The sequence below is a fragment of the Williamsia sp. SKLECPSW1 genome (assembly GCF_054332755.1).
The window spans coordinates 3109550-3165382 of record NZ_JBTGLI010000001.1 but is presented as its reverse complement, the minus strand read 5'-3'; the positions used below and the strand labels follow the sequence as shown (position 1 = coordinate 3165382).

The 55833-nt window shown below is 70.5% G+C and carries 56 protein-coding genes and 1 tRNA gene (2 of these 57 only partly in view); 20 read left to right on the top strand and 37 right to left on the bottom strand.

Translation table 11 applies throughout. From position 1 onward, the window contains the following. The 6 genes from tsaB to glmS all read right to left on the bottom strand — a co-directional run. Positions 1–374: the 5' portion of a tRNA (adenosine(37)-N6)-threonylcarbamoyltransferase complex dimerization subunit type 1 TsaB gene (gene tsaB, locus ACXVUM_RS14905; protein ID WP_458522553.1), read on the bottom strand. It extends 286 nt beyond the left edge of the window; the window shows 374 of its 660 coding nt (coding positions 1–374); the start codon lies at positions 372–374; the stop codon falls past the left edge of the window. 194 nt (positions 375–568) lie between these two features. After that, on the bottom strand, positions 569–1045 hold the full coding sequence (gene tsaE, locus ACXVUM_RS14900; RefSeq protein ID WP_458522552.1) for a tRNA (adenosine(37)-N6)-threonylcarbamoyltransferase complex ATPase subunit type 1 TsaE: 477 nt from the start codon (positions 1043–1045) through the stop codon (positions 569–571). Next, entirely contained in the window at positions 1042–2091 is a 1050-nt protein-coding gene (locus tag ACXVUM_RS14895) for an alpha/beta fold hydrolase (protein ID WP_458522551.1), read from the bottom strand. The genes tsaE and ACXVUM_RS14895 overlap by 4 nt, the downstream gene beginning before the upstream one ends. Continuing rightward, positions 2088–3230 carry an alanine racemase gene (alr, locus tag ACXVUM_RS14890; protein WP_458522550.1) on the bottom strand — a complete coding sequence of 381 codons (1143 nt, stop codon included), beginning with the start codon at positions 3228–3230 and terminating at the stop codon, positions 2088–2090. Before alr ends, ACXVUM_RS14895 begins: the two co-directional genes overlap by 4 nt. Next, a complete protein-coding gene (locus ACXVUM_RS14885; protein WP_458522549.1) occupies positions 3227–4687 on the bottom strand; it encodes an NAD(P)H-hydrate dehydratase in 1461 nt (486 codons plus the stop codon). Before ACXVUM_RS14885 ends, alr begins: the two co-directional genes overlap by 4 nt. A gap of 2 nt (positions 4688–4689) precedes the next feature. Continuing rightward, the gene (gene glmS / locus ACXVUM_RS14880; protein WP_458522548.1) at positions 4690–6552 is read right to left on the bottom strand and encodes a glutamine--fructose-6-phosphate transaminase (isomerizing); all 1863 of its coding nucleotides are present in this window, start codon (positions 6550–6552) and stop codon (positions 4690–4692) included. Positions 6553–6659: 107 nt separating this feature from the next. Here glmS and ACXVUM_RS14875 point away from each other — a divergent pair, with 107 nt between their 5' ends. Beyond that, positions 6660–7532 (top strand): dienelactone hydrolase family protein, encoded by an 873-nt coding sequence (locus ACXVUM_RS14875; RefSeq protein ID WP_458522547.1) that lies wholly within the window; start codon positions 6660–6662, stop codon positions 7530–7532. Here the strand turns inward: ACXVUM_RS14875 and ACXVUM_RS14870 are convergent. From ACXVUM_RS14870 to ACXVUM_RS14830, 9 genes are all read right to left on the bottom strand, one after another. After that, the gene (locus ACXVUM_RS14870) at positions 7510–7752 is read right to left on the bottom strand and encodes a hypothetical protein (RefSeq protein ID WP_458522546.1); all 243 of its coding nucleotides are present in this window, start codon (positions 7750–7752) and stop codon (positions 7510–7512) included. The two genes, ACXVUM_RS14875 and ACXVUM_RS14870, sit on opposite strands and share 23 nt — an antisense overlap. Next, complete coding sequence (locus ACXVUM_RS14865; protein WP_458522545.1) at positions 7749–8999, bottom strand: hypothetical protein; 1251 nt, start codon at positions 8997–8999, stop codon at positions 7749–7751. The genes ACXVUM_RS14870 and ACXVUM_RS14865 overlap by 4 nt, the downstream gene beginning before the upstream one ends. After that, a complete protein-coding gene (locus tag ACXVUM_RS14860; protein WP_458522544.1) occupies positions 8996–9313 on the bottom strand; it encodes a hypothetical protein in 318 nt (105 codons plus the stop codon). The genes ACXVUM_RS14865 and ACXVUM_RS14860 overlap by 4 nt, the downstream gene beginning before the upstream one ends. Positions 9314–9455: 142 nt before the next feature. Continuing rightward, positions 9456–10169, bottom strand: coding sequence for an HAD family hydrolase (locus ACXVUM_RS14855; RefSeq protein WP_458522543.1), 714 nt, complete (start codon positions 10167–10169; stop codon positions 9456–9458). Further along, a complete protein-coding gene (gene glmM, locus ACXVUM_RS14850; RefSeq protein WP_458522542.1) occupies positions 10166–11530 on the bottom strand; it encodes a phosphoglucosamine mutase in 1365 nt (454 codons plus the stop codon). Before glmM ends, ACXVUM_RS14855 begins: the two co-directional genes overlap by 4 nt. 113 nt (positions 11531–11643) lie before the next feature. Then, entirely contained in the window at positions 11644–12195 is a 552-nt protein-coding gene (gene rpsI, locus ACXVUM_RS14845; protein ID WP_458522541.1) for a 30S ribosomal protein S9, read from the bottom strand. Then, entirely contained in the window at positions 12192–12635 is a 444-nt protein-coding gene (rplM, locus tag ACXVUM_RS14840) for a 50S ribosomal protein L13 (RefSeq protein WP_458522540.1), read from the bottom strand. The genes rpsI and rplM overlap by 4 nt, the downstream gene beginning before the upstream one ends. A 234-nt stretch (positions 12636–12869) precedes the next feature. Beyond that, on the bottom strand, positions 12870–14108 hold the full coding sequence (locus ACXVUM_RS14835; protein WP_458522539.1) for a type VII secretion-associated protein: 1239 nt from the start codon (positions 14106–14108) through the stop codon (positions 12870–12872). Positions 14109–14115: 7 nt separating this feature from the next. Continuing rightward, positions 14116–15072 (bottom strand): 4-hydroxy-3-methylbut-2-enyl diphosphate reductase, encoded by a 957-nt coding sequence (locus tag ACXVUM_RS14830; protein WP_458522538.1) that lies wholly within the window; start codon positions 15070–15072, stop codon positions 14116–14118. A 101-nt stretch (positions 15073–15173) separates the two neighbouring features. Here ACXVUM_RS14830 and ACXVUM_RS14825 point away from each other — a divergent pair, with 101 nt between their 5' ends. The 3 genes from ACXVUM_RS14825 to ACXVUM_RS14815 are packed head-to-tail and all read left to right on the top strand — an operon-like array spanning position 15174 to position 17583. Then, the gene (locus ACXVUM_RS14825; protein ID WP_458522537.1) at positions 15174–16025 is read left to right on the top strand and encodes a lipid droplet-associated protein; all 852 of its coding nucleotides are present in this window, start codon (positions 15174–15176) and stop codon (positions 16023–16025) included. Next, the gene (gene xseA, locus ACXVUM_RS14820; RefSeq protein ID WP_458522536.1) at positions 16022–17320 is read left to right on the top strand and encodes an exodeoxyribonuclease VII large subunit; all 1299 of its coding nucleotides are present in this window, start codon (positions 16022–16024) and stop codon (positions 17318–17320) included. Before ACXVUM_RS14825 ends, xseA begins: the two co-directional genes overlap by 4 nt. Then, positions 17317–17583 (top strand): exodeoxyribonuclease VII small subunit, encoded by a 267-nt coding sequence (locus ACXVUM_RS14815; protein ID WP_458522535.1) that lies wholly within the window; start codon positions 17317–17319, stop codon positions 17581–17583. The genes xseA and ACXVUM_RS14815 overlap by 4 nt, the downstream gene beginning before the upstream one ends. Before the next feature lie 34 nt (positions 17584–17617). Here ACXVUM_RS14815 and ACXVUM_RS14810 read toward each other — a convergent pair whose 3' ends face one another. Beyond that, complete coding sequence (locus ACXVUM_RS14810; protein ID WP_458522534.1) at positions 17618–18226, bottom strand: DUF4245 domain-containing protein; 609 nt, start codon at positions 18224–18226, stop codon at positions 17618–17620. Between the two features lie 75 nt (positions 18227–18301). On the opposite strand from ACXVUM_RS14810, the gene glpX reads away from it, so the two are divergent. Next, positions 18302–19309 (top strand): class II fructose-bisphosphatase, encoded by a 1008-nt coding sequence (gene glpX / locus ACXVUM_RS14805; RefSeq protein WP_458522533.1) that lies wholly within the window; start codon positions 18302–18304, stop codon positions 19307–19309. 295 nt (positions 19310–19604) lie between these two features. Beyond that, positions 19605–21017: a class II fumarate hydratase gene (locus tag ACXVUM_RS14800; protein ID WP_458522532.1), complete on the top strand. Its 1413-nt coding sequence runs from the start codon at positions 19605–19607 to the stop codon at positions 21015–21017. A 90-nt stretch (positions 21018–21107) separates the two neighbouring features. Here ACXVUM_RS14800 and ACXVUM_RS14795 read toward each other — a convergent pair whose 3' ends face one another. From ACXVUM_RS14795 to ACXVUM_RS14785, 3 genes are all read right to left on the bottom strand, one after another. Then, entirely contained in the window at positions 21108–22148 is a 1041-nt protein-coding gene (locus ACXVUM_RS14795) for a hypothetical protein (RefSeq protein WP_458522531.1), read from the bottom strand. Between the two features lie 87 nt (positions 22149–22235). After that, positions 22236–22901 (bottom strand): L,D-transpeptidase family protein, encoded by a 666-nt coding sequence (locus ACXVUM_RS14790; RefSeq protein WP_458522530.1) that lies wholly within the window; start codon positions 22899–22901, stop codon positions 22236–22238. A gap of 171 nt (positions 22902–23072) precedes the next feature. After that, positions 23073–24371 (bottom strand): PhoH family protein, encoded by a 1299-nt coding sequence (locus tag ACXVUM_RS14785; RefSeq protein WP_458522529.1) that lies wholly within the window; start codon positions 24369–24371, stop codon positions 23073–23075. A gap of 326 nt (positions 24372–24697) precedes the next feature. Here ACXVUM_RS14785 and ACXVUM_RS14780 point away from each other — a divergent pair, with 326 nt between their 5' ends. Next, positions 24698–26323 carry an alkaline phosphatase D family protein gene (locus ACXVUM_RS14780; RefSeq protein ID WP_458522528.1) on the top strand — a complete coding sequence of 542 codons (1626 nt, stop codon included), beginning with the start codon at positions 24698–24700 and terminating at the stop codon, positions 26321–26323. 9 nt (positions 26324–26332) lie between these two features. Here the strand turns inward: ACXVUM_RS14780 and ACXVUM_RS14775 are convergent, their stop codons facing one another. From ACXVUM_RS14775 to ACXVUM_RS14765, 3 genes are all read right to left on the bottom strand, one after another. After that, positions 26333–27199 (bottom strand): acyl-ACP desaturase, encoded by an 867-nt coding sequence (locus tag ACXVUM_RS14775; protein WP_458522527.1) that lies wholly within the window; start codon positions 27197–27199, stop codon positions 26333–26335. An 84-nt stretch (positions 27200–27283) separates the two neighbouring features. Further along, positions 27284–28594 (bottom strand): serine hydroxymethyltransferase, encoded by a 1311-nt coding sequence (gene glyA, locus ACXVUM_RS14770; RefSeq protein WP_458522526.1) that lies wholly within the window; start codon positions 28592–28594, stop codon positions 27284–27286. Positions 28595–28618: 24 nt separating this feature from the next. Continuing rightward, positions 28619–29821, bottom strand: coding sequence for a DUF885 domain-containing protein (locus tag ACXVUM_RS14765; protein ID WP_458522525.1), 1203 nt, complete (start codon positions 29819–29821; stop codon positions 28619–28621). A gap of 108 nt (positions 29822–29929) precedes the next feature. Between ACXVUM_RS14765 and coaA the strand changes: the two genes are divergently transcribed. Further along, positions 29930–30862: a type I pantothenate kinase gene (coaA, locus tag ACXVUM_RS14760; RefSeq protein WP_458522524.1), complete on the top strand. Its 933-nt coding sequence runs from the start codon at positions 29930–29932 to the stop codon at positions 30860–30862. 27 nt (positions 30863–30889) lie between these two features. Here the strand turns inward: coaA and ACXVUM_RS14755 are convergent, their stop codons facing one another. Then, positions 30890–31672 carry an isoprenyl transferase gene (locus tag ACXVUM_RS14755; protein ID WP_458522523.1) on the bottom strand — a complete coding sequence of 261 codons (783 nt, stop codon included), beginning with the start codon at positions 31670–31672 and terminating at the stop codon, positions 30890–30892. Between the two features lie 194 nt (positions 31673–31866). On the opposite strand from ACXVUM_RS14755, the gene trhA reads away from it, so the two are divergent. Further along, complete coding sequence (trhA, locus tag ACXVUM_RS14750) at positions 31867–32499, top strand: PAQR family membrane homeostasis protein TrhA (protein ID WP_458522886.1); 633 nt, start codon at positions 31867–31869, stop codon at positions 32497–32499. Positions 32500–32621: 122 nt separating this feature from the next. Next, positions 32622–33893, top strand: coding sequence for an HNH endonuclease (locus tag ACXVUM_RS14745; protein ID WP_458522522.1), 1272 nt, complete (start codon positions 32622–32624; stop codon positions 33891–33893). A 35-nt stretch (positions 33894–33928) separates the two neighbouring features. Here the strand turns inward: ACXVUM_RS14745 and ACXVUM_RS14740 are convergent, their stop codons facing one another. Next, positions 33929–35011 carry a 3-deoxy-7-phosphoheptulonate synthase gene (locus ACXVUM_RS14740; protein ID WP_458522521.1) on the bottom strand — a complete coding sequence of 361 codons (1083 nt, stop codon included), beginning with the start codon at positions 35009–35011 and terminating at the stop codon, positions 33929–33931. A 372-nt stretch (positions 35012–35383) separates the two neighbouring features. On the opposite strand from ACXVUM_RS14740, the gene praA reads away from it, so the two are divergent. Beyond that, positions 35384–35890, top strand: a complete 507-nt coding sequence (gene praA, locus ACXVUM_RS14735; protein ID WP_458522520.1) for an alkane oxidation protein activator PraA — start codon at positions 35384–35386, stop codon at positions 35888–35890. 87 nt (positions 35891–35977) lie between these two features. On the opposite strand, the gene ACXVUM_RS14730 is transcribed toward praA, so the two are convergent. Further along, positions 35978–36304 (bottom strand): hypothetical protein, encoded by a 327-nt coding sequence (locus ACXVUM_RS14730; RefSeq protein WP_458522519.1) that lies wholly within the window; start codon positions 36302–36304, stop codon positions 35978–35980. After that, positions 36301–37173 (bottom strand): mycothiol conjugate amidase Mca, encoded by an 873-nt coding sequence (mca, locus tag ACXVUM_RS14725; protein ID WP_458522885.1) that lies wholly within the window; start codon positions 37171–37173, stop codon positions 36301–36303. The genes ACXVUM_RS14730 and mca overlap by 4 nt, the downstream gene beginning before the upstream one ends. A gap of 166 nt (positions 37174–37339) precedes the next feature. On the opposite strand from mca, the gene ACXVUM_RS14720 reads away from it, so the two are divergent. The 3 genes from ACXVUM_RS14720 (at position 37340) to greA (ending at position 39292) form a co-directional block, all read left to right on the top strand. Further along, positions 37340–37798, top strand: a complete 459-nt coding sequence (locus tag ACXVUM_RS14720; RefSeq protein ID WP_458522518.1) for a DUF4307 domain-containing protein — start codon at positions 37340–37342, stop codon at positions 37796–37798. 59 nt (positions 37799–37857) lie between these two features. Beyond that, the gene (locus ACXVUM_RS14715) at positions 37858–38646 is read left to right on the top strand and encodes a queuosine precursor transporter (RefSeq protein WP_458522517.1); all 789 of its coding nucleotides are present in this window, start codon (positions 37858–37860) and stop codon (positions 38644–38646) included. 151 nt (positions 38647–38797) lie between these two features. After that, positions 38798–39292, top strand: a complete 495-nt coding sequence (gene greA / locus ACXVUM_RS14710) for a transcription elongation factor GreA (RefSeq protein WP_458522516.1) — start codon at positions 38798–38800, stop codon at positions 39290–39292. Between the two features lie 78 nt (positions 39293–39370). On the opposite strand, the gene ilvA is transcribed toward greA, so the two are convergent. Next, positions 39371–40516 (bottom strand): threonine ammonia-lyase, encoded by a 1146-nt coding sequence (gene ilvA, locus ACXVUM_RS14705; protein ID WP_458522884.1) that lies wholly within the window; start codon positions 40514–40516, stop codon positions 39371–39373. Between the two features lie 137 nt (positions 40517–40653). Here ilvA and ACXVUM_RS14700 point away from each other — a divergent pair, with 137 nt between their 5' ends. Next, positions 40654–40854: a hypothetical protein gene (locus ACXVUM_RS14700; protein ID WP_458522515.1), complete on the top strand. Its 201-nt coding sequence runs from the start codon at positions 40654–40656 to the stop codon at positions 40852–40854. Between the two features lie 3 nt (positions 40855–40857). Here the strand turns inward: ACXVUM_RS14700 and ACXVUM_RS14695 are convergent, their stop codons facing one another. Continuing rightward, the gene (locus tag ACXVUM_RS14695; RefSeq protein ID WP_458522514.1) at positions 40858–42030 is read right to left on the bottom strand and encodes a cystathionine gamma-synthase; all 1173 of its coding nucleotides are present in this window, start codon (positions 42028–42030) and stop codon (positions 40858–40860) included. A 32-nt stretch (positions 42031–42062) separates the two neighbouring features. Further along, positions 42063–43454 carry a cystathionine beta-synthase gene (locus ACXVUM_RS14690; RefSeq protein WP_458522513.1) on the bottom strand — a complete coding sequence of 464 codons (1392 nt, stop codon included), beginning with the start codon at positions 43452–43454 and terminating at the stop codon, positions 42063–42065. Between the two features lie 130 nt (positions 43455–43584). On the opposite strand from ACXVUM_RS14690, the gene ACXVUM_RS14685 reads away from it, so the two are divergent. Then, complete coding sequence (locus ACXVUM_RS14685; RefSeq protein ID WP_458522512.1) at positions 43585–44565, top strand: SGNH/GDSL hydrolase family protein; 981 nt, start codon at positions 43585–43587, stop codon at positions 44563–44565. Positions 44566–44637: 72 nt separating this feature from the next. After that, complete coding sequence (locus tag ACXVUM_RS14680; protein ID WP_458522511.1) at positions 44638–45858, top strand: acetyl-CoA C-acetyltransferase; 1221 nt, start codon at positions 44638–44640, stop codon at positions 45856–45858. A 62-nt stretch (positions 45859–45920) separates the two neighbouring features. Here ACXVUM_RS14680 and ACXVUM_RS14675 read toward each other — a convergent pair whose 3' ends face one another. From ACXVUM_RS14675 to ACXVUM_RS14665, 3 genes are all read right to left on the bottom strand, one after another. Continuing rightward, the gene (locus ACXVUM_RS14675; protein WP_458522883.1) at positions 45921–47399 is read right to left on the bottom strand and encodes an MDR family MFS transporter; all 1479 of its coding nucleotides are present in this window, start codon (positions 47397–47399) and stop codon (positions 45921–45923) included. Between the two features lie 286 nt (positions 47400–47685). Next, on the bottom strand, positions 47686–48552 hold the full coding sequence (locus ACXVUM_RS14670; RefSeq protein ID WP_458522510.1) for a Bax inhibitor-1/YccA family protein: 867 nt from the start codon (positions 48550–48552) through the stop codon (positions 47686–47688). 143 nt (positions 48553–48695) lie between these two features. Further along, positions 48696–49844 carry a DUF5995 family protein gene (locus ACXVUM_RS14665; protein ID WP_458522509.1) on the bottom strand — a complete coding sequence of 383 codons (1149 nt, stop codon included), beginning with the start codon at positions 49842–49844 and terminating at the stop codon, positions 48696–48698. Between the two features lie 293 nt (positions 49845–50137). Between ACXVUM_RS14665 and ACXVUM_RS14660 the strand changes: the two genes are divergently transcribed. Beyond that, positions 50138–50214 (top strand) — tRNA-Leu (locus ACXVUM_RS14660). A gap of 14 nt (positions 50215–50228) precedes the next feature. Here ACXVUM_RS14660 and ACXVUM_RS14655 read toward each other — a convergent pair. From ACXVUM_RS14655 to ACXVUM_RS14645, 3 genes are read right to left on the bottom strand one after another with little or no spacing between them, the layout of a single operon-like run. Continuing rightward, positions 50229–51467, bottom strand: coding sequence for an MFS transporter (locus ACXVUM_RS14655; RefSeq protein ID WP_458522508.1), 1239 nt, complete (start codon positions 51465–51467; stop codon positions 50229–50231). Between the two features lie 35 nt (positions 51468–51502). Further along, positions 51503–51931 (bottom strand): SRPBCC family protein, encoded by a 429-nt coding sequence (locus ACXVUM_RS14650; RefSeq protein ID WP_458522507.1) that lies wholly within the window; start codon positions 51929–51931, stop codon positions 51503–51505. 10 nt (positions 51932–51941) lie between these two features. After that, entirely contained in the window at positions 51942–53252 is a 1311-nt protein-coding gene (locus tag ACXVUM_RS14645) for an MFS transporter (protein ID WP_458522506.1), read from the bottom strand. A 52-nt stretch (positions 53253–53304) separates the two neighbouring features. Here ACXVUM_RS14645 and ACXVUM_RS14640 point away from each other — a divergent pair, with 52 nt between their 5' ends. Beyond that, positions 53305–54285, top strand: coding sequence for a GlxA family transcriptional regulator (locus ACXVUM_RS14640; RefSeq protein WP_458522505.1), 981 nt, complete (start codon positions 53305–53307; stop codon positions 54283–54285). A 10-nt stretch (positions 54286–54295) separates the two neighbouring features. On the opposite strand, the gene ACXVUM_RS14635 is transcribed toward ACXVUM_RS14640, so the two are convergent. Continuing rightward, positions 54296–54634 carry a hypothetical protein gene (locus ACXVUM_RS14635; protein ID WP_458522504.1) on the bottom strand — a complete coding sequence of 113 codons (339 nt, stop codon included), beginning with the start codon at positions 54632–54634 and terminating at the stop codon, positions 54296–54298. A gap of 110 nt (positions 54635–54744) precedes the next feature. Next, the gene (locus ACXVUM_RS14630; protein ID WP_458522503.1) at positions 54745–55614 is read right to left on the bottom strand and encodes an NAD(P)-dependent oxidoreductase; all 870 of its coding nucleotides are present in this window, start codon (positions 55612–55614) and stop codon (positions 54745–54747) included. A 97-nt stretch (positions 55615–55711) separates the two neighbouring features. On the opposite strand from ACXVUM_RS14630, the gene ACXVUM_RS14625 reads away from it, so the two are divergent. Further along, positions 55712–55833: the 5' portion of a hypothetical protein gene (locus ACXVUM_RS14625; RefSeq protein ID WP_458522502.1), read on the top strand. 895 nt of this gene lie beyond the right edge of the window; the window shows 122 of its 1017 coding nt (coding positions 1–122); the start codon lies at positions 55712–55714; the stop codon falls past the right edge of the window.

The window sequence follows — 55833 nt, the reverse complement described above, 5'->3', positions numbered from 1 at the left end:
TCGCGACGACGTGCGTCGGTCACGGCGAGAGCGGTGCCCCGCCGGGCGTCGTCGCTGCCCGCGACGATCGCGTCGAGCGTGCAGACGCCGACCGCACGCAGGTCCAGGGCGTCGGCGAACGCGGCCGCACTGGCCATCCCCACGCGGAGCCCGGTGAACGGGCCCGGTCCGCAACCGACGACGACTGCGGCGAGGTCGGATCGGGTGACCCGCGCCTCGTCGAGGCAGTCGAGGACGAGCCCACTGAGGACCTCGGCGTGTCCACGGGCGGTCGGGACCCTGCGCTCGGCGAGGGTGACGACGGTGTCGTCGTCGACCCGACCGACGCCCACCACCAGGACGGGGGTCGCGGAGTCGATGGCCAGGACGAGCACGATGACCCAGGGTAGTCGGCGTCCATCCCCCACCCCGTCGAGTGGGCAGATCCAGACGTCGGTTGGGCGGTTCCGGACGTCGGTTGGGCGGTTCCGGACGTCGGTTGGGCGGTTGCCGAAGAATCGCGTCCGGAAACGCCCACTCGACGTCCGGTAACGCCCACTCGACGGGTGGGGGTCAGGGCGCGGTGGGGTCAGGAATCGGTGGGGGCGTCGATCCAGTCCCAGGTCGCGGTGCGCACCTCCGACTCGTCGTCACGACGGAGCCGGATCAGCAGATGACGGTCGACGAGTCGTTCGACGACGCCCGCGCCCCACTCGACGACGACCACCCGCTCGGCGAGATCGGAGTCGAGGTCGAGGGCGTCGAGGTCGGCGAGGACGTCCCCGCCCGTCGACCCCAGTCGATAGGCGTCGACGTGGACCATGCCCACGCCACCGGCCCGGCCGGGACGGTGGTCGCGCGCCATGATGAACGTCGGCGAGCTGATGCGGCCCGCCACACCGAGTCCGGCGCCGATCCCCCGGGTCAGCGCGGTCTTCCCGGCACCGAGCGGCCCGTCCAGCACGACGAGATCCCCGGCACGCAACCCTGCACCGAGTTCGGCTCCCAACGCCTCGGTGTCGGCGACGGTGGGCAGCACCCGCCGATGACGGAGTTCGGCCGTCATCGGTGGACGCTGTGGGCGACGAGCCGTTCGACGGCGTCGGAGATGACGCCCGGCTTCTCCATCGGCACCAGATGCCCGCACCCCGGGACGCCGACGAGGTCGCAGTCGCCGAGCTGACCGTGCAGTTCGACCGATCGCGCCAGCGGGGTGATCCGGTCCTCGTATCCGCAGGCGACCATCGTCGGCACCCGCCGCAGCGCCTGGAGACCTGCGGTCTCGTCGTGGTCCTCGAGAGCCTGGAGGAAGTGGACGACGGTGTCGACGGGGGTGTCGTGGATCATCGACGACGCGAACGCACCGAGCGACGGCGAGTGGAACGTCGACCCGAACGCCCCCGCTGTCAGCACCGGGGTGACGAGCGCCCGGGTCGCGCCGCGACCGGTCTGGACCGTCTTCGGGGCGCGACGCACCGAGTAGCGCAGCGCGTTCAACAGGGGGTTGCGCAGGCCCTGGCCAACGCCCATCTCGGCGATGCCGCGGGCGGCGGTGGAGATCAGTCCGGCGGCGATCACCTTGTCGCCGAACAGTTCCGGTTCCCGTGCGGCGAGCGCCATCACCGCCATACCGCCCATGGAGTGGCCCACGAGGACGACAGGCCCGTCGGGCGCGACGGCGCGGATGACCGCGGCCGTGTCGGCACCCGCCTGCGGGATGGTCAGCGTCTCGGCGGGCGCAGCGCCCGACTCACCGTGACCGCGGTGGTCGAAGAAGACCAGTCGGACGTTGTCCCCCCAGGCCTGGTGCAGGTGCACCCGCTGGAAACACCAGCTGGACATCCGCAGGGCGAAGCCGTGCACGAACACCACCGAGATGGCCGCGTCGGGTGGTCCGAGTTCTCGGACCGCGAGTGGCACACCGTCGTCGGCGATGACGATGCTGGCGCGGTCGTCGTAGACCGCCTCGAAGTCGACGGCGGAGTTCGGGTCCTCCCGCTTCGACCGTCGGGTGAGATCGCGCGCCAGACCCCCGACGGCCACCGCGCCGAGCGTCGCGACACCCGCGGCACCGGCGAGGATCCCGATCCTGCGGGGTCTGTCCGGGCTCATCGCGCCACCTGCCGCGAGTCGACGTACCTGCGCACCGCGCGCCCCCGGATCCCCGAGACGATCTCGTAGTCGATGGTGCCGATGGTGTCGGCCCACTCGGTCGCCGTCGGACCGTCGGCGGCACCGGTGCCGAACAGCACGGCCCGGTCACCGGGGCGGACGTCGGTCTCGGGTCCGAGGTCGACGAGCATCTGGTCCATGCACACCCGCCCGACCCCCGGGACGATCCGCCCGCCGATCTCCACCCGCAGCCGGTTGGACAGCAGTCGGGGCACACCGTCGGCGTACCCGGCGGGCAGCAGACCCAGCGTCGTGTCGCGGGGTGCGACCCAGGTGTGTCCGTAGGACACGCCCTGCCCGGCGGCGATCCGCTTCACCGCGGACACCTCGGCCGAGAGAGTCATGGCCGGGACCAGACCGAAGTCGCCGAGGTCCGGCCCCAACGGCGAGAAGCCGTAGATCGCGATGCCCGCGCGCACCATGTCCCGCGACAGGTCCGGACGCGCCAGCGCCGCAGCGCTGTTCGAGACGTGCACGGTCTCCGGCGGCGCCCCGGCCGCGGTCAACTCGGCGACACAGGCGTCGAGACGCGCAGCCTGCTCCTCGTTGAGCGGGTGGTCCGGGATGTCACCGTGGGCGAGATGGCACATCGCGGTGCCCAGCACGACCGCCTGATCCGCGACCGCACGCACCAGGGCGTCACGGACAGCGGGCCAGTCGGCGACACCGACACCGTTGCGTCCCAGTCCGGTGTCGATCTTGACCCCGGCACGGACGGGTCGGCCCACCCGACGAGCCACGCAGAGCAACGAGTCCAGTTGCGCGCCCGAGGACACCACCACCTCGACATCCGCGGCCACGGCCGGAGCGAAGTCCGTCGAGGGGGTGTGCAGCCACGCCAGGAGCGGGGCGTCGACGCCTCCCGCGCGGACGGCCAGCGCCTCGGCGACGGTCGCGACACCCAGTGCGGTGGCCCCGGCGCCGAGCGCGGCACGCGCGACCTCGACCGCGCCGTGGCCGTACCCGTCGGCCTTGACGACGGCGAGCACGGGTGCGCCGGCGCGGTGCGCGATCACCTCGACGTTGTGGGCGATCGCGGCCAGGTCGACGCACGCGTCGAGAGCCGCCGGCCCGGTCATCGCGGGCCCGATCCGGCTGCTGTCGAACGGATCTCGCGGATCGCCGACGGCACGGCGGCGACGAGATCCGACGCCCCGATCGGCGCGCCGACGTCGCTGCGTCGACCCGGGGCGCCGTGGGCGGCGAGAGACGCGGCACGGGCGTGCACACGAGCCGCGGCCGCCGCCGCGACCCGGGGTGCGAGACCGGATGCGAGCAGGGAGCCGGCGATCCCGGACAGGACGTCTCCCGCGCCCGCCGTCGCCGACCACGACGACCCGGCGTCGTTGGCGATGACCGGTCCGGATGCGTCGGACACCAGCGTGATCCGGCCCTTGAGGAGGACCGTGACGCCGAGATCGGCCGCCAGCGCGGTGGTCGCGGCGACGCGGTCGTCGCCGACGTCGTGACCGGCGAGCCGCGCGAACTCCCCCGCGTGGGGTGTGAGGAGCGTGGGGGCCGACCGTCCGGTCAGCCAGTCGAGATGGCGCGCGACGACGGTCAGCCCGTCGGCGTCGACGAGGACCGGTACGTCGGTGGCGAGGATCCGGGCGAGCAGATCCTCGGCCGTGTCGTCGGTGCCCGCGCCCGGGCCGACCACCCAGGCCTGCACCCGACCGGCGCTGTCGAGGTCGGGCGCGGCGACGATCTCGGCGTGGCGCGCGACCACCTGCTCGGCGGCCGACCCGACGTACCGCACCATCCCCGACGTCGCCGCCACCGCGGCGCTGCTGCACAACACCGCAGCGCCCGGATAGCGGTCGGAACCGGCGATGACCCCGACGACGCCCTGGGTGTACTTGTCGTCGGTGGGCCCGGGGACGGGCCATTCGTGGGCGACGTCGGCGTCGGACAGCGCGACGAGTTCGGCTGCGCCGAGGTCGATCCCGATGTCGACGCACTCCACCCGACCGCATTGCGGCGCGGCGAGGACATGCGCGCGTCGCAGACCACCGAAGGTGACCGTGACCGCCGCGTGGACCGCGGGGGCGTTGACCAGACCGGTGTCGGCGTCGACACCGGAGGGCAGGTCGACCGCGACGATCGGCGCGCGTACCCCGGCGAACACGCCCGCCGCCGCCGGACGCAGCGGTCCGGTGCCGCCCAGCCCGACGACACCGTCGACGACGAGATCGAGGCCGGTGGGGAGGGTCGTGACGAATCGCCCACCGGCGGCGGTGAACGCGGCGGCCCCGGCGGTGTGCACGCGGTCGGGTGCGAGTGCGAGCGCCACCACCCGGACACCGCGTCGGGCCAGTCGGGCTCCGGCGAACAGGGCGTCGCCGCCGTTGTCCCCCGACCCGACGACCACCCCGACGTGGGTGCCGTACACCGCACCGGTGCGGGCGCGGAGCTCGGCGAGCACCACCGATGCCAGTCCGGCCGACGCGCGGCGCATCAGCACACCGGAGTCCAGCAGGCTCCCGGTCGCCTCCTCGGCGGCGCGGATCGCCGACGCTGTGTGGAAACCGAGCATGACTACTCCACCGTGACGGACTTGGCCAGGTTGCGCGGCTTGTCGACGTCGTACCCGCGCGTCTGCGCCACGGCGGCCGCGAACACCTGCAGCGGCACCGTCGAGACGAGCGGCTGCAGGAGGGTGGGTGTCGCGGGGATCTCTACGAGATGGTCGGCGAACTCGGCCGCGACGGTGTCGCCCTCCTCGGCGATGACGATGGTGCGGGCGCCGCGGGCCTGGATCTCCCGGATGTTGCTCACCATCTTCGAGTGCAGCAGCGGCCGACCCTGCTGTGACGGCATCACGACGATGACCGGGACGTCGTCCTCGATCAGGGCGATCGGGCCGTGCTTGAGCTCGCCCGCGGCGAAACCCTCGGCGTGCATGTAGGCGAGTTCCTTCAGCTTCAGCGCGCCCTCGAGAGCCACCGGGTACCCGACGTGGCGACCGAGGAAGAGCACGGTGCGGCTCTCGGCCAGCCCGCGTGCCAGTTCACGGACCGGCTCGACGGTGGTGAGGACCTTCTCGACCGCCTCCGGCATCCGTTCGAGTTCGCGGAACTCCCGCGCGACCTCGTCGGGGTACTTGGTACCGCGAGCCTGCGCGAGGGCGAGCCCGACCAGGTAGGCAGCGGCGATCTGTGCCAGGAAGCACTTCGTCGACGCGACACCGATCTCCGGTCCGGCGTGGGTGTAGAGCACGGCGTCGGACTCGCGGGGGATCTGCGCGCCGTTGGTGTTGCAGATGGCCAGCACGCGTGCCTTCTGCTCCTTGGCGTGGCGCACGGCCTCCAGCGTGTCGGCGGTCTCCCCCGACTGCGAGATGGCGACGACGAGCGTCGACCGGTCCAGGACCGGATCGCGGTAGCGGAACTCGCTGGCCAGCTCCACCTCGACGGGCAGGCGCGTCCAGTGCTCGATGGCGTACTTCGCGAGCAGTCCCGCGTGGTAGGCGGTGCCGCAGGCGACGACGAACACCTTGTCGGTGTCGCGTAGGTCCTGGTCGGTGATGCGTTGCTCGTCGAGGATGATGCGGCCGTCCTCGAAGTGCCCCACGAGGGTGTCGGCGAGGGCCTGCGGCTGCTCGGCGATCTCCTTGAGCATGAAGAAGTCGTGGCCGCCCTTCTCGGCGGCGGCGAGGTCCCAGTCGATGTGGAACGGGGTGCCCGAGCGCGGTGAGGCGTCGAAACCGGTGATCGTGTAGCTGTCGGCGGTGATCACGACCACCTCGTCGTGCCCGAGTTCGACGGCGTCGCGGGTGTGGTCGATGAAGGCGGCGACGTCGGACCCGACGAACATCTCACCGTCACCGACACCGACGACCAGCGGCGTCGACCGACGGGCGGCGACGATGGTGTCCGGATGGTCGGAGTGGGTGAAGACCAGCGTGAAGGCGCCCTCGAGGCGGGCGAGCACCGCGTAGGCGGAGGCGACGAAGTCCCCGGCGTGCGGCCCCGACGCGTACTCCAGGTCCAGCAGGTGCACCGCGACCTCGGTGTCGGTGTCGGAGCCGAACTCGACGCCCGCGGCCTCCACCTCCGCGCGCAGCGGTGCGTAGTTTTCGATGATGCCGTTGTGCACCACCGCGACCCTGCCGTCCCGCGAGGTGTGCGGGTGGGCGTTGCGGTCGGTGGGACGACCGTGGGTGGCCCAACGGGTGTGACCCATGCCGGTGGTGCCGGCGAAGGCCTCACGACCGACCGTGGCCAGCTGCTTGTCGAGGTTCTCCAGACGTCCGGCCCGCTTCTCCACCGCGGTTCCGCCGTGGCCGTCGAGGATGGCCACCCCGGCCGAGTCGTAGCCGCGGTACTCCATCCGCCGCAACGCCTCGACGACGATCTCCAGCGCATCGCGCCGACCGACGTATCCGACGATTCCACACATTCGTGACAGCGTACTGCGACGGCCCATACGCTCGCGAAACCGTGTCGGACCTCGCCGGCGGCTCACCGCCGTGACCCTGCGCACGCAACCTGTCATAGGGTCGACGCGTGGCCTCGGTGAAGAAGCTCCTCTCCCAGTTGTCCCGGCGTGGGCCGCACCGCGTCCTGCGGGGTGACATGGCGGTCGTCGGGCTGCCCGGCATCGTCTACACCCCGGAAGCCGGCACCGACCTGCCCGGCATCGCGTTCGGCCACGGCTGGCTGACGCACAGCCGCCAGTACATCGGCACGCTGGAACATCTCGCCTCGTGGGGGATCGTCGTGGCCGTGCCCGACACCCAGCGCGGGCCGCTGCCGTCCGATCGTGCCCTCGCCGCCGACCTGCGGACGGCCCTGGAGGTCGTCTCCTCCGTGCGGCTCGGACCCGGGCAGATCACCGTCCACCGGGATCGTCTCGGACTGGCCGGCCACGGGATGGGTGCATCCGCCGCCGTTCTCGCCGCCGGCGACACCGACCGCGCCCACACGCTGGCCGCACTGTTCCCGGCGCCCACCTCACCCGCGGTGCTGCCGGCCGCCCACCGCGCCCGCGTGCCCGCGCTGGTGTTGGCCGCACCCGACGACCTCGACGGGGTCACGTCCAACGCCCTGGCGATCCGTCGCGCTCTGCAGGGCGACGACGTGTCCCTGCGCACGGTCCCGAAGGCCTCGAACCGCGGGCTCGTCGAGGGGTTCAGCATCCGCAAACGCCTCGGCGACGACTCCGACCAGCGGAAGACGCAGCGGGTCGTCCGCGCGGCGCTCACCGGGTTCCTGCTCGCGACGATCGGCGACCCGGACCGGCGGGGCTCGGTGCCCGGCGACCCGACCTATGCGGCCTTCGCCGACCCGTCGGAGGAACTCGGCAAGCTCGTGACGGTCGACCCGGAGGCCGTCGAGGCCCCCGAGGTCGATCGCCTCACCCGTCTGCTGCGGCGCTGAGCGCCGCGATCTCCGCAGGACCGAGGACGCGGTCGCGGGGTGCGTCGTCGGGTTCGTCGTCGCGGCTCTCCTCGTCGTCGCGGTCGTCAACACGGCTGTTCTCGTCGGCCACACGCCAGGAGACGTCGGCCGTGTCCCGGGCGCGATGGCGCGCTTCCACCGTGCGCAGGGTCGTGACGGCGCGGGCCACGATCGCCTCGATCTGATCCGACGGGTTCATCGGTCCCCCGCCAGTGCGAGGCCGCCGTCGTCGTCCGGGTCCGGCGTGGCCCGTGGGCCCTGCTCGGTGGTCGCTGCCGGCTGCGGATGCGCCTGCTCGGTCGGCGGCGGGTCGGCGAGTTCGGGTTCGGGGGCGACGGGGGCCGGATCGGCGGGTGCCGGGACGGGCTCCACCGGCGCCGTGGTGGGTGCCGCCGACTCGGCGGGCGACGGTTCCGAAGCGCTTGGTTGGTCGTCAGTGTTCGGTGGGCCGTCAGTGTTCGGTGGGCCGTCAGTGTTCGGTGGGTCGTCGTCGACCGTCAGGTTGAGGTGCGGGCGCGGAGCCGATCCGCCGCCGGAGACCGTCGACTCGTCCCGGACGGACGTCTCCGGCGGTGACGGCGACGAATCCTGGCGCGGGGCTGCGTGATCCGTCGCCGACGGCGCGACAACCGGACCTGCACCGGGCGGCGGCGGCGCCTCGGGGGCCGATCGGTCGTCCCCGACGGCGCCGACCGCCTCCGCGACGGCCCCGGCCGCCCCGACCGCGACCGCGACCGCACCGATCGCCGCCGCCGTCGCGGCCCCTGCACCGGCAACCGCACCGACGACACCGGCGACGTCCAGGCTGCTGCGCATGGCGTGAGCCACGTCGGTTCGCTCGGCACCCGGTCCGGTGGGCTCGGCCAGCCGCTCGGTGCTGTCGGCGACGACGGTGAGGACGTCGGTCACCGCCGCCTCCGCCACGTCCAGCGCTGTCTCGACCGTCGCGACGGCGGCCTGCACCATCGCCGCGACGACGGTGCGGTTGAGGACGAGGTCGAGACCCGTGAGGTCCGCGAGGGCGTGCTCGGCCACGACGAGGGTCGGGACCGCGGCGAGGGTGGCCGTCACAGCGGCGCGGACCTCGGTGACACCGCGTGCCGCGGCGTCGCACGCCGCTGCCGCCGCGCCCAGCCGACGGCCGGTCTCGTCGGCGGCGTCCCGCACGTCGCCCACCGCGGCGTGCGCGCGGTCGCCGGCGATTCCGTGCCACGCAGCGGGCAGGACGTCCGCGACACCGGCGAGGGTCTCGACGGCATCGGTGACACGTCGCGCCAGTGCGCGGAGCACCTCGGCATCGGCCGCGAACCTGTCGACGGGGACGGCGTCGATCGCGGTGAGGCGGGCGGTCCACTCCTCCGGCGGCGGCAGGACCACCCCCACCTCACGGGCGATCGGGCCCAGGGCCGTCGCGAACGCCACGACGGGATGGGTCGGGCCGGTCACGACAGTCCTGCCCCCGCGTCCCGCACGGACCGAGCGGCCGCCGAATCCTGGGCGACGGTCGTGCCGACCGCGGCGACGAGCGCGTCGGCCACCGATCGCGCGCGGTCGCCCAGCACCCCCAGGGCAGCGGGGACCGCCGCCACACCTGCGTCGTGGCGCGCGACAGCATCGACCCAGGGCGCCGAGGTGGGAGTCGACGACGTCGTCAGTGATCGCGCGGACGCGGCTCCCGCGGCCAGGTCGTCCGCGGCGGCGGTCAGATCACGCGCGAGCGCCGCGACCCGCGTGGTGTCGATCGCCATCCGTCCGCTCATCGATGCCTCCCCTGGCCGTCGGAACCCGGGCCGCAGTCGTGCCCGATGCGGCTGCCGGCGCCGCTGCTCTCCTGGGTTGGACGCGCAGCGGCACGATCCGGTTCCGGTGGGGGTCAGGATAACGGTCGACCGGCCCCGTCGGTCATCCGTTCAGCAGGCCGTGGGCGCGGACCGCGTCGAGCAGCGCGCGCGGACGATCGGTGGTCGGCGCGGGTTCGACCAGCGCGAAGCGGCACCCGAGGCCGCGGGCCCCGCCGTCGGCCTCCTCGCTGTCGCCCACCATCAGCGTCCGGCCCGCGGGTACGCCGAGCTCGTCGAGGGCCGCGGTGAAGATGCCCGCGGACGGTTTGATGCTGCCCACCTCGTGCGACAGGGCCCAGGACCCGACGAGCCCGTCGAGGTCGAAGCGGGCGAGGACCCGGCGCAGGTCGAACGCGATGTTGCTGACCACGCCGATAGCGACCCCCGCCGCGTGCAGTCCCCGCAGCACCTCTGCGGTGTCCGGGTACGGATCCCACGACTGCGGGTCGAGGACCCGCCCGTACAGCGACTCCGCGTGACCCGGGACGGTCAGCCCGCTGGACCGCAGTACCGCGAGATAGGCGCGTCGGTGCAGGTCCGGATCGAGGTCGCGTCGTTCCCACGCCGCGACGTCCTCGGGGGCGAGGTCGGCGGGGACCCCGGTCGGCGCGGTCATGCGCCGGATCAGTTCCGCCTGCAGACCGACGTCGATGGGGGCGCCGTCGTCGTCGTGCAGACCGTCGAACCACTCGGCGCGTTCAGTGAAACGGAACAGGGTGCCGGAGAAGTCGAACAGGACCGCCTCGACAGGCGGCACCGACACGGTCGTCGTCATCGTCCGACCGCCCCGACGACGTCGGCGATCCGGCCGGCGACCTGCTGGGCATGCGACTCGGTCGCCGCCTCGACCATGACGCGGACGAGTTGCTCTGTGCCCGAGGGCCGCAGCAACACGCGACCGCCGTCACCGAGTTCGGCCTCGGCGCCGCTGACGGCCTCGCGGACCTCGTCCGCCTGCGCGACGGACTGCTTGTCGAGGACGGGCACGTTGATGAGCACCTGCGGCAACGCGGTGACCACCGACGCGAGATCGGCGAGCGTGCGCCCGGTTCCGGTCATCCGCGCCATGAGGAGCAGCGCGGTGAGGATGCCGTCACCGGTGGTCGCGTGGTCGGGGATGACGACGTGCCCGGACTGCTCACCACCGAGGGAGTACGCGCCCGACCGCAACTCCTCGACGACGTACCGGTCGCCGACGGCCGTGGTCCGGACCTCGACACCTGCTGCGCGCATGGCGATGTGGAGGCCGAGGTTGCTCATGACGGTCGCGACGAGGGTGTCCTCGCGCAGCGTCCCGGCGTCCTTCATGCCCAGCGCGAGGACTGCGAGGATCGCGTCACCGTCGACGGGTCGACCGGTGTGGTCGACGGCGAGGCAGCGGTCGGCGTCGCCGTCGTGGGCGATCCCGAGGTCGGCGCCGTGCCGGCGGACCGCATCGGCGACGACGTCGATGTGCGTGGAGCCGCAGCCGTCGTTGATGGAGTAGCCGTCGGGATCGGAGTGGATCGCGATCACGCGGGCGCCGGCAGCCGTGTACGCCTGCGGCGCAACCGCACTCGCGGCACCGTTCGCGCAGTCGACGACGACGGTGAGCCCAGTCGCGGCGGACGGGGCGACACCGGCGAGGTGGTCGAGGTAGGCCGTGGCGGCATCACGCGCGTCGACGACGCGGCCGATGCGGTCACCGATCGGCGACTCGACCGTGGTCGCGTCGTCCATCCGTGCCTCGATCGCGGCCTCGACGTCGTCGGGCAGCTTGTGACCACCGGCGGCGAACAGCTTGATCCCGTTGTCGGGCATGGGATTGTGCGATGCCGAGATCATCACCCCGAACGCAGCGGAGTGATGGGCGGTGAGGAACGCGACCGCCGGTGTCGGCAGCACCCCGACGCGCAGCGCGTCGACGCCGGCTGCCGTCAGCCCGGCACACACTGCCGCCTCGAGCATCTCACCCGACGCGCGCGGATCGCGCCCCACGACCGCGATCGGTCGTGGTGTCGGCGAGGCCGGGTCGCCGAACGGCGGCTCGCCCCCGAGGATCTGCGCCGCCGAGCGCGCGATGCGCAGGGCCAGCTCCGGGCCCAGGTCGACGTTGGCCAGGCCACGCACCCCGTCGGTTCCGAAATATCGTGCCACGCGTGAATCTCCCACCCATGTCCGGCGTGAACGCACACGAGCAGGTGTCCGGTGCTGCATGGACACCTGCTCGGTGTGGTCGTCGTGCACCGGGCGTCGCCCGGCGCGGCGTGTCAGCGCTTGGAGTACTGCGACGCCTTGCGGGCCTTCTTGAGGCCGTACTTCTTGCGCTCGACGGCGCGCGGGTCGCGGGTGAGGAAGCCCGCCTTCTTCAGCGCCGGGCGGTCGTCCGGGGCGGCCTCGATGAGGGCGCGGGCGATGGCCAGACGCAGCGCGCCGGCCTGACCCGAGGGGCCGCCACCGACGAGCTTGGCGTGGATGTCGAACGCCTCGACACGCTCGACGGTGACCAGCGGCGCCTTGATGAGCTGCTGGTGCACCTTGTTCGGGAAGTACGCCTCCAGCGAGCGGCCGTTGAGGGTGAACTCACCGGTGCCCGGGGCGAGGCGGACGCGGACGACGGCCTCCTTGCGGCGGCCGACGGTCTGGATCGGACGGTCGAAGAGGACCGGGGCCGGGGTCGTGACGGCCTCGGCGATGTCGTCACCGGTCACCTCGGTGCCGGTGGCCTCGTCCACCACGTAGTCGTCCGTTGCGACCTCGACGTTCGCGTCGGGGGCGACCTCGACGGCCTCGGGGGTTGCGTTCTCGACGGGCTCGGTCACTGCGACACCTGCTTGATCTCGTAGGGGGCCGGGCGCTGCGCGGCGTGGGGGTGGTCGGGGCCTGCGTAGACCTTGAGCTTGCTGATCATGGCGCGCCCCAGCTTGTTCTTGGGCAGCATGCCGTTCACGGCCTTCTCGATGACGCGCTCGGGGCGGGTCGCGAGGAGCTCGGCGGTGGTGCGCTTGGTGAGACCACCCGGGTGGCCGGAGTGCCGGTAGTGGAAGGTGCGCTCGGCCTTGTTGCTGGTGACCGCGACCTTGTCGGCGTTGATGATGATGACGAAGTCGCCACCGTCCATGTGCGGGGCGTAGGTCGGCTTGTGCTTGCCGCGCAGCAGGTTCGCGGTCTGCACGGCGAGACGGCCGAGCACCACGTCGCTGGCGTCGATGACGTGCCACGCGCGCGTGACGTCACCGGCCTTCGGGGTGTACGTAGACACAGATGTATCCGTTCCGTGTTCGGGTGGTCCGATACTCCAGGCGAGGATCGGGGCTGGTCAGGTGCGACGGCGGGGTGGAACCCGGCGACCAGTGGGGACCCGGGACCCGGTTACTCCGCGGCGCGGGACGAGCCCACACCACAGGTGCCGCGCACCAGCGGTCCAGAGTACGTCTCCGGTGGTCCGAGGGTCAAAACCGTGCCCGGCCCTCCACCTCGCGGCGGATGCCCGTCGTCACAGCGGCGCGATGACGACCGACCCGACCGCTGCCGCGCACGCGTCCTCGACGGACTCCCCGCGCGACCCGGGCTGGCAGCCCACGCTGACCTGGAGGGCCGACGCGACGACGACGTACCAGCGGATCGCCGCCCCGGAGCCGGGTGTCTCGCGATAGCTGATGACGCGACGACCGGCGAAGGTCGTGTCGGCGGAGAACTCCGCGACGGCATCGGCCCCGCGCTGGCCCAGCCGGTTTCGCAGGCTCGTCGCGACGGAATCGAGGGTCGAGTCGGCTCGGACGGAGTTCTGTACCAGGAGCAGCCGCCGGTCGTCGTCGGGCGCGGCGATGCTGGTGAACCCGATCGCACCGGTGGCGTCGGGGGCGTCGGAGGTCCGCCGCCACCCCGGGGGGACGGTCATCGACACCCGTCCGATCTGGGCGATCTCCCCCGCCGGCGGGGCGACGGTGTCGTCGCCGTGCGACTGCCACACGACGAGCCCGACGACCACCGCGACGACGGCGACGAGGACGCCAGCCGCAATGAGCACCTGTCGACGGGCGGGTCGCCCGGGGGCGGGCGGTGCGGGTGGATCGGGTCGCGACGGGCGCGGCACCCCGAAGCGGTGCAGCAAGGCCCGGTCGACAGCGGCGACGCGGCCGGTCGGTGTGGCGTCGGCGACGAGTCCGAGGACCAGATCGACGCGGTCCCCGCGGTCGCCGTCGACGAGGATCGCCTCGACGGCGTCGTCGACGAGCGCGGCGAGCTCGTCGGGGCCGGCGTCGGCGGCGAGCACGGAGGTGCGGGCGATCCGCCAGCCCTGCGCGTCGCGTTGCACACGGTGGACGTCGACGCGGTCGTCGTGGGCCTCCACCACGGCGCACACCTGCATCGACGACTCCACGTGGGTGGCGGCGAGGAGTGCTGCGCGCGGGACGGCGGAGATCTGCGTCCCGCCGTCGCCCAGGGCCGTCTCGAGGGCCGAGAGGACGACCCCGACGCGCCGCGCACCCCAGGTGCTGGGGTGCGCGAGGGTCACCGACGACGGGCGCTCTGCCCCGACGACCTCGGCGATCGCGGACGCCCACGCCTCACGGGTACCGCGTCGACGTCCCCCGACGACCACCGACGAGGAGTCGATCGCGGACACGAGAGCACCGATCCGCAGGCCGGTACCGGCGGAACCCTCCAGCCGCCCGTAGGCGATGTCGACGACGGTCGCCGTGCGCGGGCCCACGGCGACGGCGTGCGTCACCGACCGCTCAGCCCGCGGAGCGCGCCGGCCGCAACTCGCGCGGCAACGCGAAGGTGAGGGTCTCGTTGGCGGTGGTGACGGTCTCGACCGAGGTGTAGCCGTGCTCGGCCAGACGGTCGAGGACGCCGCGGACGAGGACCTCGGGCACCGACGCGCCGGACGTCACGCCGACGGTCGTCACGCCCTCGAACCAGTCGTCCTCGATGTCACGCGCGTAGTCGACGAGATGGGACGACGATGCGCCGGCCTGCAGGGCGACCTCGACGAGACGGACGGAGTTCGACGAGTTCCGCGACCCGACCACGAGCACCATGTCGCACTGCGGCGCCATGGCCTTCACCGCGACCTGACGGTTCTGGGTGGCGTAGCAGATGTCGTCGCTGGGCGGATCCTGCAGGAGCGGGAACCGCTCGCGCAGCTTGGCGACCGTCTCCATGGTCTCGTCGACCGACAGGGTCGTCTGCGACAACCACACGAGCTTCGACTCGTCCCGCACCTCGACGCCGTCGACGCCGGCCGGGCCGTCGACGAGTTGGATGTGCTGCGGCGCCTCGCCCGCCGTGCCCTCGACCTCCTCGTGGCCCTCGTGACCGATGAGCAGGATGTCGTAGTCGTCGCGGGCGAAGCGCTTGGCCTCCTGGTGCACCTTGGTGACCAACGGGCAGGCCGCGTCGATGGTGCGCAGATTGCGTTCGGCCGCCGATGCGTGGACCGCGGGAGACACCCCGTGCGCGGAGAAGACCACGAGTGCACCCTCGGGCACCTCGTCGGTCTCCTCGACGAACACCACGCCGCGCTCTGTGAGCGTCTCCACGACGTGCTTGTTGTGGACGATCTCCTTGCGGACGTAGACGGGGGCGCCGTGCTTCTCCAGGGCACGCTCCACCGTCTCGATCGCACGATCGACCCCCGCGCAGTACCCACGCGGCTCGGCCAGCAGGACACGTTTGCCGGAATCGCTCATGCCCACAGGGTACGGGCGACCGGTGGGTGGGTGTGCGGACACCGGACGCGCCGGGCGTCCCCGCGCTGGTGACGGCGGCACCGATGAGGCAAGGTTGTCGCATGATCCGCCCACCCTTCGCCGCCCGCGTGATGACCGGTCTCCTGGTCACGGCCATCGAGGAGACGAGGAGGCTGCCGACGACGGCGGTGACGCTGCCGATGACCGCGGTCAGCACCACCGTGCAGGCCGCGATGCGTCTGCAGCAGAACATCGCCGAACTGGCCATCAAGGGTGACGACGCACTCGACCACTGGTTCCACCGCGCCGAGGAGCAGCCGTCGTGGGCGACGTTCGACGACGAGCTGCCCGACGATCTGCCCCGGTTGAGTTCGGTCCCGGACGTGCCCGAGGCCCCGACCGCCCCGACCGCCCCGACCGCCCCGACCGCCCCGATCGAGCCGACCCCGGTACCGACGCCCGACACCACGGCCGACGCCCCCGCGAAGAAAGCAGCGGCCACGACGGCACCGGCGAAGAAGGCTCCCGGGAAAAAGGCTCCCGCGAAGAAGTCGGCAGCAGCCAAGGCGCCCGCCACGAAGGCCGCGACGAAGGCCCCCGCCACGGCATCTCCGTCGCCTGCGTCCGATCATGACGGGTCGGGTTCCACGGACGGCTCGTCGACCGCGGACAGCGTCCCCGCGAAGGGACGGTTCGCCCTCTACAGCGCCGCGCCCGACACCGTGCTGCAGTCCGAGGTCGACGCGGCGCCCGCCCCGACGCCGTCGGACGCCCCCGAGATCGTCGAGTTCCTCGACTACGACTCCCTCACCCTGGCGCAGCTGCGCGCGAAGATCCGCAGCATCGACGTCGACGACCTGAGGACGCTGGTCGAGTACGAGCGCAGCCACCGCGGTCGGGCCCCGTTCGCCACGATGCTCGACAACCGGATCACCGCCGCCGGCGCCAAGTGACCCCCGCCTCGGGCGGCCCGGGCCCCTCCACCCCCGACGCCCCGTGGCCGGTCCGCACGCTGAACGCGAAGATCGGCGACTGGATCCACCGCCTCGGTCACGTGTGGGTGGAGGGTCAGATCACCCAGATCAGCCGACGACCGGGTACGAAGACCGCGTTCCTGCAACTGCGGGACCCGTCGGCGGACATGTCGATCACCGTCACCTGCCAACCGATCGTGCTCGACCGTGCGGAGGTCCCGCTCACCGAGGGAGCGCGCGTCGTGATGGCGGGCCGGCCGTCGTTCTATCCCGGCCGCGCACAGTTGTCGTTGCGGGTCACCGAGATCCGGCCCGTCGGCATCGGTGAGCTGCTCGCCCGCATCGAGCGTCTGCGTCGCCTGCTCGACGCCGAGGGCCTCTTCGACCCGCGCCTGAAACGGCCCATCCCCTTCCTGCCCCACGGGGTGGGACTGATCACCGGCCGCGCCGGAGCCGCCGAGCGCGATGTCCTGTCGGTGGCGCAGAGCCGATGGCCCGCGGTGCGGATCGAGATCCGCAACACCCCCGTCCAGGGTCCGACGGCGGTGTCGGCGATCCTGCGAGCCCTCACCGACCTCGACGCCGACCCGGATGTCGACGTCATCGTCATCGCCCGCGGGGGCGGGTCGGTGGAGGACCTGCTGCCGTTCTCGGACGAGGCGCTGTGCCGGGCCGTCTCCGCGGCGACGACCCCCGTCGTCTCGGCGATCGGCCACGAACCCGACCACCCGCTGCTCGACCTCGTCGCCGACCTGCGCGCGGCGACCCCCACCGATGCGGCGAAGCGCATCGTCCCCGACGTCGCCGCCGAGCTCGCCGGGCTGGCGGAGATGCGTGCCCGCAGCGCCGGCGCGCTGCGCAACTGGGTCGCCCGCGAGAAGCACGCACTCGACTCGCTACGGGGCCGCCCGGTGCTGGCCGACCCGATGCGTCTCGTCGACGAGCGGGTCGCCGACGTCGACCGCGCGGTCACCTCCGCGCGGCGCGAGATCGCCCGGTACGTGGGGTTCGAGGAACATCGCGTCGAGAACTACGCCGCCCGACTGGCCACACTCGGTCCCGCGCAGACGCTCGCCCGCGGATACGCCGTGGTGCAGCGGCTCTCCGGCGACGACCCGCCGCACGTCGTCGGCTCGGTCGACGACATGCCGATCGGCACCCAGCTCCGGGTCCGTGTCGCCGACGGGGCGATGCGCGCCGCCGTCATGCAGCCCGATCGCGCGCTGCGCCCACCCACCGCCGCCCGCACCCCGACGAAGGACGACAGGTCATGACCTCGCAGGAGCCCACACCGATCGAGGAACTGGGCTACGAACAGGCCCGCGACGAACTGGTCGCAGTGGTACGAACTCTCGAGCAGGGCGGTCTGGACCTCGACGCGTCACTCGCCCTGTGGGAACGGGGCGAGGCGCTCGCCCGCCGCTGCGAGGACCACCTGGAGGGGGCCCGGCGTCGGATCGAGACAGCGCTCGGCGAGGTCCCCGACGACGAGGACGGGGATGTCGACGACGACGATCTCGAGGACGACCAGGACTGAGTCGGCGGCCGGCCCGCGGGCGGAGGACCCGCGGTCAGCCGACGGGCTGCGGCAGCGACCGACGGGGCAGCACGGTGCCGGCGAGGACGGCCTGCGCCATCGTCGTGAAGTCCTTCTCGGATGCCTTGCCGTACAGCCCGATCCGCACGTCCGGGAGGTCGGCGACCCAGATCGTCCGGTCGTCGGAGGTCGAGTACCGCACCCACTGCTGTCCGCCGACGTCGGTGACGCCCTTGCCGATGGGCATCTTGTCGTCGAGGTAGGCGACGAGACCGTCCTCGGGCGCATCGGTCTGGCTGAGCTGCATGTAGACGCCGTCGGAGGTGATGAACCCCACGTTCGACACGACCCGGCCGTCGATGCCCGCGCGGCTGCCGGAGTTCGGCTTCCAGTCCTGCGGGACCTCCGGGAGTCGCACCGGGAACGGCATGGTCTGCGCGTCGGCGGTGAGGCCACCGCGGACGTCGTAGGCGGGGGTCCGATCGTCACTCGCGCCGCCGGTCAACCCGACCGAACAGTTCCCCGACACCACTGCGATGAGCAGGCAGATCGCCACCAGGGGGACCAGCGACCACAACATGTCCTTGTGATCGGTGAGGATGCGGGGTTTGCCGGGCACCACACCAGTATCCATGCCGGTCATGACAGGATTGGCGTCAACCCCGAGCGGCCGCGCGCCCCCATGGCGCTCGCCGGTGCCCGTCCCAGGAGGAACACGATGTCGAAGCCCGCCCGCAACCCCCAGGCCCCCGACCGGAACCTGGCGATGGAGTTGGTGCGGGTGACCGAGGCCGCGGCCCTCGCCGCCGGCCGGTGGGTCGGACGCGGCGACAAGATCGGCGGGGACGGCGCGGCCGTCGACGCGATGCGCCAACTGCTGTCCACCGTCTCGATGCGCGGTGTCGTCGTCATCGGCGAGGGCGAGAAGGACGAGGCGCCGATGCTGTTCAACGGCGAGGAGGTCGGCAACGGCGAGGGCCCCGCGGTCGACGTCGCGGTCGACCCGATCGACGGCACCACGCTGATGGCCGAGGGCCGCCCGAACTCCATCGCGGTGATCGCCGTGTCCGAGCGCGGCACCATGTTCGACCCGTCCGCGGTGTTCTACATGGAGAAGATCGCCGTCGGCCCCGAGGCCGCGGGGTCGATCGACATCACCAAGCCCGTCGCCTGGAACGTGCAGGCGGTGGCGAAGGCCAAGGGCATCGACGTGGGTGACGTCACCGTCGTCGTGCTCGACCGGCCTCGTCACGCCGATCTCATCGGCGAGATCCGCGCCGCGGGCGCGAAGATCCGTCTCATCTCCGACGGCGACGTCGCCGGGGCGATCGCCGCGGCCGGCGAGTACAGCTCCGTCGACATGCTGCTCGGCATCGGCGGCACACCCGAGGGGATCATCACCGCCGTCGCGATGAAGTGCATGGGCGGCGAGATCCAGGGTCGCCTGTGGCCCAAGGACGACGCAGAACGTCAGAAGGCCATCGACGCCGGCCACGACCTCGACCGCGTCCTGTCGACCGACGACCTGGTCAGCGGGGAGAACATGTTCTTCTGCGCGACCGGGGTCACGAACGGTGACATGCTGCGCGGCGTCACCTACCGCGCCAACGGTGCGACCACCCGGTCGCTGGTGATGCGCTCCAAGTCGGGCACGATCCGTCACATCGAGGGCCGTCACAAGCTGGCCAAGCTCCGCGAGTTCGCCTCCGTCGACTTCGGCGAGTAGGCCCGCTCCGGTTCCAGGGTTCCCGCTCCGGTTCCAGGGTTCCCGCTCCGGTTCCAGGGTTCCCGCTCCGGTTCCAGGGTTCCCGCTCCGGTTCCAGGGTTCCCGCTCCGGTTGTTCGAGGACGCTCCGCCTGCAGGCGGAGCGTCCTCGAACAGGTGGAGCGTCTGCGTCGGATGCGCCCCGGAGGTGGAGCGAGGACACCAGAAGTGGAGCAGTCGCCCTGCAGGTGGAGCGCCTGCAGCGGACGCGGGACCACACGTCACCAGCACCGGACGCCCCCATTAGGGTTGCCTGCATGAGCAACGACGCTGCGTCCGGCGAGTACCGCATCGAACACGACACCATGGGCGAGGTCCGCGTCCCCGCGGCCGCCCTGTGGCGTGCACAGACCCAACGCGCGGTCGAGAACTTCCCGATCTCGCACCGCCCGCTGGAGCGCACCCAGATCCGCGCCATGGGCCTGCTCAAAGCCGCGTGTGCCCAGGTGAACAAGGACCTCGGTCTGCTCGACGCCGAGAAGGCCGACGCCATCATCGCCGCCGCCACCGAGATCGCCGACGGCGCGCACGACGACCAGTTCCCCATCGACGTGTTCCAGACCGGCTCGGGCACCAGCTCGAACATGAACACCAACGAGGTCATCGCGTCGATCGCGAAGAACAACGGCGTCGAGGTCCATCCGAACGACCACGTCAACATGTCGCAGTCGTCGAACGACACCTTCCCCACCGCGACCCACGTCGCGGCGACGGAAGCCGCTGCGACGGATCTGATCCCGGCACTGCAGCACCTCCACTCCGCGCTCGCGGACAAGGCGTCGGAGTGGCGTGAGGTCGTGAAGTCCGGCCGCACCCACCTCATGGATGCCGTGCCCGTCACCCTCGGTCAGGAGTTCGGCGGCTACGCGCGCCAGATCGAGGCGGGCGTCGAGCGGGTCGAGGCGTCCCTGGTCCGGGTCGGCGAGCTGCCGATCGGCGGCACCGCCGTCGGCACGGGCCTGAACGCACCGGAGGGCTTCGGCACCAAGGTCGTCGCAGACCTGGTGTCGCGCACGGGTGTCGAGCACCTCAGCCTCGCCAAGGACAACTTCGAGGCGCAGGCCGCCCGCGACGGTCTCGTCGAGCTGTCCGGCGTCCTCAAGACGATCGCGGTGTCACTGACGAAGATCGCCAACGACGTCCGCTGGATGGGGTCGGGCCCGCTCACCGGGCTCGGCGAGATCCGCCTGCCCGACCTGCAACCCGGCAGCTCGATCATGCCCGGCAAGGTCAATCCCGTTCTGCCCGAAGCGGTCACGCAGGTCGCGGCGCAGGTCATCGGCAACGACGCCGCCGTCACCTGGGGTGGCGGCAACGGCGCGTTCGAGCTGAACGTCTACATCCCGATGATGGCGCGCAACGTGCTCGAGTCGCTCACGTTGTTGGCCAACGTGTCCCGACTGTTCGCCGACCGGTGCATCTCCGGACTCGAGGCCAACACCGACCGCCTCAAGACCCTCGCCCAGAGCTCCCCGTCGATCGTGACGCCGCTCAACTCGGCGATCGGCTACGAGGAGGCGGCGGCAGTCGCGAAGCAGGCCCTCAAGGAGGGCAAGACGATCCGTCAGACGGTGATCGACCGTGGCCTCATCGGCGACAAGCTCTCCGAGGCCGAACTCGACGCGCGCCTCGACGTGCTGAAGATGGCCAACCTCGACCACGAGCGCTGAGCCACTCGCCCCGCGACTGAAACCGCCTCCCGCGACCGTCACAACGGTCGCGGGAGGCGGTTTCGTTAGCGGGGACGATCCCGCCGCGAGTCAGCGCTTGAGCAGGAAGAACGTCGGCTTGAGGCGGTAGTCGAACGTCAGCAGCGACCCGAAGCGCGTCTCCCGGTTGTTCAGCGATCCGGGATCGTTGGCGGTGTCGCGGATCGTGTAGATGAACGCGGGACCGGCGAACGGCATCCGCGAGAACGCCGCCAGCTCGGAGGCGATGATGTCGCGCTGCTGCTCGGGGGTGTTGCCGCCGTTGCGCGGCCCGTTGGTCGGCGCGCCGAACTCGGTGAACCAGATCTTCTTGCCCGCGTCACCGTTGCGGACCATGAGTCCGCGGACCGCGGCGATGTCGCTCCACGCGCCGTTCGGGTTGGCGCCGATGCCACCCGGGAACACGTAGGGGTGCAGGGCGAGAGCGTCGAACGACCCCTTGGCCCCGAAGCGGTACAGGTCGTTGACGAACGCGACCGGCGAGTCGGAGCCCTGCATCGGGCTGAGGCCGGCGGCGACGACCGTCGAATTCGGCTGCACGCGCTTGATCGCCGCGTAGGTCGCCTTGAGCAGGCGGGCGTACGCGAAGGACTTGTTCGGGATGTTGCCGAAGAAGATCGGCAGGTTCGGCTCGTTCCAGATCTCCCAGTTGTTCACCTGGCCGCCGTAGCGCTGCACGGCGCGCTGGGCGAACACGGCGAAGTCGTTGGGGTTCGCCGGTGGGGCGGTCTTCAGCAGACCACCGCCCTGCAGGAGCGGGGTGTAGGCGATGAGCGCCAGCACCTTCAGACCCCGGGCACGGGCCGCGTTGATGACGCGGTCCGACGTGCTCCAGTTGTAGACCCCGGGGCTGGTCTCGATCTGACTGCGATCGATGCCCAGTCGGATCCATCCCGCATTCGTCTGCTTGACGGTGTCGAGCGTGCGGTTGAGGTCGGCCTGCGAGTACTGCAGGAACTCGGCGCCGGTGGCGAAGCCGTATCCGGCGGCGGGGACCGCCGGAGCGGCACCGGCGGGTGCCGAGATGCCCAGGACGAGCGCGACTGCCGCGACGACGCTGAGGACGGCAGCGCGCAAGGAGGGTCTGTTCATGCGCACATTGTTACATCGTCGATATCGGAACAGCGCATCGAGAACACTGATTCACAGGTTCCCGGTGGTGCCACTCCTCCGACCGCGTCACGCCTGCTGCGAGGCGAGCCCGATCCGGATCACCGGATCGCGCGACGGGTCGAGCCACCGCAGGATCGACACCATCGTCGCCTTGTCCACCGCGACGCACCCCTGCGTCGGCGACCCGTCGGTCACGTGCAGGAAGATCCCCGACGCGTATCCGGGTCGGCGCTGCGGGTTGTGCGCGATGTTGACCGCGTAGTCGTACACCGGACCGCTGTCGTAGAGGTTCTCGCTGTCGCCGCCGGGGCTCGCGACCTGCCGCACATGGGTGTTGTAGGTCGGCGAGTTCGGGTTCTCGTCCCACCAGTCCTGCTTGTCGGCCTGGAAGTACGGCAGTTTCGTGCCGGGGTTCGCCTGGCGACCGAAGGCCTGGTCGAACGCGAACGTGCCCTCGGGGGTGCGCGGCACGTCGTCCCGCGGCGCCCCGATGCCCTGGGACCCGACGAACGCCTTCACCGGCCCGATGACCGGCTGCCAGGAGCCGTCGACCTTGTCGAAGGCGGTGAGGACGCCGGACGTGTCCGACCGCGAGTTCACCGTCACGGTGACCATCTGCGTGGTCGTCGGGAAATCCGCCGGCCCGGCGACCGTCTCACCGGGAGCTGCGGCTGCCGGACCCGCCGCCAGGGTCATTCCCAGTGCGATCGCCACGGCCGGTACCGACACCATCGCGGCCGTAGACCTCAGCCGCCTCATCAACCACATACGTCTCTCTGACACCAGAGAAGTATGCGTTGGCCATCGTGCACGGGCGATATCCGTCCGGTCACAAGCAGGACGCCGATTCGTCACCACCGGCGTGTCGCGCCGACACGCGCACACGCCGGTGGGTGACGCGTGTCACGCCCCGGGTGCGAACTCCTCCAACATCTCCGTGACCAGCGCGGCGATCGGGGAACGCTCGCTGCGGGTGAGGGTGATGTGGGCGAAGAGCGGATGCCCCTTGAGCTTCTCGATCACTGCGGCCACTCCGTCGTGTCGTCCGACGCGGAGGTTGTCGCGCTGGGCGACGTCATGGGTGAGGACGACCCGCGACCCCGCACCGAGACGCGACAGCACGGTGAGCAGGACATTCCGTTCCAACGACTGGGCCTCGTCGACGATGACGAACGAGTCGTGCAGCGAGCGCCCGCGGATGTGGGTGAGCGGCAGCACCTCCAGCATCCCGCGCGAGAGGACCTCCTCGATCACCTCGGTCGACGCGAGGCCCTCGAGGGTGTCGAACACCGCCTGGGCCCACGGGCCCATCTTGTCGGCCTCACTGCCCGGGAGGTAGCCGAGCTGCTGCCCGCCGACCGCGTACAGCGGCCGGAAGACGACGACCTTGCGGTGGGTTCGGCGTTCCAGCACCGCCTCGAGGCCGGCGCACAGGGCCAACGCCGACTTGCCGGTCCCGGCCTTGCCGCCGAGGGACACGATCCCGACCGACTCGTCGAGCAGGAGGTCCAGTGCGACACGCTGCTCGGCGGAGCGACCCCGCAGGCCGAACGCCTCACGCTCACCCCGGACGAGCTGCACGCGCTTCTCCGGGGTCACCCGACCGAGTGCGCTCGACGATCCGCCGAGGAGCCGAACACCCGTGTGGCACGGCAGCTCTCGGGCGTCATCGACATCGGCGACACCGTCGGCGAACAGCGTGTCGATGTCGGTGCTCGCGACGTCGAGTTCGGTCATTCCGGTCCACCCCGACACGACGACGTCCTGTGCGCGGTACTCGTCGGCCGCGAGGCCGACGGCACCGGCTTTGACACGCAACGGGATGTCCTTGGACACCAACGTCACGTCCTTGCCCTCGGCGCGAAGGTTCAAGGCGCAGGCCAGGATCCGTGAGTCGTTCGTGTCGGTCCGGAACCCGGCGGGCAGGACGAGCGGGTCGGTGTGGTTCAGCTCCACCTGCAGCGTGCCGCCCTCGGAGCCGATCGGTACCGGCAGGTCGAGACGACTGTGCTCCAGCCGCAGATCGTCGAGCATGCGCAACGACTCACGGGCGAACCACCCCAGCTCGTGGTGGTGACGTTTGCCCTCGAGTTCCCCGATGACGACCAGCGGGAGGACCACGCTGTGCTCCGCGAAACGCGTCACCGCCCAGGGGTCGGACAGCAGCACAGAGGTGTCAAGGACATAGGTGCGAGTGGTCACGAGGGCTCCTCATGTCGACGCGGCGCCCGCGCAGACTGATGTCGACACCGACCGGCCGGTCCATGGGACCGGGGCCGGTCCGCCTCGCGCTGGGTGACCAGCTCACGAATAGAACCTCCCGGACGAACCGCTTCCCCACGGCCCGTCACGAGTCAACGTACGCCCGCGGTGACGGCCCTCACGCGAGCGCCGCGCCGCGTGTCCGTGAACAACAGGTAACCGCCCGTGACGTGCGGGAGACACGACCATGACGTCGTCACCGGATGGTCATCGCGCCGACGTCGGTGTTCGACCTCGCCGTCGATCGCGCCTGATCGTCTGATCCCATGACCCGCGAACAGGCCCCCGTCGTGACCGTCGGCCCGGACCGGACACTGCACCACGGCCTCACCCGCCGACGGTTCCTGACGTGGACGGGTGTGGCCGCGGCCGTGGCGTTCACGCCGGGACTCTTCGCCGACTCGCTCTCCGACGCGGCGCCGGCGTCCGCCGGCGATCACCTGTTCAGCCTCGGCGTGGCGTCCGGCGACCCGCTCCCCGACGGCGTGGTCCTGTGGACCCGACTCGCCTCGGCCCCCCTGGCCCGCGGAGCGGGGATGGGTGTCGCGCCCGTCACCGTGCACTGGCAGGTGGCGACCGACGAGGCGATGACCCGGGTGATCCGATCGGGCACCGAGATCGCCACCGCGGCGGACGGTTTCAGTGTTCACGCCGATGTCCGCGGGCTCCGTCCGGGCACCGAGTACTTCTATCGATTCCGTGCGAACGGCCATCTGTCGGACGTCGGCCGTACCCGCACCGCTCCCCCGGCAGGCGCACCCCTGGCCGCACTCACCTTCGCGTGGGCGTCGTGTCAGAACTGGGCCGACGGGTTCTTCCCCGCCTACGACGACATGGCCTCGGCCGCTCCCGATGTCGTGTTCCATCTCGGCGACTACGTGTACGAGAAGAGCGTCGGCTCGTCGGGCGGACGCCGCCGCTCGACCGCTGTGCCGGCGTCTGCGCTGACCGAGATGACGACCCTCGACGACTACCGCGAGCGGTACGCGCTCTACAGACTCGACCCGCAGCTGCAGCGCGCCCATCGGATGAGCCCGTTCATCACGGTCTTCGACGACCACGAGGTCGAGAACAACTGGGCCGGCCCGATCTCCGAGGACGACGCACCGATCCCACAGTTCCTGGCCCGCCGAGCACAGGCGATGAAGGCGTGGTGGGAGAACACCCCGGTGCGGATGACACAGCGTCCCCGCGGCGCCGACGTGCAGGCGTTCCGCCGGTTCGACTACGGCGACCTCGTACGGTTCAGCGTCCTCGACACGCGGCAGTACCGCAGCGATCAGGTCAACGGGGACACCGACTCCCCGCAGGACGCGCAGACCGCCGATCCGCGGCGCACCATCACCGGGGCGCGTCAGGAGCGGTGGATCCTCGACGGGTTCTCGTCGAGCCGGCAGCGGTGGAACGTCCTGGCGCACCAGACGACCATCGCCGATCTCGCGCGCCGGAAGGACGGTGCACGCGCGGTGAGCATGGACGGCTGGAGCGGGTACGAGGCGTCGCGCGCCCGCATCCTCGACGGTGCGCGCGAGCGCGGGACGCGCAACCTCGTCTCCATCGTCGGCGACATCCACCGCACCGTGGTGTCCGACCTGCGGTCGACCTACACCCGCGACTCCCCCACCGTCGGGATCGAGTTGGCCGGCACGTCCATCGCCTCGGGCGGGGACGGCGCCGACAGTGACACGAGCGATCAGCAGCTCAAGGAGGCGTCGCCGCACATCCGCTTCGGCAACGCCCAGCGCGGGTATGTGCTGAACCGCGTGACGCCGCAGGCGTGGCAGGCGGAGTTCCGCGTCGCGGACTCGATCGCCTCCCCGGACGAGAAGCTGCACCGACGAGCGGTGGTGACGATCCCCGACGGCCGGCCGCAGGTGGATGTGCAGGCCTGAGGGGCGGGGTCAGCCCTCGGCGCGGGCCAACACCTTCTGGCGGGCCGCCTCGGCCTCCTCGGACAGTCCGTCGAGGGTGCGCAGGCCGAGCGTGTCCACCAGGGCCTGCGCCGCGCGGCGGAAGGGCTCGGCGCCGACGTAGGACTCCGGGATCTGGTCCACCTTGTCGGCCAGGTCGGCGATGTCGCTGCCGATCGGGTGGTTGAGCGCGAACGCCTCCTCGACAGCGACGACGGTCGCGTCGGGCTGGGCGGTGAGCGCGGCGTCGAGGAAGTTGGCGAAGGTCTGCGCCTGCACGGCGTCGTCGGTGGCGACGTTGCGCAGGATCCCGGCGAGGCTCTCGGACTCGACGTCCTCGGCGAGCCGGGAGGCGAACCAGGTCGACAGGTTCTCGTGCACGGCCATCACCGCGAGGCATCCCGCCGGCGACATCGACCGCGACCGCTCGTTCTGCTCGTAGCCGTGCGTGACGTGCGACAGGCGCAGCGACTCGAGCCACTCCGGGTCGACGGCACGGGTCACGATCAGGTGGTCACGCAGGGCGATGGAGTGTCGGTTGTCCTCCGCGGTCCAGCGACCCACGAGCGCGCGCCATTCGGAGAAGGGAGGGAAGTTGACTCCCAGGATGCGGTGGAACGACGGGAGGTTGTCCTTGGTGAGCAGCAGTGCCAGCACGGCGACGCGCGTGGCCTCCGGCATCGTGGAGTCCGACGCGTCCCAGTCGGTGCCACCGAGGAACGCGTAGTTGCGGCCCTCGTCCCACGGAACCAGGTCGTGCGGGTTCCAGGTGATGGAGGCGCGCTCGTGCTCCTCGGTCAGCTCGGGCAGAGCCTTCTCGAGCACCAGGATCAGGTCGTCGTCAGCGTTGTCCGTCACGAGGGACCAGGATAGGCATCCGGACGCCATGACTCGAATCCCCCGCCCCGGTTCTGGGAAATGTCACGTCTGGACGCCGCCTCCTCAGGCACGCACGGGGGTGCTGAGCATCCCCCAGTCCTCCAGGCCGTCGTAGAGCGGGAAGTCGAGGGCGAGACGCGACACCCGGCCACGCAACGCGGACACGTCGGCCGCGGTCCCACCGGCGAGCGCGGTGGCGATGATGTCGGCGACCTCGGTGAACTGCTCGGCGCCGAAGCCTCGGGTGGCCAGCGCCGGGGTGCCGATCCGCAGACCCGAGGTGACCATCGGCGGCCGGGGGTCGAAGGGCACCGCGTTGCGGTTGACGGTGATGCCGACCTGGTGCAGGAGGTCCTCCGCCTGCTGGCCGTCGAGTTCACTGTTGCGCAGGTCGACGAGAACCAGGTGCACGTCGGTGCCGCCGGTGAGGACCGAGACACCCGACGACGCGACGTCGGAGCCGGTGAGACGGTCGGCGAGGATGCGTGCACCCTCCAGCGTGCGCTTCTGGCGATCGCGGAACTCGTCGGTCATGGCGATCTTGAAGGTGACCGCCTTGGCCGCGATCGCATGCATCAGCGGCCCACCCTGCTGACCCGGGAACACCGCGGAGTTCAGCTTCTTGCCCCACTCCTTCTTGGCCAGGATCAGACCGGACCGGGGGCCACCGAGCGTCTTGTGCACCGTGGTCGACACCACGTCGGCGTGAGGTACCGGCGACGGGTGCAGATCCGCCGCGACGAGGCCGGCGAAGTGGGCCATGTCGACCCAGAGGTATGCGCCCACCTCGTCGGCGATGGACCGGAACGCCTCGAAGTCGAGGGTGCGGGGGTACGCCGACCACCCGGCGACGATCACCTTGGGCTGCTCCGCCTTCGCGATCGACCGGACCTCGTCCATGTCGATCCGGTGGTCTTCCTTGCTGACCCCGTAGGCGGCGGTCTCGTAGAGCTTGCCGGAGAAGTTGAGCCGCATCCCGTGGGTGAGGTGACCGCCGTGCGCGAGGTCGAGGCCGAGCAGCTTCTCCCCCGGCTCCATCAGCGTCATCAGCACCGCCGCGTTGGCCGATGCGCCGGAGTGCGGCTGCACGTTGGCGAACTCGGCGCCGAACAGCTCCTTGGCCCGGTCGCGGGCGATGTCCTCGACGACGTCGACGTACTCGCAGCCGCCGTAGTAGCGCCGACCGGGATAGCCCTCGGCGTACTTGTTGGTCAGCACGCTGCCCTGCGCCTGCAGCACCGCGCGCGGCACGAAGTTCTCCGACGCGATCATCTCGAGGGTGTCGCGCTGCCGGCTCAACTCCCCGTTCATCGCGGCGGCGACGTCGGGGTCGATCTCGGCCAGCGAGGCGGTGGTCAGGTCGTCAGCGCTCATGGGGCTCAGTCTATGGCGACGGCGTCAGGACGCGAGTTCGGCCCTGAGCGCCGCCGGGGTGAGCGGTTCGTCGAGGAGTCGACCGAAGCGACGCAGCGAGTCACCGTGCGGGTCGGCGTCGAGCCAGGTGCCGAGCAGGCGGTAGCCCTCGACGTAGGTGCTGATGTAGGCGCGCCACAGCGGCGACGACAGGAACCGCAGCATCTGTCGAGCCCGGGCCGGCGTCGCGAGCAGCCAGCGCTGCAGATGGTCGGCGACGGCGTCAACGTGTTCACCCCGGTCGTGCAGGAGCAACGCCGCGTCCTGGCGGACGGCCAGCAGCCCACCGGTGGCCCGCGCGATCCGCTCCGCGCGCTCGCCGTCGAACCGGAGTCCCAGGTCGGCGTAGATCTCCTGCGCCCATCGGCCCCACCCGTCGCCCACCGCGGCGTGCAGGGCATGGTCGGCCAGTCCCTCCGCCATGAGGCACTGCGGGGTGTTCACCAGGAAGATGGTCTGCTCCCGCTGCCCGCCGCCGACGAGAATCTGTTCCTTGCGGCAGTGTTCGGTGTGGTGGCCCGGGTACGCCTCGTGCGCGATGAGGTGCGGCAGCGACGACATGTACTGGGTGAGGTCACCGTTGATCGCCACCCGGGACCGGTGGTCACCGAGGTAGTAGTTGAACCCCGACCACGGCTTGTCGGACACGACCTCGATCTCGACGGTCTCGTCGTCGGGGAGCGGGAAACTCGCGCGGACGCGGTCCCGCAGCGCCGAGGTGAACGCCGCGACGCACTCGTCGAGGCGGTCGGAGGGGATCTCGTCGGAGGCGCGGTGGGCCTGGTAGCGCTCGGCGAGCGGGCCCGCCCCGGGCAACAGCTCGGCCAGCTCGGCGTGCGCGGCCCGGTAGACGTCGGGGTCCTCGAGGACGATGTCGACGTCGAAGTAGGCGTGCACCTCGTCGACGAACCCGATCTCCTCACCCGCGAAGTGCCGCGCCGAGCACTCCATCGCGGCCAGATGCGCGTCGAGGAAGGCCCGCCGGTCGGCGGGCAATGCGGACCCGGCGACATCGGTCCGCAACCCCCGGATGCGGTCGCGCAGCCGGACGGGATCGGGCCGAGGGCCCTCGGCGACCTCCGCGCGCAGCCGGGGATCGCCGGTGTAGGCGTCGACGAATCCCTCCTCCAGCCGGTCGAACGCGAGGCCGATACGGAGGTACTCGGTGACGAGGTCGTCGCTGGGCATGACTGCGACGGTAACCACCCCCGGGTGTCGCCGCGACGGTGTATCGGTGACACTTGTCGGCATGTCGCGTGACACCCCGACCGGCTGCGGCCTCGTGATCCGGGCGACATGTCACGGATGACAGAACCGAGCCCGTACATCGAGCTCGACCGTCGGCAGTGGCGCACGCTGCGCCAATCGGTCCCTCTCGCGATGAACGAGGAGGAGCTGGGCACCTACCGCGGTCTCGGTGAACAGATCGACCTCTCCGAGGTCGCCGACGTCTACCTCCCGCTGTCGCGACTGATCCACCTCCAGGTCGCCGCCCGCCAACGCCTGTTCGCGGCGACGTCGACGTTCCTCGGCGAACGCAACCCCGAACGCCAGGTGCCGTTCGTGATCGGTGTGGCGGGCAGCGTCGCGGTCGGCAAGTCGACGACCGCCCGTGTGCTGCAGGCACTCCTGTCACGGTGGGACGCGCATCATCGGGTGGACCTGGTGACCACCGACGGCTTCCTCTACCCCACCCGGGAGCTTCGCCGCCGAGGCATCATGCACCGCAAGGGTTTTCCCGAATCCTACGACCGTCGGGCGTTGCTGCGGTTCGTGACCGAGGTCAAGTCGGGGGCGCGGGACGTCAGCGCCCCGGTGTACTCGCATCTCTCGTACGACATCGTCAAGGGCGAGCGCCACCACGTCCGCCAACCCGACATCCTGATCCTCGAGGGGCTCAACGTACTACAGACCGGACCGCGCCTGATGGTGTCGGACCTGTTCGACTTCTCGGTCTACGTCGACGCCCGCATCGAGGACATCGAGGACTGGTACGTCAAGCGGTTCCTCGCGATGCGGTCGACGGCGTTCGCGAACCCCAACTCCCACTTCCACGCCTACGCCTCGCTGAACGACATCGACGCGACCGAGGCGGCGCGCGACATCTGGCACGGGATCAACCTGCCGAACCTGGTGCAGAACATCCTGCCCACCCGCCCGCGCGCGACGCTGGTCCTGCGCAAGGACGCCGACCACTCCATCAACCGGGTGCGCCTGCGCAAGATCTGATCCACCCGCGGGTGGCGCGTCCGGCGCTCAGCGACCGAAACGACGACTGCGCGCACCGTAGTCGCGCAACGCCCGCAGGAAGTCGACGCGACGGAACTCCGGCCAGTACGCGTCGGTGAACCAGATCTCGGAGTACGCGCTCTGCCACAACAGGAACCCTGACAACCGCTGCTCCCCCGAGGTCCGGATGACGAGGTCGGGATCGGGCTGTCCGCGGGTGTAGAGGTGGGCGTCGATCGCGTCGACGGTGACCGCGTCGACGAGATCGTGGGGATCGATGCCGTCGGTCACCGTGTCGGCAAGCAGCGACCGCACCGCGTCGACGATCTCCTGGCGACCGCCGTAGCCGACAGCGACGTTGACGTGCAGCCCGGTCCGGTCGGCGGTGCGCTCCTCGGCGGTCTTCAGTCGCTGTGCGACAGGTTCGGGGAGCTGGTCGAGGGTGCCGACGATCTTCACTCGCCAGCGCTCACCCGGTGCGGAGATCTCGTCGACGATGTCGGGGACGATCTCCATCAGTGCGTCGAGTTCATCCGACGCCCGGTTGAGGTTCTCGGTCGAGAGCAGATAGATGGTCACCGTCTCGATGGAGAGTTCGGCGGACCAGCGGAGCATCTCGGCGATCTTCTGCGCCCCCACCCGGTGCCCGTGGCTGACGTCCTCGAAACCGGCCTCGCGGGCCCACCGCCTGTTGCCGTCGCAGATGATCGCGATGTGCCGGGGGAGCCGCTCGCGGTCCATCAGCTGGACGAGCCGCCCCTCGTAGACCCGGTACAGGGGTCCACGTACACCGGTGGGGATCAGCTTCACGCCAGCAGAGACTACTCGCGACTTCTGTGGACGCCGCCGCCCCGCGCCGAACCTACGGTACCGTAGGTTTTCTCCGTACAACCTGGATGGAGGTCTCGATGTCGCTCTCCTCGGATGCGACCGACGGCACCGGAGATCCGCAGCGACCGATCGTCGACGCGTTGTCGGACATCGTCGCCGACCTGCGCCCGCGGATGCGGGGGTGGATCCACCTCTACGCGGGGTTCGTGGCCATCGCGATCGGCGTCGTCCTGGTCGTCGTGTCGGCGATCGTGGCCGGCGGCGTGGCCGCCGCGGCCTGCGCCGTGTACGCGGTGACGGTGTGCGGAGTGTTCGGCGTCAGCGCGACCTACCACCGCGTGCACTGGAGCACCGCATCGGCCCGTACATGGATGAAGCGCGCCGACCACTCGATGATCTTCGTGTTCATCGCGGGCAGCTACACCCCGTTCTGCGTCCTCGCTCTGCCCTCACCGACCCGCTGGATCGTGCTCGGCGTCGTCTGGGGCGGAGCCCTCGCCGGGGTGGCCCTCAAGATGGCGTGGCCGAGCGCACCGCGATGGCTGGGTGTGCCCCTCTATCTTCTGCTCGGGTGGACGATCGTCGTCGTCGCCCCGACGCTCGTCCACGAGGCGGGCGTCACCGTGCTGGTTCTCCTCGCCGTGGGCGGTGTCCTCTACAGCGGAGGCGCGATCCTCTATGCGACGCGGTGGCCCAACCCGTGGCCGACGACCTTCGGCCACCACGAGTTCTTCCACGCCGCGACGGTCGTCGCGGCGCTGGTGCACTACATCGCCGTGTGGATGGTGGTCGTGGGAGCCGCGTAGGTCCGATACGACGTCACGGGTACCCGTGGCGGCGTTACGGGTAGGTGTGATCACGAATAGCTCAGTGTGCGAGCAGTTTTCGTCCGTGAGAGTTGTCGGACCCCTCGTGTACACATGTGCGTATGGAGCAGACCGGCATCGTCGACGCCCGTGAGGCGCTGCGTGGTGTCATGGCTGTGCTGGCCGACCTACCGGCCGCCGGTGATGAGGCCGAGGCGGTCGACCGCATCTCGCTGATGGAGTCGATCAAATCGGCGTGTGCCGCCGGGCAAGCCGCCGACACCCTGCGCCTGCAGGAGTTGCGGTCCGCGGCGGAGGCCGAGCGCGGGGTACCGGTCGAGCGACGCTGCCGCGGGTTGTCGGCGGAGGTGGCGTTGGCGCGGCGGGTGTCGGGTAACGCCGGCGGCCGGTATCTGGGGTTCGCCCGGGCGATGGGCGAGATGCCGAACACCTTCGCACGTCTCCGAGACGGATCCCTGTCGGAGTGGCGGGCCACCATCCTGGTCCGCGAAACCGGCTACCTGCAGGTGGAGGACCGTCGGGCGATCGACGACGCCCTGTGCGCGGATCCCAAGACGCTCGACGGTGTGGGTGATCGGGCGGTGGAGGCGTTGGCGAAGCGGATCGCCTACTCCCGTGACCCGCACGCCGTGGTCGATCGCAACGCCTCGGCCCCGAAGGACCGGCGGGTGAGCCTGCGACCGAAACCCGATGCCATGGTGCAACTGTCTGCGTTGTTGCCGATGACCGCGGGCATCGCCGCCTACGCCGCCCTGAAGAAGCAAGCCGATCTGATCTGTCAGTCCGACGACCGCACCCACGCCCAGGTCATGGCCGACACCCTGCTGCGTCGGCTCACCGGGGTGGCTGTGCCCGGGGCGGTGCCCCTCGCCGTCGAGGTCGTCATACCCGCCGACGTTCTCACCGGTGCAAGTGACGCCGCGGCGGATGTTCCGGGCTACGGCCCGATCCCCGCCGCCACCGCGCGGGATCTGATCGCCGACGCCCTCGACCACGACACGACAGTCACTCTGCGCAGGTTGTTCGCCGCACCGAAGATTGGCGCGCTGGTCGCGATGGAATCCCGGGCGCGCCTGTTCCCGACAGGCCTACGCCGATTCCTGACCCGCCGCGACGTGTCGTGTCGGATCCCGTACTGCGACGCCCCGATCGCCGAGATCGACCACGCCCACCCCCACCACGACGGCGGCGCCACGGACGCCCTCAACGGCCTCGGGGAATGCCGCACCCACAACCGGCAGAAAGAGAACCCCGGCTGGCAGGTCACCACCAACCTCGACGACCACGGCCACCACGAAGCCCTCGTCCGCACACCCACCGGACACGAACACCGATCCCGCGCACCCGCGCGGCCGGACGACACGGCTGCCTGAGCCGCGGACAGGGTGGTTTTAGGTCCGGCGGGTGCCTATGTGGTCGCGCGGCGGGACCGCCCTGCGCGCTGCGCGGCGGCGAGGTCACCGAGCACGTCGACGGTGGTGTCGAAATCCATGCACGCGTCGGTCACCGACCGGCCGTAGACGAGTGGGCGCGCGGACGGCGACTGCGCACCCTCGACGAGGAAGCTCTCGAGCATCACCCCGGCGATCGCCCGGCTTCCACCGGCGACCTGTGCGGCGACGTCGGCCGCGACGATCGGCTGACGGCGGTGGTCCTTGCCCGAGTTCGCGTGGGAGCAGTCGACCATCACGCGGTCGGTGATCCCAGCGGTGCTACAGGCCGCACTCGCCGCCGCGACCGAACCGGCGTCGGAGTTCACCCCATTGCGGCCGCCCCGCAGGATGACGTGGCAGTCCTCGTTGCCCGCGGTCTCGACCACCGCGGCGCGGCCGTCCCCGTCGACCCCGAAGAACGTGTGCGATCCGGCCGCGGCGCGGACACCGTCGACGGCGGCCTGCAGGTCGCCGTCGGTGCCGTTCTTGAACCCGATCGGCATCGACAGGCCGGACGCGAGCTGCCGGTGGACCTGCGACTCGGTGGTCCGGGCGCCGATGGCGCCCCAGGAGACGGTGTCGGCGATGTATTGCGGACTGGTGGGCTCGAGGAACTCGCACCCGATCGGCAGACCGCGCTCGACGATGTCGAGCAGCAGCGACCGCGCGACCCGCAGACCACGCGGGATGTCGTGACTTCCGTCCATGTCCGGGTCGTTGATGAGGCCCTTCCACCCGACGGTGGTGCGGGGCTTCTCGAAGTAGACGCGCATCACGACGAGCAGGTCGTCGGCGAGGTCGCCGGCGGTTGCCGCGAGTCGGTCGGCGTAATCGAGCGCGGCCACCGGGTCGTGCACGGAGCACGGCCCGACGACCACGAGCATCCGGTCGTCGCGGCCGGCGAGGACGTCGGCGATCTGCTCGCGATGGCCCCGGACCCGATCGGCCGAGGTGGGCCCCAGTGGCAGCTCGTCGATTAGCTCACGAGGCCCCGGCAGGGCGCGGATGCGCCGGACACGGGTGTCGGTGAGCGGGGATCTGTCCGAGATGACGGTCATGCGTGTGCCTTTCGAGAGAGGGCACACGTCGCGACTGCATCCGGCGCCCTGATGACAGAAAGAGCAGCGACCAGATGGTCACTGCTCTCGGGGCTCCGGGGGAGGTGTCGCGGCTACGTCCGGGGGGACGCTCCATCGTCGGCTCCACCCGGAGCCTCGATAAAGCGCCAGCGATAGGCGCAGCCGGTGGTGATCACGCCGCAAGGCTAGCAGAGGCGATGAACGTCCATTCTTTGCGAAGTCGAATTGTGGGTTCTCACAGCAGTGATCGAAGCCGACATCTCGGCCAGTTCGTGAGCCTAACGTTCCGTTCCGGAAGTGACCGACATCACGGCCCTTCGTCCCACCCCGAGTCCTGGAGGACTGTCTGAGATGACCATGCACACGCGCACTCGCACCACCATCGGTTCGCTCGCCGCAGCGGCCGCCGTCGTCGGCGTGACCCTCGGAGCCGGCCTCGCCGACGCCGCGACCATCTCCCCCGCGAACACCGCGTTCAGCGCCCCGGGAACCATCACGGTGACCACGCCGGCATCGTTCAACGTCCCGGTCACGTGCAACATCGTGTTCTCCGGATCGGTCAACGCCGACGGCTCGGCCGCCACCATCACCGACGCCAAGGTCAGCGGCAGCAACTTCCTGTGCACGGTGCCGAAGATCCAGAACCTGCCGTGGACGCTGACCCCCACCAGCGCGACGACCGGCACCGTCTCGAACGTCGCCTTCTCGGTGCTGTCCAGCAACTGCGGTCCGGCAACGCTGTCCGGTTCGTTCGACAACATGACCAACACGCTGTCGTCCACCGACCAGCCGCTGTCGGGCAACTGCACCATCAACAACCTGTCGGTGAAGCCCGACCCCGCCTTCACGCTGTCCTGACGACCACACCGTCCTGACGATCCACCCCACGCACACGGCCCCGTCGCGGATCTCCGCGGCGGGGCCGTGTGGCGTGACGGGTGCAGGTCACTCGGTGTGCGGCGGACGCCTCGGCGGCGCGTCCGGACCGACGGCCGGATCGTCTCCAGTCGACGGCGGCCCGGGTACGTCGACCGCGGAGGCATCCGTGCCCTCGTCGGCAGCCTGGTCGAGCGCGGGATCGTCGCGGTTGAAACTCGCGGGGAGCTTGCGCAGATGCCGGCTCATCGAGCGGATGAGGAAGACGGTCGCGACCAACAACACCAGGACGATGAGCAGTCCGAGCGGACTGGCCTTGCCGAACTCGGGGCCGTCGGCGTCGCGGGCGAGTACCTCGACGACCGGCGACGAGACCAGCAGACCTGCGGTGGTCACGCCGACACCTCGTCGGGTTCGTCGGCGTCGATCCCGGTGAACAGGTCGGTCTCCGGGATGGACGTCTTGACGCGGGTGCGCGCCAGCTCGAACTCGTCGGTCGGCCACAGCCGCTGCTGCCACTCCAGCGGCACGGCGAAGAACATGCCGTTCGGGTCGATCTGGGTGGCGTGTGCGCGCAGCGCCTCGTCCCGCTGCGGGAAGTACTCACCGCTGGTGATCTGGGTGGTCACGCGGCCCATGAGATCCCCACGGCTGGGGTCCCAGTTCGCGAGCCATTCCGCGAACGGGCTCTCCTGCCCGTGCTTGGCGAACTCGTCGGAGAACAGGATCATCCGGTCCCGGATGAACCCGTGGGTGTAGTAGATCTTCGACACGGCCCAGGGCTCGCCCGCCTCGGGGTACGCCGACGGGTCGGCGGCGGCCTCGAAGGCGGCCATCGACACCTCGTGGCAGCGGATGTGGTCGGGATGCGGATACCCGCCCCGCTCGTCATAGGTGATCATCACGTGCGGCCGGAACTCGCGGACGACCTCGACCAGTTTCCCGGTCGACTCCTCGAGGGGGACCAGGGCGAAGCAGCCCTCGGGCAGCGGGGGCAGCGGATCACCTTCCGGCAGACCCGAATCGACGTATCCCAACCATCGGTGCGAGACCCCGAGCGCGGCGACGGCCTTGGCCATCTCCTCGCGCCGGACCTCGACGATGTTGTCCTTGATCCCCGGCAGGTCCATCGCGGGGTTCAGGATGTCGCCACGCTCGCCACCGGTCAGCGTGACGACCATCACCTCGTTGCCCTCGGCCGCGTATCGGGCCATCGTGGCGGCACCCTTGCTCGCCTCGTCATCGGGGTGGGCGTGCACCGCCATCAATCGAAGGCCACTCACCAGCACAGCTCCACTTCTCGCGCTCTCGTTCTCGACGCGGACCATTCTCCCACCGTCGGCGACCACCGCCGACCGCAGGGCGCGCAGAGGCGGATGCCGGGTCGTCTGCGACGAGGTCGAACACAGGGTCGCGTGCTACATCTGATGCATGACCATCGGTCCGGACCCCTCTGCCACAGGTGCGCAGCAGACGCCTGCGGGGCGCTACCCCACCGGACGGTCGCCGAAGCGGCGTCGGCAGTGGTTGATCGGCCTGTCGGTGCTCGTGGTGATCGCGGGCGTCGGGATCGCCTGGGTCGGCTACAGCCGCTTCGCCGACCCGCCGGTGGCCGGAGAGGGCACCGGCTACAACATCGTCGACAGCTCGACTGTCGACGTGAGCTTCACGGTGACCCGCAACGATCCGGGACGCGCGGTCGCCTGCGTCGTCCGGGCGCGGTCGCGCGACGGTGCGGAGACGGGCCGACGTGAGGTGCTGATCCCACCGGGCGACTCGCAACAGACCGCGGTGGAGTCCCGCGTGCGGACGACCGGTCCGCCGGCGATCGGTGAAGTGTTCGGGTGCAGCACCACGGTGCCGCCGTACCTCACCGCGAGCGGCGGGTAGTCGGGCCGCTGCAGCCCAGATCGGTGCCGATCGCGCCGCGAGCGGCATAATCGCCTGCCATGACCACCGCCAAGTCTGGGCGGCCGGTCCCACACACCGACGACAGTCAGCGGGCCACGCGCCCGGTGGGTCCGGCCTTCGCCAGCCTCTCCAGCCCCTACTTCCCCACCCTCGTCGCGCTGTTCGTCGGCGTGATGATCATCAGCAACATCACCGGCACGAAGGGCGTCACGCTCTTCCCGTCCCTGTCGTTCGACCTGGGACCCCTGTCGGTGCACGGCCTCGTCACCGACGGCGCCTTCTACCTGTTCCCGCTGGCCTACGTCCTCGGCGACGTGATCAGCGAGGTCTACGGCTTCCGCGCGATGCGTCGCGTGATCTTCTCCGGGTTCGGCGTCCTGCTGCTGGCGTCGCTGTGTTTCTGGATCACCATCGAACTGCCGGCCGCGGACTTCTACGACGGCCAGGAGGCGTTCCGCACCGTCGCCGGCGTGGTCCCGCAGTTCCTGCTCGCCGGGTTGTCGGGGTATCTCGTCGGCGAGTTCCTCAACTCCTACGTCATGGTGCGGATGAAGGCCCGCAGCGGCGAACGCCGCTTGTGGGCCCGGCTGATCAGCTCGACCGTCGTCGGCGAGTTCGCCGACACCCTGGTGTTCTGCTCGATCGCGGCATCGGCTCTGGGGATCTCGACGTGGCAGGACTTCGTCAACTACACCGTCGTCGGGTTCGTGTGGAAAACCCTCGTCGAGGTGGCGGTCATGCCGATCACGTATGCCGTCGTCGCGCGGCTGAAGACGGCCGAACCGAGCTACCAGGAAGCACTCGCCGCACGTCGACCGGAGCAGTGACCAGCACAAAACGCATCGGCCAATTCGTACACATGGGGTAGTATCGAACGATGCACGGCTCCGAGAGGGGCCGTGTTGCTGCATTCAGCAGGTGCTACGCAGCGGCACTGCGGCCCGACGCGGGCACGAAATCATGGCGAGGAGCGAGACGATGACCGACACCCAGGTGACGTGGCTGACCCAGGAGTCCCACGATCGGCTGAAGAACGAGTTGGACTCCCTCATCGCGAACCGACCCGTCATCGCCGCCGAGATCAACGAGCGTCGCGAAGAGGGCGACCTCAAGGAGAACGGCGGCTACCACGCGGCGCGCGAGGAGCAGGGGCAGCAGGAGGCACGGATCCGCCAGCTGCAGGAGTTGCTCAACAACGCGAAGGTCGGCGAGGCCCCGACGCAGTCGGGGGTGGCGCTTCCGGGTTCGGTCGTCAAGGTCTACTACGACGGCGACGAGTCCGACACCGAGACGTTCCTCATCGCGACGCGCGAAGAGGGTTCCGGCGACGGCAAACTCGAGACCTACTCCCCCAGCTCTCCGCTGGGGGCGGCGCTCATCGACGCCAAGGTCGGCGACACCCGTGAGTACACCGTGCCGTCCGGCGCGGTCATCAAGGTGACGCTGGTCAGCGCGGAGCCCTACCACTCCTGATCCATCCGGTCCTCGACAGCCCGCGTCATTCGACGCGGGCTGTCGTCGTCTGTGGGAGACGCGGTCGCCCGGCGCTGATCAGTCGACGTATCCCGCCGCGGCGAGGGCGGCGCGTACCTCGGTCTGGTGCTCGGGTCCGCGCGTCTCGAGACTGACCGTCACCTGCACCTCGCCGAGGCGCAGCTCCCCCGAGACACGGGAGTGGATGACGTCGACGACGCTGGCCTCGGTGTCGCGCAGCGTCTCCAGCAACTGCGCCAGGCCACCCGGCCTGTCGGGAACCGTGACGGACACCGTGAGGTAGCGGCCCGCGGCCTGCAGACCGTGGGTGGTGAGGTGCGACAGCAGCAACGGGTCGACATTCCCGCCGGAGAGCACGACGCACACCTTCCCGGACAACGCCGGCGCGTCCGGGGCCATCAGCGCTGCGACGGCGACCGCACCCGCGGGTTCCACGAGGAGCTTGGCGCGCTCGAGCATGAGCAGCACCGCACGACTGATGAGATCCTCTCCCACGGTGAGGATCTCATCGACGAGGGACTCGACATGGGTGAAGGTGACGTCGCCGGGCATGGCGACCGCGATGCCGTCGGCCATGGTGTTCATCGACTCCGCGCGCACGGGCTTGCCGGCCGCGATCGACCCCGGCCACGCGGCGGCGGCCTCCGCCTGCACCCCGATCACGCGCACGTCGGGACGGGTGACCTTGATCGCCGCGGCCACCCCGGCCAGCAGTCCGCCACCGCCGAGCGGCACCACCACCGTCGTCACGTCGGGCATCTGCTCGAGGACCTCGACGCCGACCGTCGCCTGCCCGGCGACGATGTCCTCGTGATCGAACGGGTGGATGAGGACGGCACCGGTCTCGTCGGCGAATCGTCGTGCCTCGACGAGGCTCTCGTCGATGATCGCCCCGGACAGCACCACCTCGGCGCCGTACGCACGCGTCGCCGACACCTTCGGCAGAGATGCGCCGGTGGGCATGTAGACGCGGGCTGGGATGCCGAGCGTGCTCGCCGACCACGCCACGCCCTGCGCGTGGTTGCCCGCGCTCGCCGCGACCACACCCCGTGCGCGCTCCTCGGCGGACAGCCCCGCGATCCGCACGTACGCGCCCCGCGGTTTGAACGAGCCCGTCCGTTGCAGGTTCTCGCATTTGAGCCACACGTCGCCGCCGCACATGTCCGACAGCGCCCGCGAGGCCACCATCGGGGTCCGTCTCATGACCGGCGACAGCGTCGCGACCGCGTGCTCGATCTGTGCGGGGGTGATGTTCACACCCTCGACGCTATCGCCGAACTGCGATCGAATCCTGTCGGTGCCGCCAGAGATCCCTTAGATCCCGGCGGTGGACTACAGACATGACCATCACAGCAACGCTCACCGTCACCGACGCCACCGACGTCGAGGTCGCCCAGGAACTGCTGCGCAGGGGCCACCATGTCGTCGTCGAGGGCGACGACCTCCTGCTCCTGATGGAGGCCGTGCGCGGGTTCGGCGCGCCGCGGGCCACCGTCGTCGCGACCGCGCCCGCACGCGACTCCGTCGCGCTCGCGGCCTGAGGTTCAGCCCAACGCGCTCTCGAGGTCGCCGACGAGATCGGCGACGTCCTCGATCCCGACCGACAGTCGGACGAGGTTCGCGGGCACCTCGAGCAGGGAGCCGGCGGTCGACGCGTGCGTCATCGCGGCCGGGTGCTCGATGAGCGACTCGATCCCGCCCAACGACTCGGCGAGCGTGAACACCTCGGTGCGCGCGCAGAACTCCTGCGCCGCAGCGGGACCGCCCGACACCAGGACGGAGATCATGCCGCCGAACCGACGCATCTGCCGAGCTGCCACGGCGTGCCCGGGGTGCGACTCGACGCCCGGGTAGAGCACCGCCTCGATCTTCGGGTGGCCGGACAGGAACTCGACGATCTTCTCGGCGTTGTCGCTGTGACGGTCCATCCGCACCGCGAGCGTCTTGATCCCGCGCATCGTCAGGTAGGCGTCGAACGGGCCGGGCACCGCGCCGGCGCCGTTCTGCAGGAACGCGAGGTCCGCATCGAGGGACTCGTCGTCGGTCACGAGCGCGCCCCCGACGACGTCGGAGTGACCACCGAGGTATTTCGTCGTCGAGTGCAACGCGACGTCGGCGCCGAGCGCGAGCGGCTGCTGCAGGTACGGCGAGGCGAAGGTGTTGTCGACGACCAGACGCGCCCCGCCCTCGTGCGCGACACCCGACAGCGCCTCGATGTCACCGACGTTGAGCAGCGGGTTGGTGGGTGTCTCCACCCACACGAGCTTCGTCGCCGGCGTGATGGCCGCGCGGACGGCGTCGACGTCGGACACCGGCGCCACCGAATACGTGATGCCCCACTGCGTGAACACCTTGTCGATCAGGCGGAAGGTCCCGCCGTAGGCGTCGTTCGGGATGACGAGATGGTCCCCGGGCCGCAGCGTCGCCCGCAGGAGCGCGTCGGTCGCGGCCATCCCGGACGAGAACGCCCGCGCGTACGCACCGCCCTCGATGCCGGCGAGGTTGCCCTCGAGCGCCTGTCGGGTCGGGTTGCCGGTCCGGGCGTACTCGAACCCGCCACGCAGCCCGCCCACGCCGTCCTGCGCGAACGTGGAGCTCGCGTAGATGGGCGGGTTGACCGCACCGGTGAGCGGATCGGGTTCGTAACCGGCGTGGATCGCCTTGGTACCGAACCCCTGCCACCGACCCGCGTCGGCCCGACTGCGCTGTTCAGACATGCGCCCAGCCTATCGCCGGGCGGATGACGCGATCAGAGGCGGCCGGAGCTGACGAACGCGAGCAGGTCGTGGCGGGTGATGACCCCGATGGGCTTGCCGTCCTCGACCACCATCAGCGCGTCGGACTCGCCGAGGGCCTTGGTCGCCGCGGACACCTGCTCGCCCGCACCGATCAGCGGCAGGGCCTCGCCCATGTGTGCCGAGACGGGATCGGCCAGGCTCGCCCGCCCCTCGAACACGGCGCTGAGCAGCTCGCGTTCGCTGACCGCCCCCGCGACCTCGCCGGCCATGATGGGCGGCTCGGCGCCGACCACCGGCATCTGCGACACCTCGAACTCCCGCAGGATCTCGATCGCGTCGCGCAGGGTCTCCGACGGGTGGGTGTGCACGAAGTCCGGCAGCGAGCCCGACTTGCCGCGCAGCACGTCGCCGACCGTCGGCTCGGCGGCCTCCTTGCCGTCGAGCGGGGTCCGCAGGAACCCGTAGCTGCGCATCCAGTTGTCGTTGAAGATCTTGCCCATGTAGCCGCGGCCGCCGTCGGGCAGCAACACCACGACCAGCGCGTCGGGGCCCTCGCGCTCGGCGACGCGCAGCGCGGCCACCATCGCCATGCCGCAGGAGCCGCCGACGAGCAGCCCCTCCTCACGGGCGAGGCGACGGGTCATCTCGAAGGAGTCGGCGTCGGAGACGGCGATGATCTCGTCGGGGATGGACGGGTCGTAGGCGCTGGGCCAGAAATCCTCACCGACACCCTCGACGAGGTACGGCCGTCCGGTGCCACCGGAGTACACCGAGCCCTCGGGGTCGGCGCCGATGACCTTCACGCGTCCGTCGGACATCTCCTTGAGGTAGCGACCCGTGCCCGTGATGGTGCCGCCGGTGCCCACACCTGCGACGAAGTGGGTGATCTTGCCGTCGGTGTCGGCCCAGATCTCCGGACCGGTCGTCTCGTAGTGGCTCTGCGGACCCGCGGGGTTCGCATACTGGTTCGGCTTCCAGGCACCGTCGATCTCACGCACCAGGCGATCGGAGACGCTGTAGTAGCTGTCCGGGTTGTCCGGGGCGACCGCGGTGGGGCACACGACGACCTCGGCGCCGTAGGCACGCAGAACGTTGCGCTTGTCCTCGCCGACCTTGTCCGGGCAGACGAACACGCAGTGGTATCCGCGCTGCTGCGCCACCAGGGCCAGGCCCACGCCGGTGTTGCCCGACGTCGGTTCGACGATGGTGCCGCCGGCCTTCAGCTCACCCGACGCCTCGGCGGCGTCGACCATCTTGACCGCGATGCGGTCCTTCGACGAGCCACCCGGGTTGAGGTACTCGACCTTTGCGGCCACCGTGCCCGAGTTCGGGGCGACGACCGAGTGGACCTTCACCAACGGGGTGCCGCCGACCAGGTCGACGATGTGATCAGCGATGCGCATGCCTCCATCGTTCCAGACCGGCGACGGCCGCGGGTGTCCGATGTGTCCCTGGCGAACACGGGACGGGTCACCCCCTGGTGGCACGCCTGTCGGAGACCGTCACGGCCGGTCGACGCCGTACCCTGGCGCCGTGCCACCTTCTCGTCGACGGATCGCACGTGACGTCGCGACGACCGCGGCCGCGACCGCCGGCAGCGCCGGCGCCGGCTGGGCGGCGTGGACCTTCCTCAACGGGCAGGCCCGGATCGCGCGCCAGGTCATCCCGCATCGCACCGACAACGCCCCCAACGGCGACGGGCTCTACCGGCCCGACGGGTCCGGGCCCGAGCGCATCCGCCCCGGCGTCGTCGCCGACCTGCACCTCATGGTCTTCGGCGACTCCACCGCCGCCGGCCTCGGCGCCGAGGTCGCCGACGAGACCCCGGGCGTCCAGCTCACCCGCATGCTCTCGCGGGAGACCGGTCGCACGGTCCGGTTGAGCACCAAGGCGATCGTCGGTGCGACATCACGCGGTCTGGCCGGGCAGGTCGACGCGATGCTCATCGCCGGCCCACCGCCCGACCTCGCGGTGATCCTCATCGGCGCGAACGACATCACGGCGGTGAACCACATCCGCCCCTCGGCGAAGCGACTCGGTGCGGCGGTTCGCCGCCTCGTCGAGGTCGACGCGAAGGTCATCGTCGGCACCTGCCCGGACATCGGCGTGGTCACCGCGATCCCCCAACCGCTGCGCACCGTGCTCCGGCAGTGGGGGTTCCAGCTGGCCCGCGCCCAGGCGAACGAGGTCCGCGCCGCCGGGGGCCGCCCCGTACCCCTGGCCGACCTCCTCGCCCGGGAGTTCCTCGCCGCGCCCGAACGCATGTTCTCCGCCGACCACTACCACCCGTCCGCCGCGGGCTACCTCCTCGCGGCGCAGACGCTGCTGCCCGAGGTCCTCGCCTCCATCGGTGAATGGGGGGCCGCCCCACTGCCCGACCCGCCGGAGGTGTCGGAGTTCGCCGAGAACAATCGCGTCGTCGCGCGCATCGGTCGCGCGATCGGCCGACCGCTGCGACCCCGCCGCCGGATCGACGAACCGGTGCTGCGCGAGCAGTCGGAGTCGACCGCGTAACGTCCCTGTCGCGACCCCGCCGACCAGCGAACCGCGGCGGAAAGAGCGGTCCGCGAACCCCGAGGAGTTCTCATGCCCGAAGCCGTCATCGTGTCCGTCGCCCGCTCCCCGATCGGCCGCGCCGGGAAGGGATCCCTGCGCGAGGTCCGGCCCGACGAGATGGGCCGGCAGATGATCCAGGCCGCACTCGACAAGGTGCCCGCACTCGACACCGCCGACATCGACGACCTCCACTTCGGCATCGGTCAGCCCGGTGGACAGGGCGGCTTCAACATCGGCCGCGTCGTCGCCGTCGAACTCGGCCTCGACCACGTCCCCGGCGTCACCGTCAACCGCTACTGCTCGTCGTCGCTGCAGACCACCCGCATGGCGTTCCACGCGATCAAGGCCGGCGAGGGCGACGTCTTCATCTCCGCGGGCGCCGAGAGCGTCTCCAGTTTCGCCACGGGCAGCGCCGACGGCTGGCCCGACACCAAGAACCCGCTGTTCGACGACGCGATGGCCCGCACCGCCACGGCGGCCGAGGGCGGCGCACCGGCGTGGACGGACCCGCGCGAGCAGGGCCTCATCCCCGACGTGTACATCCCGATGGGCCAGACCGCGGAGAACGTCGCGAGCTTCACCGGCATCTCCCGCGAGGACCAGGACCGCTGGGGTGTGCGCAGCCAGAACCGTGCGGAGGAGGCCATCAAGTCGGGCTTCTTCGAGCGCGAGATCTCCCCGATCACGCTGCCCGACGGCACCCAGGTGAGCACCGACGACGGTCCGCGCGCGGGCACCACCTACGAGAAGGTCTCGCAGCTGCAGCCGGTGTTCCGTCCCGACGGCACCATCACCGCGGGCAACGCCTGCCCCCTCAACGACGGCGCCGCCGCCGTGGTGATCATGAGCGACACCAAGGCCAAGGAACTCGGTCTGACGCCGTTGGCGCGCATCGTCTCCACCGCGGCCACCGGCCTGTCTCCGGAGATCATGGGGCTCGGTCCCATCGAGGCCATCCGCAAGGCGCTCGCGATCGCCGGCAAGTCCGTCTCCGACATCGACCTGTTCGAGATCAACGAGGCGTTCGCGGTGCAGGTGCTCGGCTCGGCGAACGAGCTCGGCATCGACCACGACAAGCTCAACGTCTCCGGCGGCGCGATCGCGCTGGGTCACCCCTTCGGCATGACCGGTGCCCGCATCACCGCGACGCTGCTCAACAACCTGGCCACCCACGACAAGACCTTCGGCGTCGAGTCGATGTGTGTCGGTGGTGGGCAGGGTATGGCGATGGTGCTCGAGCGCCTGAGCTGACCTCGACGAGCACGGGCCGGTGACGGGGACTCCCCTGTCACCGGCCCGTTGTCGTCGGCGGGTCAGACGGTCGCGACCGTCGCGTCCCCCGTGTCGGAGTCGGAGTCGGAGTCGGTGTCGTCCGCGACCGGACGCGGGGCGCGGATCAGGCACACGATGACGATCAGTGCGATCCCGAGGAACCCGGCGACGGTGAAGACGGTCCGGACCCCGTGGGCGATCGCCTCCGACGCGGCGTCGTCCGTCGCATGGTCACCCGACGCCACCACGGTCATCACCGTCACGAACAGGGCGGTCCCCATCGCGCCGGCGACCTGCTGGAAGGTGCCCAGCGCGGCGGAGCCGTGCGAATACCGTTCCGGTGCAACGGACCCCAGCGCGAGGGTCATCAACGGCGTGAAGGTGGCCGCGAGGCCCAGACAGAGCAGCATGTTCGCGGCGATCAACCACCAGATCGTCGTCGACCCGTCGACCACGGACAACGACCAGACGCCCGCCGTGATCGCGACGGCTCCCGGGAGCACCAACGGGCGCGCGCCTCGAAGATCGTAGATGCGCCCCACCACGGGTGCGGCGAGTCCCATCAGCAGGCCGCCGGGCAGGGTGACCAGACCGGTCGCGAACGGGGTGAACCCCAGTACCGTCTGCGCGAAGTACGGCACGACGATGAACGTGCCCATCATGGTCGCCATCGCCACCACCATCGCCAGGATCGACAGCGAGAACGTGGAACTGGCGAACACCCGCAGGTCGAGCAGCGCCCTGTCGGCGCGCCCCAGGACCAGCTGACGCGCGATGAACGCGGCGAGCGCGAGCGCCCCGACGGTGAACGGGATCCACAGGGGTGTCGCCACCGAGTGGTCGGCCGCCTCACCGATCCCGGCCAGCCCGTAGACGAGTCCGCCGAAGCCGAGCACCGACAGCGGGATCGACAGGATGTCGACAGCAGCGGCCGTGGTGGTCCCGACCGGCCGGACGGCGATGATCCCGACGACGAGCGAGGCCGCCGCGATCGGTCCGACGACGCCGAAGATCCACCGCCACCCGAGGTTGTCGAGCACGAGACCCGACAGCGTCGGCCCGAGTGCCGGCGCCACCGCGATGACGACCGAGATGTTGCCCATCATCACGCCGCGACGGTTCTCGGGCACCACGGTCATGACCGTCGTCATCAGCAGCGGCAGCATGATCGCCGTCCCCACGGCCTGGATCACCCGGGCGACGAGGAGCACGTCGAAACCCGGTGCGACGAAGGCCACCGCGGTTCCGGCGGTGAACGCGCTCATGGCGACGAGGAACAGTCTGCGCGTCCCGAACCGCTGGATGAGGAACCCGGTCAAGGGGATGACGACCGCCATCGTCAGCATGAAGGCCGTCGTCAACCACTGACCGACGCTGGGCGGGACGCCGAGATCACGCTGCAGGACGGGGATGGCGACACTCATCACCGTCTCGTTGAGGATCACCACGAACGTGGCGATCAGCAGCACGGCGATCACCACCACGTGTTCCCGTGGCAGCCGACCGTCCGGGGCCGACATCGGCGGATCGGGAGGCGTCGAGGCCTCGTGCGGCGTCTGCGCCACGGTCATGGCGGGGTCCTCTCGGCGTCGGGATGCGTCGTGGGTACAGACCCGACGCCACTGCGGATCTCATCGCCCGCGGCGGGCGATCTCGCCACCTGCGGGGCGACTCCGACGAGACGGTAACAACCGGTCCCGACGGAATCGAGAGGTTTTCGGGCCCCGCCGGAGACGACGACAGCCCCGCACCTCACGGTGCGGGGCTGTCGTGACGGTCACCGGATCACGGCCGGTGTCGCTCTGGTCAGTCCTGGTTGAGGTAACTGAGCAGACGCAGGATCTCGACGTACAGCCAGACCAGGGTGACGGTCAGGCCGAGGGCGATGCCCCAGGCGGCGCGCGACGGGGCGCCCGCGCGGATGAGGCGGTCGGCCGAGTCGAAGTCGATGAGGAAGCTGAACGCCGCCAGACCGATGCAGACCAGCGAGAAGATGATCGCGATCGGGCCGCCGTCGTACAGACCCAGGCCGGAACCGCCGTTGAAGAAGCCGACGACCAGGTTGCCCAGGATCAGGACGATGACACCCATCAGCGCCGCGAACAGCATCCGGGTGAAGCGCGGCGTCACGCGGATCGCGCCGGTCTTGTAGACGACGAGCATGCCGGCGAACACACCGAACGTGCCGAGGATCGCCTGGCCGATGAGCACGCCCGCCGACGTGCCGCTGACGGCGAGGTTCGCGAAGACGAAGGACACGGCGCCGACGAAGAGGCCCTCCAGCACCGCATAGGACAGCACGATGGCCGGGCTGTCCTGCTTGCGGCCGAAGCTCGCGACCATCACCAGCGCGAAACCGCCGAGCGCGCCGACCAGCAGCAGCGGCATCGCCAGCGCGACGTTCTGGTGGACGAGGAAGTACGACACGATCGACGACAGGATGAGGACGCCGAGCGTCATCGCCGTCTTGGTGACGACGTCGTCGATGGTCAGCGCGCGGGTACCGACCGGTTGGCCGGGACGCGTGTACGGGTCGACCTGCTGCGGCTGACCCGCCTGGCCGTACACGGCCTGACCGGCGCCGGCCATACCGGTACCGAACCCGGCATAGCCCCCGGCCTTCTGGTTGTCGCGGAGCACTCCGCGCATCACCGGATTGCTGCTCTCTCGCACCGCTGGGGTCCTTTCGAAGTTCTGCCTGTCCCGACCGGCGGTCGGGCGTCGACAGAGGCGTACATCTCCCCAACGTGGGACGCGCCGAGGAGGTTCCCCGACGACTTTACTTGCTCTTGACCTTCCGCGCCGCCCACCCGCCGTTATCGGGCCGGCGTGTCCAGCGTCTCGCAGGCCAGGGCGAACCCCTCGTCGAACGCGCGCATCCGATCGCGCTCGACGTCGTAGAAGTGCCGGGTCAGCGCGTCGCGCACCTCGGGCAGCACACGCGCCGACACCCGCAACACGCGCGGGACGATCCGAGCGGGCATCTCCGCGCACAGCCGATCGACGGCCGCGGTGTACACGGGCGCGACGTCGAGGTAGTCGGCACGGAACTCGCGGTAGTCGCGTCCCTCGTCGACGACCGCCGCGTAAGCCTCGGCCAACGCGCGCGGCATGTCCTCGGCCATGTGAGCCCGCGAGCAGGCGATGACCCCCGTGGCGAGCGTGCGGAACGACCGGGGGTTGTCGATCTCGTCGCATGTCGACCAGGCGGTACGCCATCTGGTCGAGACGGCGCCGCCGGCGCGGTACGCGTGCAGCCCGGAGACGTACCTGCGATGTAGTGAGGACGCCAGACGCAGCATCCACTCCGGCTCCGCGAACTTTCCGTCGTCGACGCGGCGCAGCAGCTCCTCGGTGGTCAACACGCACATCCGGGCGAACCAGTACTTCGGATCGCCCTCGTCTGCCAGCTCCTCGGCGAGGAGATGCTGGTGACCGAGATAGCGCTGCAGTTCCGGCCGCAGGGCCACCACCCCGCCCGACGACCGGCGCTGCGGCCGGCGATACGGGAGCGGCTCGGGCGCCGCCGCGAGACGACGCGACTGCTCCGACAGGCCTCGCAGCGACCTCTCGATCGAGCGCCGGAGCGGCGGCGCGACCAACGGTCCCACAGTGGGTACGAAGTCGACGTCGACCGTGTAGTGGACCGCACAGCCCCCGTCGGTGGGCTCGATGTCGATGCGGCAGGAGTACTCGCGGAGCAACGGGGACGCTTTGAAGATGCGGTAGGCGAACCGTGTCGGCTCGTCGGCGCAGGTGACGACCTCCCGGACGCGCGGGCGGGTCGGCAGCGCGACCTTCACCTCACGGACGGCACCCGCCCGGTCCATACGGCCGTCGCCGCCGACGTCACGCGCGGTGGTCATTCCCTGCGACCACTGGTTCTTGACCGCGGGGTCCGTGAGCAGACGCCACGCCTGCTCAACGCTGCAGTCGAGGTCGGTCGCCAGGTCGAAACGAGTCATGGTCGCAGTCCGATTTGCCGTTCACATGTACGGGGAAGCCCCATCGTGCCGTCCCGACACCGTGAGGTCAAGAGGTGCCGATGGTCGCGTCCCCGTACGCCACCTCGAGATTCACGGTGGCACAGCATCGCGTCGCCGTCGACCGGTACCCACCGGTTCGTGACGGATCACCGAAAGGCGTCCGGGCGCGCGATCCCGCGCTCGGGCGACATACGATCCTGCATGCGGTTGGGCGCCGGGTCGGGCGAATCCTGCTGCTTACCACAACAAATGATGTGTGATGAGAAACCATCGCCCCCATAGCCCAATTGGCAGAGGCAGCGGACTTAAAATCCGCCGAGTGTCGGTTCGAGTCCGACTGGGGGCACCACGGGAGCAGAGTCGTCAGGCGCTCGCCGGACCGGTCGACACCAGCGTCGTCCGCAACTGCGCGGTCCCGGCACCGCGCCGCAACGACCGCACCATCACGACGCACCCCAGCGCCGACAACACCGTCGACGTCGCATACAGCGCCACGTAGCCGAACGCGTCGCCGACGATGCCGGCCGCCACACCGGCCGCGCCCTGCACGACGACGACGGCGCTCGCCAGCAGCGTGTAGTCCGTTCCGGCGAAAGCCCTCTCGGCGGAGTCCATCATGAGGGCGAAGACCGCGACGGTCGCGAGCCCGCCGCAGACGTGCTCGGCCACCGTCGCCGCGACGATCGTCGGCACGCCGCCGAGACCGGCTGCGGCGGCGACGTAGACCACCAGAGCGGCGGACTGCGCGACGCCGCCGACGAGGACGGCGGTGGTCCGGGAGAGTCGGAACGCCAGCAGCCCTCCGATCGCGGCGCCCGCCAGCGCCGCCCCGGAGGAGATCGCGCCGTCGAGCAGTGCGATCTGCCGCAGGGTCAGCCCCCGGTCGGACAGGAAGGGGCCGATCACCGCGGACCCCATCGCGTTGCCGAACTTGTAGGCCGCGACGAGACCGATGAGCGCGATCACCCCGGGCCGTGTGAGACGTGTCCACCACGAGGTCGCCGACACATCACCGCGCGAGGGAACGGACACGGCGCCGTCGCGGAACCACAGAAGCGGAATCGTGGTGAGCAGCAACAGCAATGCCATGGCGACGAACAGTGCACGCCAACTGGCGAACGAGTACAGCCAGAGCAGTCCCCCACCGCCGGCGATCATCCCGAGTCGGTAAGCGCCGACCTGGATGCCGTTGCCCACCCCGCGGCCCCGGGAGTCCAACGCGGTCACCGCGATGCCGTCGGTGGCGACGTCCTGCGTCGCGGCGAAGACGTTGATGAGCGCGACCCCGACGAACAGCGGCGTCGTCGACGCGCCGAGGTCGACACACGCGAGCACGAGAGCCGCTGTCGCCGAAGCGATCTGCATGCAGGCCACCCAGCGGCGGCGAGTTCCGTACCGGTCGACCCACGGTGCCCACAGGAACTTCAGCGCCCACGGTGCGAACAGCACACCCGTCGCACTGATCGCGACGAGCGAATACCCCGACTGTCGCAGTACGACGGGTAGTGCCGTCGTGAAGAACCCATACGGGAGACCCTGCGCGAAGTACAGCGAGACGAGCACCACGACAACCGTCGGGCGGGTCGCCGGACGCGGCACCACCGTGGTCACCGCAGGCCGCCCGGGGCGCGGACGACCTAGCCGTCGACCTGGTCGCGCAGGCCCTCGGTCGCCATCTCGATGATCGCCTTCTTGCCCTTGTTCAGCACGAACCCGGGCACCGGGATCTTCGGGTCGAGGCTCATCTCGAACTCGACGTGCGTGCCACCACCGTCGGCGTCGGTCAGCGTGTACACCGCGTGCTGGGCCTTCTGCTGCCCACCCTCGACGAGATCCCATGTGACACCGGAGTCCGACCACTCGAAGGTGAGGGTCTGCTCGTCGCTGATGCCCATCAGGGACACCTTCATCCAGGCCTTGCTGGGGCGGCCGTCGTCGTCGCGCTCGAGGACCTCGACCTCCTTGTGGACGGGCGACCAACTGGGGAGGTTCTCGACGTCGGCGATCGCCGCGAGCACCTCCGCGCGAGGGGCTTTGACATCGACCTGTGCGTTTCCGGACACCATGTCGCCAACTCTAACGTGACAACGAGCGTTGCAACGTCGACCCGGTCGGACCGCCTCCCGTTGTGGGACCTGTCACCGATCGCGGGGGCCGGATCCCGGCACAGCACACAGCAGCGACGACGCACAAGCCTGCCGCGAGGTGGAATGCGAGGTCGTAACTGCCGTCGGTGTCGCGGATCCATCCGGCGCCGAACGCCGCGACGGCAGCACCGATCTGGTGCGACGCGAACACCCAGCCGAACACGATGGGGGTGCGATCGCCGAACCACTCGCGGCAGATCGCGATGGTCGGCGGAACCGTCGCCACCCAGTCCAGCCCGTAGAACACGATGAACACCCACGTGCTCGGTTCCGCGTGCGGGGACAGCAGTGAGGGCAGAAGGACGAGGGACACCCCGCGCCCGAGGTAGTAGACGATCAGCAGCAACCGCGGGCTCACCCGATCGGTGAGCCACCCCGAGAACACCGTGCCGGCGACGTCGAAGACGCCGATCGTCGCGAGGAGCCCCGCGGCGACCGTGGTCGGCATCCCGTGGTCACCGGCGGCGGGGATGAAGTGGGTGCCGATGAGTCCGTTCGTCGTCGCGCCGCAGATCGCGAAACTGGCTGCCAGGAGCCAGAACGCACGCGTTCGCGCACCGATCGCCAGTCCCGAGAACGCAGCCGCGAAGGTCCCTGTCGGCAGCGCCGTCGCGGGAACGTCCTCGGTGGCACCGAGCGGACGCAGCCCGACGTCGGCGGGCCGGTCGCGGATGAACAGCAGGACCAACGGCACCACCGCGAGTGCCACCGCGGTCACGATGAGCGATGCCACCCGCCACCCGAACCGGTCGGTCGCGGCGGCGACAACGGGCAGGAAGATCAGTTGGCCGGTCGCACTCGCCGCGGTGAGGATGCCGGTCACCAGGCCGCGCTTCTCGACGAACCACCGGGTGGCCACCGTCGCGACGAACCCCATCGAGATCGACCCGGTCCCGAGGCCGACCAACACACCCCACAGCAGCAGCAGTTGCCACTCTGCGGTCATCGTCGCACCGAGTCCGGTCCCGGCACCGATCAGCACCAGCGCGACGGTCAGGACCGGACGGACACCGAACCGGTCCATCAGCGCGGCGGCGAACGGCGCGGTGAGGCCGAACAGGGTCATGTTGATCGACATGGCGGCGCCGACGGTGGCGTGGGACCACCCGAACTCCTGATGGAGCGGATCCATCATGACGCTGGGGACGGCGCGGAAACCGGCGGCACCCAGGATGGCGACGAACGCGACGGCGGCGACGATCCACGCGCGGTGGATCCGGCGGACCGGGGTCAGCTGCATGCGTCGACCCTGACGGACCCGCAGCGCCCGAACAATTGGCAAGATCGCCATAATGCGGGAAGATCCTGCCATGGCCCACCGCGTCGTCGTGCTGCTTCTCCCCCCGGTCGTCGGATTCGACGCGACCATCGCGCCGACGGTCTTCGGGTACGCGGAGGGCTCCGGAGGGGAACCGCTCTACGAGGTCGTCCTGTGCTCACCGGACGGGGCGGTCGTCCCGACGACGACCGGGTACGGGCTCCAGCCGGCCGCCGGACCGGAGGCCCTCGCGGAGGCGGACACGCTGATCATCCCCGGCACCCGGTATCCCCCGGCCCGTCGTGACGGCACGCTCGCACCCGAGGTCACCGCCGCGCTGTCCACCGTGCCCGCCCACGCGCGGTGGGTCTCGATCTGCACCGGGGCGTTCGCGCTCGCGGCGACCGGCCGGCTCGACGGACGGCGCGCGACGACGCACTGGTGGGCGGCGGACGACTTCCGGACGCTGTATCCGCAGGTCCGCCTGGACGAGACGGTCCTGTTCGTCGACGATGCGGGGACGTTCACCTCCGCAGGACTCGCCGCGGGCATCGATCTCTGTCTGCACCTGCTGCGGCTCGACCACGGGACGGCTGTGGCCAACGCGGTCGCGCGGCACTGCGTCGTCTCGCCCTGGCGGGAGGGAGGACAGGCGCAGTTCATCAGCCCCGCGATCCCCGACAGCCCGGAGGCCAGCACCTCGTCGACCCGGGAGTGGGCGCTGCACCATCTGACCGAGACGCTGACCATCGCACGACTCGCGGCACACGCTCGCATGAGCGAACGGACGTTCAGCCGCCGATTCGCGGCAGAGACAGGGACCTCGCCGGGTGAGTGGATCCGTGATCGGCGCGTCGATCGCGCGCGCGAACTGCTGGAGGACGGCCGATCATCGATCGACGAGGTCGCCCGGCTGTCCGGACTGGGCAGCGCGGACAACCTGCGTCACCACCTGCGCAGCGGCCTGGGCATGTCGCCGACGGCGTACCGGAAGACGTTCACCGGCAGCGCCTGAGACATCGACCTCAGGCGTCGCCGTGCTGCGGGTAGTTCTGGCGGTAGCGCGCCCGACGGATGCGGGCGACGTGCTCCTGCAGGGTGCGGTCGCCGCGAGCCATCGCGCCCGCACGCACCGAGTAGAGGGTGATCCCGTAGAGCACGACCCACACGACGAGTGCGATCGACCCGGCGACGGTGTGCGAGGTGACCAATCCGGCGATCCCCAGGGCGAGCGCAGCCGAGCCGAACATGAACGCCACCCACCCGACAGCACCCCATCGGGTGGCCTTGCGCAGGTGGTCACGTCGGGTCTGCACGTCGTCGGTCGGTGTAGAACCAGTCGTCCGCGTTGCTCGAGAAGTCATGGTCCCTCCTCACAATGTCGGGTCGTGCCGGAGGCGCCCCAGCGGGGCGACCGTTTACTGGACACAACGTCCAACTGGCCGCGCCGACGGGGTATTCCTCCGCCTTCCCCTCAGCCCCGCGAGTCGGCGTCGAAGCCGTCGATGACCGAGGCCATGTCGTCGTCGCCGTGACCGGCGTCGACGGTGGCGACGAACCGGTCGCGGATGGCCTGCATGATCGACGCGTCCATCCCGACCGACTCCATCGCATCCGCGATCAGCCCGGCGTCCTTGAGGGCGCCGTCTGCACCGAACGAGGCCGGGAAGTCGCGCTGCAGCATCGCTTTTCCCTTGAGCTGGGCGTAGCCCGCATCGAGCGGTCCACCGGAGATCGCGTCGAGGAACAGTTGAGGGTCGACCCCGAGACGCTGCGCGAGTCCCACCGCCTGCCCGGTCGCGCTGACCAGCGACAACACCCATGAATTGGCGACGAGCTTCAACCGATGGCCGTCACCCGGTTCGGATCCGACCCACACGGTGCCTGCACCGATCGCGTCGAGCACCGGCTCGACGCGGTCGCGCAACGACTCGTCACCGCCGACGAGCACCGTCAGCGCGCCCTTCTCGGCGGGCTGCTTCGTCCCGAGCACGGGCGCGTCGAGCAGGGCGATGCCGTGGTCACGGGCGAGCTGGGCGAGCCGCTGCACCCCGTCGAGACCCACCGTGGACGTCTGCAGCCACACGGTGTCATCCCCGAACTCCCCGGCCACCCGGCCGACGACGTCGGCGACCGAGTCGGCGTCATAGAGCATCGTGACCACGACGTCGGCGCCACGGACAGCCTCGGCCGGATCGGTGACCACCGTCGCGCCGTCGTCGGCGAGCGGGGCCGCCTTGTCGTGACTGCGGTTCCACACCGTGACCTCGAGTCCAGCACGGATCATGCTGCGCGCCATGCCCGCTCCCATGATCCCTGTACCGAGAAGTCCGATTCGTGCCATCGTTCCCACATCCCATCGCGTCAGGTGACATCTGCCGTGCCGAAGCCATGACGTCTGTCATGGGATTCGGGCGACGGCCGCATCAACACTCGTCTGCATGACGAACTTCCCCGCCCGCATGGTCGGCCGCGCGGTGCACAGCCCCGCCGTAGGCCTGTGGTTCCTCGCGCCGCTGGTCGCGGAGTTCTTCCTCGGCGACTTCTCGATAGTCGAGCTGCC

What these genes read in the sequence shown, in the direction of transcription:
- glyA (WP_458522526.1), bottom strand. Translation starts at nt 28,594, where the DNA reads ATGAGCGCTGACGACCTGACCACCGCCTCGCTGGCCGAGATCGACCCC.
- ACXVUM_RS14630 (WP_458522503.1), bottom strand. Translation starts at nt 55,614, where the DNA reads ATGGCACGAATCGGACTTCTCGGTACAGGGATCATGGGAGCGGGCATG.
- ACXVUM_RS14870 (WP_458522546.1), bottom strand. Translation starts at nt 7,752, where the DNA reads ATGAACCCGTCGGATCAGATCGAGGCGATCGTGGCCCGCGCCGTCACG.
- tsaE (WP_458522552.1), bottom strand. Translation starts at nt 1,045, where the DNA reads ATGACGGCCGAACTCCGTCATCGGCGGGTGCTGCCCACCGTCGCCGAC.
- ACXVUM_RS14740 (WP_458522521.1), bottom strand. Translation starts at nt 35,011, where the DNA reads ATGACCGTCATCTCGGACAGATCCCCGCTCACCGACACCCGTGTCCGG.
- glmS (WP_458522548.1), bottom strand. Translation starts at nt 6,552, where the DNA reads ATGTGTGGAATCGTCGGATACGTCGGTCGGCGCGATGCGCTGGAGATC.
- ACXVUM_RS14780 (WP_458522528.1), top strand. Translation starts at nt 24,698, where the DNA reads ATGACCCGCGAACAGGCCCCCGTCGTGACCGTCGGCCCGGACCGGACA.
- ACXVUM_RS14680 (WP_458522511.1), top strand. Translation starts at nt 44,638, where the DNA reads ATGCCCGAAGCCGTCATCGTGTCCGTCGCCCGCTCCCCGATCGGCCGC.
- ACXVUM_RS14675 (WP_458522883.1), bottom strand. Translation starts at nt 47,399, where the DNA reads ATGTCGGCCCCGGACGGTCGGCTGCCACGGGAACACGTGGTGGTGATC.
- alr (WP_458522550.1), bottom strand. Translation starts at nt 3,230, where the DNA reads ATGACCGGGCCGGCGGCTCTCGACGCGTGCGTCGACCTGGCCGCGATC.
- ACXVUM_RS14635 (WP_458522504.1), bottom strand. Translation starts at nt 54,634, where the DNA reads ATGACTTCTCGAGCAACGCGGACGACTGGTTCTACACCGACCGACGAC.
- ACXVUM_RS14885 (WP_458522549.1), bottom strand. Translation starts at nt 4,687, where the DNA reads ATGCTCGGTTTCCACACAGCGTCGGCGATCCGCGCCGCCGAGGAGGCG.
- ACXVUM_RS14830 (WP_458522538.1), bottom strand. Translation starts at nt 15,072, where the DNA reads ATGAGCGATTCCGGCAAACGTGTCCTGCTGGCCGAGCCGCGTGGGTAC.
- ilvA (WP_458522884.1), bottom strand. Translation starts at nt 40,516, where the DNA reads ATGAGACGGACCCCGATGGTGGCCTCGCGGGCGCTGTCGGACATGTGC.
- ACXVUM_RS14640 (WP_458522505.1), top strand. Translation starts at nt 53,305, where the DNA reads ATGCGGGAAGATCCTGCCATGGCCCACCGCGTCGTCGTGCTGCTTCTC.
- greA (WP_458522516.1), top strand. Translation starts at nt 38,798, where the DNA reads ATGACCGACACCCAGGTGACGTGGCTGACCCAGGAGTCCCACGATCGG.
- ACXVUM_RS14665 (WP_458522509.1), bottom strand. Translation starts at nt 49,844, where the DNA reads ATGACTCGTTTCGACCTGGCGACCGACCTCGACTGCAGCGTTGAGCAG.
- ACXVUM_RS14715 (WP_458522517.1), top strand. Translation starts at nt 37,858, where the DNA reads ATGACCACCGCCAAGTCTGGGCGGCCGGTCCCACACACCGACGACAGT.
- ACXVUM_RS14765 (WP_458522525.1), bottom strand. Translation starts at nt 29,821, where the DNA reads ATGCCCAGCGACGACCTCGTCACCGAGTACCTCCGTATCGGCCTCGCG.
- ACXVUM_RS14795 (WP_458522531.1), bottom strand. Translation starts at nt 22,148, where the DNA reads ATGAACAGACCCTCCTTGCGCGCTGCCGTCCTCAGCGTCGTCGCGGCA.
- ACXVUM_RS14855 (WP_458522543.1), bottom strand. Translation starts at nt 10,169, where the DNA reads ATGACGACGACCGTGTCGGTGCCGCCTGTCGAGGCGGTCCTGTTCGAC.
- trhA (WP_458522886.1), top strand. Translation starts at nt 31,867, where the DNA reads ATGCGGGGGTGGATCCACCTCTACGCGGGGTTCGTGGCCATCGCGATC.
- ACXVUM_RS14810 (WP_458522534.1), bottom strand. Translation starts at nt 18,226, where the DNA reads ATGACCGGCATGGATACTGGTGTGGTGCCCGGCAAACCCCGCATCCTC.
- ACXVUM_RS14650 (WP_458522507.1), bottom strand. Translation starts at nt 51,931, where the DNA reads ATGGTGTCCGGAAACGCACAGGTCGATGTCAAAGCCCCTCGCGCGGAG.
- coaA (WP_458522524.1), top strand. Translation starts at nt 29,930, where the DNA reads ATGTCACGGATGACAGAACCGAGCCCGTACATCGAGCTCGACCGTCGG.
- glpX (WP_458522533.1), top strand. Translation starts at nt 18,302, where the DNA reads ATGTCGAAGCCCGCCCGCAACCCCCAGGCCCCCGACCGGAACCTGGCG.
- ACXVUM_RS14790 (WP_458522530.1), bottom strand. Translation starts at nt 22,901, where the DNA reads ATGGTGTCGGTACCGGCCGTGGCGATCGCACTGGGAATGACCCTGGCG.
- ACXVUM_RS14720 (WP_458522518.1), top strand. Translation starts at nt 37,340, where the DNA reads ATGACCATCGGTCCGGACCCCTCTGCCACAGGTGCGCAGCAGACGCCT.
- ACXVUM_RS14825 (WP_458522537.1), top strand. Translation starts at nt 15,174, where the DNA reads ATGATCCGCCCACCCTTCGCCGCCCGCGTGATGACCGGTCTCCTGGTC.
- praA (WP_458522520.1), top strand. Translation starts at nt 35,384, where the DNA reads ATGACCATGCACACGCGCACTCGCACCACCATCGGTTCGCTCGCCGCA.
- ACXVUM_RS14815 (WP_458522535.1), top strand. Translation starts at nt 17,317, where the DNA reads ATGACCTCGCAGGAGCCCACACCGATCGAGGAACTGGGCTACGAACAG.
- mca (WP_458522885.1), bottom strand. Translation starts at nt 37,173, where the DNA reads ATGGCGGTGCACGCCCACCCCGATGACGAGGCGAGCAAGGGTGCCGCC.
- ACXVUM_RS14690 (WP_458522513.1), bottom strand. Translation starts at nt 43,454, where the DNA reads ATGCGCATCGCTGATCACATCGTCGACCTGGTCGGCGGCACCCCGTTG.
- ACXVUM_RS14800 (WP_458522532.1), top strand. Translation starts at nt 19,605, where the DNA reads ATGAGCAACGACGCTGCGTCCGGCGAGTACCGCATCGAACACGACACC.
- ACXVUM_RS14645 (WP_458522506.1), bottom strand. Translation starts at nt 53,252, where the DNA reads ATGCAGCTGACCCCGGTCCGCCGGATCCACCGCGCGTGGATCGTCGCC.
- ACXVUM_RS14745 (WP_458522522.1), top strand. Translation starts at nt 32,622, where the DNA reads ATGGAGCAGACCGGCATCGTCGACGCCCGTGAGGCGCTGCGTGGTGTC.
- ACXVUM_RS14860 (WP_458522544.1), bottom strand. Translation starts at nt 9,313, where the DNA reads ATGAGCGGACGGATGGCGATCGACACCACGCGGGTCGCGGCGCTCGCG.
- ACXVUM_RS14695 (WP_458522514.1), bottom strand. Translation starts at nt 42,030, where the DNA reads ATGTCTGAACAGCGCAGTCGGGCCGACGCGGGTCGGTGGCAGGGGTTC.
- ACXVUM_RS14895 (WP_458522551.1), bottom strand. Translation starts at nt 2,091, where the DNA reads ATGAGCCCGGACAGACCCCGCAGGATCGGGATCCTCGCCGGTGCCGCG.
- ACXVUM_RS14700 (WP_458522515.1), top strand. Translation starts at nt 40,654, where the DNA reads ATGACCATCACAGCAACGCTCACCGTCACCGACGCCACCGACGTCGAG.